The 45,238-nt window shown below is 54.0% G+C and carries 45 protein-coding genes (1 of these 45 only partly in view); 9 read left to right on the top strand and 36 right to left on the bottom strand.

Annotated elements, in window-relative coordinates; all coding sequences use genetic code 11:
- The 4 genes from JJU47_RS01060 to JJU47_RS01045 form a co-directional block, all read right to left on the bottom strand.
- Positions 1-257 (bottom strand): HAD family hydrolase (locus tag JJU47_RS01060; RefSeq protein WP_228615715.1); only part of this gene is annotated, 257 nt, incomplete at its 3' end.
- Positions 258-268: 11 nt separating this feature from the next.
- On the bottom strand, positions 269-1,093 hold the full coding sequence (locus tag JJU47_RS01055) for a carbohydrate ABC transporter permease (protein WP_211780483.1): 825 nt from the start codon (positions 1,091-1,093) through the stop codon (positions 269-271).
- 13 nt (positions 1,094-1,106) lie between these two features.
- The gene (locus tag JJU47_RS01050) at positions 1,107-2,072 is read right to left on the bottom strand and encodes a carbohydrate ABC transporter permease (protein WP_228615714.1); all 966 of its coding nucleotides are present in this window, start codon (positions 2,070-2,072) and stop codon (positions 1,107-1,109) included.
- 56 nt (positions 2,073-2,128) lie between these two features.
- Positions 2,129-3,403, bottom strand: coding sequence for an ABC transporter substrate-binding protein (locus tag JJU47_RS01045; protein WP_228615713.1), 1,275 nt, complete (start codon positions 3,401-3,403; stop codon positions 2,129-2,131).
- Between the two features lie 227 nt (positions 3,404-3,630).
- Here JJU47_RS01045 and JJU47_RS01040 point away from each other — a divergent pair, with 227 nt between their 5' ends.
- Complete coding sequence (locus tag JJU47_RS01040; RefSeq protein WP_228615712.1) at positions 3,631-4,647, top strand: LacI family DNA-binding transcriptional regulator; 1,017 nt, start codon at positions 3,631-3,633, stop codon at positions 4,645-4,647.
- On the opposite strand, the gene JJU47_RS01035 is transcribed toward JJU47_RS01040, so the two are convergent.
- Positions 4,648-5,358: a DUF1189 domain-containing protein gene (locus JJU47_RS01035; protein WP_228615711.1), complete on the bottom strand. Its 711-nt coding sequence runs from the start codon at positions 5,356-5,358 to the stop codon at positions 4,648-4,650. It lies immediately after the preceding gene.
- Between the two features lie 172 nt (positions 5,359-5,530).
- Between JJU47_RS01035 and JJU47_RS01030 the strand changes: the two genes are divergently transcribed.
- Positions 5,531-7,861 (top strand): glycoside hydrolase family 65 protein, encoded by a 2,331-nt coding sequence (locus tag JJU47_RS01030; protein WP_228615718.1) that lies wholly within the window; start codon positions 5,531-5,533, stop codon positions 7,859-7,861.
- On the top strand, positions 7,858-9,150 hold the full coding sequence (locus JJU47_RS01025) for a glycoside hydrolase family 32 protein (RefSeq protein ID WP_228615710.1): 1,293 nt from the start codon (positions 7,858-7,860) through the stop codon (positions 9,148-9,150). Before JJU47_RS01030 ends, JJU47_RS01025 begins: the two co-directional genes overlap by 4 nt.
- A 157-nt stretch (positions 9,151-9,307) precedes the next feature.
- Here the strand turns inward: JJU47_RS01025 and JJU47_RS01020 are convergent, their stop codons facing one another.
- The 7 genes from JJU47_RS01020 to JJU47_RS00990 form a co-directional block, all read right to left on the bottom strand.
- A complete protein-coding gene (locus tag JJU47_RS01020) occupies positions 9,308-10,036 on the bottom strand; it encodes a glycerophosphodiester phosphodiesterase (protein WP_228615709.1) in 729 nt (242 codons plus the stop codon).
- On the bottom strand, positions 9,999-11,309 hold the full coding sequence (locus JJU47_RS01015) for an ABC transporter substrate-binding protein (protein WP_228615708.1): 1,311 nt from the start codon (positions 11,307-11,309) through the stop codon (positions 9,999-10,001). Before JJU47_RS01015 ends, JJU47_RS01020 begins: the two co-directional genes overlap by 38 nt.
- 16 nt (positions 11,310-11,325) lie before the next feature.
- Positions 11,326-12,135 (bottom strand): carbohydrate ABC transporter permease, encoded by an 810-nt coding sequence (locus tag JJU47_RS01010; RefSeq protein ID WP_228615707.1) that lies wholly within the window; start codon positions 12,133-12,135, stop codon positions 11,326-11,328.
- The gene (locus tag JJU47_RS01005) at positions 12,132-13,037 is read right to left on the bottom strand and encodes a carbohydrate ABC transporter permease (RefSeq protein ID WP_228615706.1); all 906 of its coding nucleotides are present in this window, start codon (positions 13,035-13,037) and stop codon (positions 12,132-12,134) included. Before JJU47_RS01005 ends, JJU47_RS01010 begins: the two co-directional genes overlap by 4 nt.
- A complete protein-coding gene (locus tag JJU47_RS01000) occupies positions 13,034-14,125 on the bottom strand; it encodes an ABC transporter ATP-binding protein (RefSeq protein WP_228615705.1) in 1,092 nt (363 codons plus the stop codon). The genes JJU47_RS01005 and JJU47_RS01000 overlap by 4 nt, the downstream gene beginning before the upstream one ends.
- Entirely contained in the window at positions 14,122-14,709 is a 588-nt protein-coding gene (locus JJU47_RS00995; RefSeq protein WP_228615704.1) for a glycerol-3-phosphate responsive antiterminator, read from the bottom strand. Before JJU47_RS00995 ends, JJU47_RS01000 begins: the two co-directional genes overlap by 4 nt.
- A 201-nt stretch (positions 14,710-14,910) precedes the next feature.
- A complete protein-coding gene (locus JJU47_RS00990; protein WP_228615703.1) occupies positions 14,911-16,398 on the bottom strand; it encodes a cryptochrome/photolyase family protein in 1,488 nt (495 codons plus the stop codon).
- A 74-nt stretch (positions 16,399-16,472) separates the two neighbouring features.
- Between JJU47_RS00990 and JJU47_RS00985 the strand changes: the two genes are divergently transcribed.
- Positions 16,473-17,099, top strand: coding sequence for a class I SAM-dependent methyltransferase (locus JJU47_RS00985; protein WP_228615702.1), 627 nt, complete (start codon positions 16,473-16,475; stop codon positions 17,097-17,099).
- A 2-nt stretch (positions 17,100-17,101) separates the two neighbouring features.
- Here JJU47_RS00985 and JJU47_RS00980 read toward each other — a convergent pair whose 3' ends face one another.
- From JJU47_RS00980 to JJU47_RS00955, 6 genes are all read right to left on the bottom strand, one after another.
- Positions 17,102-17,380, bottom strand: a complete 279-nt coding sequence (locus JJU47_RS00980) for a hypothetical protein (protein ID WP_228615701.1) — start codon at positions 17,378-17,380, stop codon at positions 17,102-17,104.
- Between the two features lie 58 nt (positions 17,381-17,438).
- The gene (locus tag JJU47_RS00975; RefSeq protein ID WP_228615700.1) at positions 17,439-18,488 is read right to left on the bottom strand and encodes a C45 family autoproteolytic acyltransferase/hydrolase; all 1,050 of its coding nucleotides are present in this window, start codon (positions 18,486-18,488) and stop codon (positions 17,439-17,441) included.
- Positions 18,489-18,551: 63 nt separating this feature from the next.
- Positions 18,552-20,291, bottom strand: a complete 1,740-nt coding sequence (locus JJU47_RS00970; RefSeq protein ID WP_228615699.1) for a methyl-accepting chemotaxis protein — start codon at positions 20,289-20,291, stop codon at positions 18,552-18,554.
- Between the two features lie 98 nt (positions 20,292-20,389).
- Positions 20,390-20,842 carry a hypothetical protein gene (locus tag JJU47_RS00965; RefSeq protein ID WP_228615698.1) on the bottom strand — a complete coding sequence of 151 codons (453 nt, stop codon included), beginning with the start codon at positions 20,840-20,842 and terminating at the stop codon, positions 20,390-20,392.
- Between the two features lie 11 nt (positions 20,843-20,853).
- The gene (gene fabZ / locus JJU47_RS00960) at positions 20,854-21,276 is read right to left on the bottom strand and encodes a 3-hydroxyacyl-ACP dehydratase FabZ (RefSeq protein WP_021066156.1); all 423 of its coding nucleotides are present in this window, start codon (positions 21,274-21,276) and stop codon (positions 20,854-20,856) included.
- A gap of 13 nt (positions 21,277-21,289) precedes the next feature.
- Entirely contained in the window at positions 21,290-21,541 is a 252-nt protein-coding gene (locus JJU47_RS00955; RefSeq protein ID WP_024370816.1) for a DNA-directed RNA polymerase subunit beta, read from the bottom strand.
- A 196-nt stretch (positions 21,542-21,737) separates the two neighbouring features.
- Between JJU47_RS00955 and mscL the strand changes: the two genes are divergently transcribed.
- Positions 21,738-22,118, top strand: a complete 381-nt coding sequence (mscL, locus tag JJU47_RS00950) for a large conductance mechanosensitive channel protein MscL (RefSeq protein WP_228615697.1) — start codon at positions 21,738-21,740, stop codon at positions 22,116-22,118.
- Positions 22,119-22,142: 24 nt separating this feature from the next.
- On the opposite strand, the gene JJU47_RS00945 is transcribed toward mscL, so the two are convergent.
- From JJU47_RS00945 to JJU47_RS00930, 4 genes are all read right to left on the bottom strand, one after another.
- Positions 22,143-23,240 (bottom strand): glycerate kinase family protein, encoded by a 1,098-nt coding sequence (locus JJU47_RS00945; protein WP_228615696.1) that lies wholly within the window; start codon positions 23,238-23,240, stop codon positions 22,143-22,145.
- Between the two features lie 64 nt (positions 23,241-23,304).
- The gene (locus JJU47_RS00940) at positions 23,305-24,087 is read right to left on the bottom strand and encodes a flagellar hook-basal body protein (RefSeq protein WP_228615695.1); all 783 of its coding nucleotides are present in this window, start codon (positions 24,085-24,087) and stop codon (positions 23,305-23,307) included.
- An 11-nt stretch (positions 24,088-24,098) separates the two neighbouring features.
- Complete coding sequence (locus JJU47_RS00935; protein ID WP_228615694.1) at positions 24,099-24,872, bottom strand: flagellar hook-basal body protein; 774 nt, start codon at positions 24,870-24,872, stop codon at positions 24,099-24,101.
- A gap of 252 nt (positions 24,873-25,124) precedes the next feature.
- Positions 25,125-27,056: a sensor histidine kinase gene (locus tag JJU47_RS00930; RefSeq protein ID WP_228615693.1), complete on the bottom strand. Its 1,932-nt coding sequence runs from the start codon at positions 27,054-27,056 to the stop codon at positions 25,125-25,127.
- Positions 27,057-27,248: 192 nt separating this feature from the next.
- On the opposite strand from JJU47_RS00930, the gene JJU47_RS00925 reads away from it, so the two are divergent.
- Positions 27,249-29,060, top strand: coding sequence for a sensor histidine kinase (locus JJU47_RS00925; protein ID WP_228615692.1), 1,812 nt, complete (start codon positions 27,249-27,251; stop codon positions 29,058-29,060).
- Positions 29,041-29,820, top strand: coding sequence for a response regulator (locus JJU47_RS00920; RefSeq protein ID WP_228615691.1), 780 nt, complete (start codon positions 29,041-29,043; stop codon positions 29,818-29,820). Before JJU47_RS00925 ends, JJU47_RS00920 begins: the two co-directional genes overlap by 20 nt.
- A gap of 691 nt (positions 29,821-30,511) precedes the next feature.
- On the opposite strand, the gene mreB is transcribed toward JJU47_RS00920, so the two are convergent.
- The 14 genes from mreB to JJU47_RS00850 form a co-directional block, all read right to left on the bottom strand.
- Complete coding sequence (mreB, locus tag JJU47_RS00915; protein WP_034807334.1) at positions 30,512-31,498, bottom strand: rod shape-determining protein; 987 nt, start codon at positions 31,496-31,498, stop codon at positions 30,512-30,514.
- A gap of 75 nt (positions 31,499-31,573) precedes the next feature.
- Positions 31,574-32,875, bottom strand: a complete 1,302-nt coding sequence (gene murA / locus JJU47_RS00910) for a UDP-N-acetylglucosamine 1-carboxyvinyltransferase (RefSeq protein WP_214787985.1) — start codon at positions 32,873-32,875, stop codon at positions 31,574-31,576.
- Between the two features lie 241 nt (positions 32,876-33,116).
- Positions 33,117-33,335 carry a DUF1146 family protein gene (locus JJU47_RS00905; RefSeq protein WP_228615690.1) on the bottom strand — a complete coding sequence of 73 codons (219 nt, stop codon included), beginning with the start codon at positions 33,333-33,335 and terminating at the stop codon, positions 33,117-33,119.
- A 203-nt stretch (positions 33,336-33,538) separates the two neighbouring features.
- Positions 33,539-34,729: an EAL and HDOD domain-containing protein gene (locus JJU47_RS00900; RefSeq protein ID WP_228615689.1), complete on the bottom strand. Its 1,191-nt coding sequence runs from the start codon at positions 34,727-34,729 to the stop codon at positions 33,539-33,541.
- Between the two features lie 176 nt (positions 34,730-34,905).
- Positions 34,906-35,316 (bottom strand): F0F1 ATP synthase subunit epsilon, encoded by a 411-nt coding sequence (locus JJU47_RS00895; RefSeq protein WP_047376138.1) that lies wholly within the window; start codon positions 35,314-35,316, stop codon positions 34,906-34,908.
- Positions 35,317-35,344: 28 nt separating this feature from the next.
- Positions 35,345-36,763 carry a F0F1 ATP synthase subunit beta gene (gene atpD / locus JJU47_RS00890; protein ID WP_228615688.1) on the bottom strand — a complete coding sequence of 473 codons (1,419 nt, stop codon included), beginning with the start codon at positions 36,761-36,763 and terminating at the stop codon, positions 35,345-35,347.
- A gap of 34 nt (positions 36,764-36,797) precedes the next feature.
- On the bottom strand, positions 36,798-37,655 hold the full coding sequence (gene atpG, locus JJU47_RS00885) for an ATP synthase F1 subunit gamma (protein ID WP_228615687.1): 858 nt from the start codon (positions 37,653-37,655) through the stop codon (positions 36,798-36,800).
- Between the two features lie 36 nt (positions 37,656-37,691).
- Positions 37,692-39,200 (bottom strand): F0F1 ATP synthase subunit alpha, encoded by a 1,509-nt coding sequence (atpA, locus tag JJU47_RS00880; protein ID WP_228615686.1) that lies wholly within the window; start codon positions 39,198-39,200, stop codon positions 37,692-37,694.
- An 18-nt stretch (positions 39,201-39,218) separates the two neighbouring features.
- Entirely contained in the window at positions 39,219-39,752 is a 534-nt protein-coding gene (locus tag JJU47_RS00875; RefSeq protein WP_228615685.1) for a F0F1 ATP synthase subunit delta, read from the bottom strand.
- Positions 39,752-40,279: a F0F1 ATP synthase subunit B gene (atpF, locus tag JJU47_RS00870; RefSeq protein ID WP_021066136.1), complete on the bottom strand. Its 528-nt coding sequence runs from the start codon at positions 40,277-40,279 to the stop codon at positions 39,752-39,754. The genes JJU47_RS00875 and atpF overlap by 1 nt, the downstream gene beginning before the upstream one ends.
- A gap of 71 nt (positions 40,280-40,350) precedes the next feature.
- On the bottom strand, positions 40,351-40,563 hold the full coding sequence (atpE, locus tag JJU47_RS00865) for a F0F1 ATP synthase subunit C (protein ID WP_024370837.1): 213 nt from the start codon (positions 40,561-40,563) through the stop codon (positions 40,351-40,353).
- Between the two features lie 67 nt (positions 40,564-40,630).
- Positions 40,631-41,368 carry a F0F1 ATP synthase subunit A gene (gene atpB / locus JJU47_RS00860; RefSeq protein ID WP_024370838.1) on the bottom strand — a complete coding sequence of 246 codons (738 nt, stop codon included), beginning with the start codon at positions 41,366-41,368 and terminating at the stop codon, positions 40,631-40,633.
- 2 nt (positions 41,369-41,370) lie between these two features.
- Positions 41,371-41,781, bottom strand: a complete 411-nt coding sequence (locus JJU47_RS00855) for an ATP synthase subunit I (protein ID WP_228615684.1) — start codon at positions 41,779-41,781, stop codon at positions 41,371-41,373.
- Positions 41,778-42,005, bottom strand: a complete 228-nt coding sequence (locus tag JJU47_RS00850; RefSeq protein ID WP_024370840.1) for a hypothetical protein — start codon at positions 42,003-42,005, stop codon at positions 41,778-41,780. The genes JJU47_RS00855 and JJU47_RS00850 overlap by 4 nt, the downstream gene beginning before the upstream one ends.
- Before the next feature lie 635 nt (positions 42,006-42,640).
- Here JJU47_RS00850 and JJU47_RS00845 point away from each other — a divergent pair.
- Positions 42,641-44,050 (top strand): FAD-binding oxidoreductase, encoded by a 1,410-nt coding sequence (locus JJU47_RS00845; protein ID WP_228615683.1) that lies wholly within the window; start codon positions 42,641-42,643, stop codon positions 44,048-44,050.
- Positions 44,047-45,238, top strand: the 5' portion of a protein-coding gene (locus JJU47_RS00840; protein WP_228615682.1) for a (Fe-S)-binding protein. Its footprint extends 131 nt past the window's final position; only the first 1,192 of its 1,323 coding nucleotides appear in the window; its start codon is at positions 44,047-44,049; its stop codon lies off the right edge, out of view. Before JJU47_RS00845 ends, JJU47_RS00840 begins: the two co-directional genes overlap by 4 nt.

The following is a 45,238-nucleotide window of genomic DNA, read 5'->3' as shown; positions in this document are numbered from 1 at the left end:
TTAGAAATTAGCGATACGTAATGTTCATTCTTTTTTGTGGCGAGCTGTTCCTTCTCTTCTAGTGAGAAATCCTGTTCCCGCCCTCCGAGACTCAAAATCCGCTCCAGTGATTCGGTCCGACTGACACCTTTAAGCGTTTCGTTGAATTCACGGTCGAACGGAATACCAAGGTCTTCTCCGAGCGCTTTCCACGCCAAGTAATGGTATTCGGCACTATCCGTGATCACACCATCTAAATCAAAAATGAAAGCTTTCATTTAAATTCTCCTTATTTGTCCCCACCAATTCGTAGCCCTTGCATAAAGTATTTATTCAGCAAGATATACAAAATGATGATTGGAATGATGCTGACGACTGAGGCTGCCATGATATAGTTCCACTGTGTCGCATTTTGGCTTTGGAATGACTGGAGTCCGAGCGTGAGCGTGTACTTCTCTGGTGACGTAATGTAGAGAAGGGGCTTCAAAAACTCATTCCAGAAACCAAGGAAGACAAAAACGGCCTGTGTCGCCACGGATGCTTTGGCCATCGGGAATACGATACGCCAAAACGTTTGGAATCGATTGAGCCCATCTACTTGCGCGGCCTCTTCCACTTCTCTCGGGAAGTTGATGAAGAACTGACGCATCAAGAAAATGTAAGCGAAGTTAATCGCTCCTGGAACGATGAGCGCCGCATACGTATCTAGGATGCCGAGCGAGCGCATGATCAAGTAGTTCGGGATGAGCAAGATTTGGCCCGGAACCATCATGACAGCAAGAATGAGGAGGAACAAGTAGTTCCGTCCTGGAAAACGTAAACGGGCAAGCGAGTATCCTGCCATCGTGTTGAAGATGACGTTCACAATCGTCCCGACTGTCGCGATAAAGAACGAGTTCATGATCCAACGCGGGAACAGCGGATCGTTTGTGAAAATATGTTGATAATTGGCAAGCGTCGGATTTTCAGGCCATAACGTGAGCCCACCGGCAACAATCTCGCTATACGGTTTGAACGAGGCGAGCACGGCCCACAGGAATGGGTACATCGTGATGAGCGCGTACGAGACGAGAATGACGTACAAGAGGACGCGCGGCCATTTTCTCTTTTTCATGTTCCATTCCTCCTTAGTAGTTCGACTCTTCTTTGTTCAGTCTGCGCGCGAGCATCGACACGGTGAAGATGATGAGGGTCAAGATGATGGCGAGCGCCGAAGCATAACCCATCGTCCCGATCGTTTGGAACGCGTACTGATAAATGATCAGCGAGAACGTCAGTGTCGCATTGTTCGGTCCGCCCGTTCCCCCAGAGATGATATACGCTTGGTCGAACAATTGGAAACACCCGATAATCCCCATCAAAATGACGTAGTTTGTGACCGGCGTCAAATTCGGTACCGTAATTTTCATGAGTTTCTGCCATGCGTTTGCCCCATCGAGAGATGCCGCCTCATAAAGCGAACGCGGGATATCTTGTAGGCCAGCAAGGTAGATCGTCATAAAGAACGGAACAGTCGACCAGATGTTCATGACCATGATTGTTGCGAGCGCGAAATCCGTCTCGTTGATAAAATTGACTGGTGCTTCAAGCAGACCAAAGTTGACGAGCAAATTATTGATTGGTCCGTTCAAACTGAAAAGGAACATGAAGATCATCGTGAGTGCCGAGCTCGAGGTGAGTGTCGGCAAAAAGTAAATCGTCCGGAACGTATTTTGGAACCGGATGCCTGAGTTCAAGACGGCTGCCATAAGGAGCGCGACCGCTGTCTGAATCGGGACGACGAATAACGCGTAACGGAACGTGTTGTTGAGTGCCGTCCAGACGCGATCATCGTTCCAAGCGTTCACATAGTTCGTAAAACCGACCCATTGAAAGTCAATTCCCCCGAACAAGTTGACGCGCGTGAACGATAGAAAGAGAGAATAAAAGATTGGAAGCAACGTGAACGTGAATAGTAGGAGTAGTGTCGGCAACATGAACGTGACGCCTTGCAGGGCTTCCCGACGATTTCGTTCGCTCCCTTTTCCGTTCTTCGGACTCGGTGCCTGCGCAGCCGCATCCGTGCGACGGTTAATCTCGAGTTGTGTGCCCATAGGACCATTCCTTTCCGAACAAAAGTAGGCTCGCGGTGTCACGCGAGCCCTCTGTCTTACTGCAACTGCGTCTCGATATCTTTGTTCGCCGCTTCTTCAGCACGTTTCATCGCTTCTTCAAGCGTCATATCGCCTGTAAGAGCTGCAGGTAATAAGTTGTTGTATTCCCGTGCAACGATTGAGAGCGCATCCCCTTTTTGCCAAGGTGTCGCATAAGCTCCAGCCGCTACAAACGGTGCTTTCAACTCATCGTCTTGTAAGTTCAACTCTTCGGCAATCGACTTGAGGGATGGAAGAACACCAGCCCCTTCAGACCAGATTTTCATTCCGTCTTGTGACGTCGCGTAGTTGATGAACTCCCAACCCGCCGCCTTTTCATCCGAATCGCTGTTGAGCGAATAAGAAACCGTGAACATCATCGAACCGCTGTTCCCGCCGATTGTTGGTACTTCTTTTGTCCCCATCTCGACATCCGGGAAGTTTTGCTCGATGTGCGAAATCGCCCAGTTCCCTTCAATCATGATAGCCGCGCGCTCAGCACCGAACGAATCGCCAGCCCAACCTTGGCCAAGATCAGCCGGCCGTTGCACGAGCTTGTCTTGATACGCGTCCACTAACGGTTGAAGCGCCGCGAGTTGGTCAGGCTGTGACAACACCGCTTTCCGGTCGTCACTGACCACATCTGTACCTCCTGATTGAAGGACAAACATATGACGGGCAAGTTCTGACGTCGTGATTGCTGGAACGACACCTGATGGAAGTTGCTCTTTCAAGTCGGCAAGGAAGGCAGGAAGTTGTTCCATTTCGGTCGGAATGTCGTCCGGCGTGAAGCCTGCCTCTTCAATCAATCGCTTGTTATAATAAAGACCGAGTGTCGAGTAGTCTTTCGGTAACCCAAACAATTGATCATCCGACTTGAATGCGTTGATTGCCGGTTCATAGAAATCACTCAGATCTTTATCCGCTTGTTCTGCATATTGGTCGAGCGGTTCGAGTACACCTTGCTTCGAAAGTTCCGGTGCTAGGAACGCATCGACATAAAAGACGTCCGGTGCTGTACCGCCAACAAGGTCAGTTTGAAGTTGTGTTTGATAGTCATTATATACTTTCTTTTTCACATTGATTCCGGTTTCTTCCGTGAAGGCAGCGAGCAACTCGTCAAACGCCTTGACTTCAGCATCCGTCCCTTTCCACGTCCCGACCGTGATTTCTTTTCCTTCAAGCTCCGACGGATCTGAAGCGACTTGCGCTTCATCGTTCCCGCCACAAGCAGCTGCAAAGATGAGACTCGACAGCATTAAGACCGATAATGATAGGCGTTTTTTATTCATGTGTGATTTCCTCCTTATGGATAATGACAAAACATAAAGTAACCGCTTTCAACTCACAACTCGATTTTATACCCGAAACGTTTCGGAAAGCAAGTGTTTTTTTGCGAAGTCAATTAAACGCTTTCATTTCAAGGTTTACAAGTGAAACCCTCTGGGTCTAAAATATACATACCAACAAATTTAAACGATCTATTCATAACGTTTTCATAGAAAAGGAGTCATGCGTCATGGCCACATTGAAAGACGTCTCGAAAGCATCCGGTTTTTCCGTCACGACCGTTTCCCGCGCCTTGAACGGGTACGATGACGTCAATAAAGAGACACGGGACAAAATCATGCGTATCGCGAAGGAACTCGGATACAGCCCGAATATTCTAGCGCGTAGCCTCGTCAAGAAACAGTCAAAGACGATCGGTTTCCTCGTCACCGACTTGAAGCGCGAAAGCGTCAAAGACAACTTCATGTTCGAGACGCTTTGCGGCGTGTCAGACGAATTGTCGGAACTCGATTATGAGTTCGTCCTCTTATCGACGACAACCTCAAAACAAAAAAATAAAACGTACGGACAAATGTGTGCCGAACGCCAACTCGACGGCGTCGTCATTCAAGGCCTCAAGCGAGACGACCCCTATTTACTCGAGGCGATCGAGAGCACGGTCCCATGTGTGCTCGTCGATATTCCAGTCGAAGGAATCAACACCGGATACGTCACTTCCAACCAGTTAGAGAGTGCGAAGCAAGCGGTCCGCTACTTAATCCGTCTCGGTCATCGGCATATCGCCTTCATGAACGGTGCCCCCCACGCCTACGTATCGACCGTGCGCTACGACGCCTATCGCCAAGTGTTGCATGAGAACGGGATTGACCTTAACGACGAGTATGTCTTGAACGGTGATTTCGAGGAGGCTGCCGCGAAAAATGTGTCGCTCCCATTCTTGTTGAATCATCCGGAAGTGACCGCCGCCTTTTGCGCATCTGATGTCATGGCACTCGGTGTCTTACAAGCGACACGTGAGCTCGGCTTGAACGTCCCGGAAGACTTGTCGATCATCGGTTTCGATAACATCCTGCTTTCGCAATACGTGTCCCCACCTTTAACAACAGTCGGTCAACAACCGTATGAGATGGGGAAAAAGGCTGCCAAAATGGTCGTCTCCATCGTCGAAGGAAAAGACGTTCCACACGAAGCATTCGTCAATAACCAGTTGATCCTTCGGGAGTCCGTCACGAAAAATCGGCGATGATTAGTCATCGCCGATTTTTCGTATTGTCATGAAAGCGAATATCCCGACTGTTGCCCAGTAAAGGACCGGGAGCATCTGTACCGTGATCGGCAAGAGCGAAATAACCGTTCGTACGAGAAGTGGTGCTGTAATTCCGTAAGCCGTGATCGTCCAGGCTTCTTTAAAGCGAATCGGAACGAAGCGCCGAAAACTCAGACCCGCCAACGCCAACAATGTGATAAGCACAATGTGAACGAGTAAATCCATCAAAACCGCCCCATAAATATAGAGCGGGTAAAACCAATTCAAGTCTGACACGACTTCCCGGACGTCCGTTTCCGTCAGTTTTTCTTTATTCACGAAATCGAGTAACGTCGCGTAACCGTTCAATTCTGTCGCGATCCCGCTTCGTTTGAAAACCCAACCCTCTTCTTCAAGCAACAGTGTCTGCTTCGCGTTCGTCGAGCGCTCCTCCCCGACCATGACGACAAGATCAAGCACCGGCATCTCGAACAGAAAAGGCTCTTCGTATGTCAGGCCTTGTGTGGTCACTTGAAACGACGGCAACGTCTCATCAAAAGTGGGTTGATTCAACCACTTCACGCCATAAACAACCGCATTCGCCAGTAAGATGGCCATCACCACGTAAAAGATGGACTTCCAAATTGACTGTCCCCGGAACTCTTGTATTTTTTTGAATCGAAACCCCAAACTCGCAATCATCTGATCCATGTCAAACCTCTTTTCTAAAACGTTTCTACCCCCATTTAATCACGATTTATCATCAAACGGAAGATAAGTTCATGAAAATAGTGGTTGATTACCCGAAACGTTTCGGATAGAATGGGGTCGAATAAAGAAAGCGCTTTATTATACAGGAGGGTACAACGTGGCAAATACACTGATGAACTATACGACTGGTACTGGAGAGCTGCAACATTGGCTCGTGGCTGAGGATGGATTCTGTCAAGACTGGCTCGGGAAAGGCGAGTCCGTCTTCTCGCTCGGGAACGGCTATATGGGACTACGGTCGGTGACAGAAGAGCATTACGCTAATGAGACACGCAACTTATTTGTCGCAGGGACGTTTAACAAGTTTGCGGAAAACGAAGTCACTGAACTTCCGAACGCAGCAGATGTCTTATGGATGGAGTTCAAACTAAATGGCACTCGATTCGATTTAACTCAAGGGAAAATTCATTCGTATCGTCGGACGCTCAATCTAAAGCAGGCCGAGTTGACGCGTGACGTGACGTGGGAGAGCCCGACCGGAGAGATGTATCGCCTCGTCTTCTCGCGGTTCGTCTCGATGGCGAACTTGCATGTCATCGCCCAACGCGTAACAATTACACCAGAACAAGCGACGACGATTGCTCTCACGTCAGGCATCAACGGACAGACGACGAACAGCGGTGTCCAACATTTCCTTGAAGGCGATAAACGCCTCTATGACGGTCGCTTCATGCAACAGTTGCAGAAAACGACTGAGTCAGCAATCGATTTCGCCTTCCATAGCGTCCATCGCTTTGCGACTGAAAATGTGTTTGAACCGAAGTCGATTATTAAGATGGATCGTCGGAAAATCTTCTTCGACTACTCCGACATCTCACTTTCTGCTGGCGAGACGTTGACAATCGAGAAATACTCGACGGTGTTCACTTCACGTGACCGTGACGTCGAGACGACGAATCTTGCGGCGCACGCTCTTGAAGTGACGAAAAATATCGAGAAGCTCGGTTACAACCGGCTCCTCGCCGACCACGTTAAAGCATGGGATGATCTCGTGTGGTCACATGTGCCGATTAAAATCGAGTCGGAAGAAATGTTCGACCAACTCGCGATTCGTTTTGCTCAGTATCATATGGCCGTCATGACTCCAAAACATGATAACCGGATGAACATCGGCGCCAAAGGCTTGTCGGGCGAAGGTTATAAAGGTCATACGTTCTGGGACACGGAAATCTTTATCCTCCCGTATTACACGTACACGAATCCTAAAATCGCGCGGAGCCTTCTCGAATATCGCTATCAGTCCCTCGCTGGGGCACACCGTAAAGCGCAAGAGAACGGTTATGAAGGGGCGATGTTCCCATGGGAGTCAGCTTGGCTCGATGATGGAGAAGTGACTCCGGTATGGGGCGCGGCCGATATTGTGACCGGTGAGGCGACGAAGATTTGGTCCGGCTTTATCGAGCAACACATTACATCCGATATCGCGTTCGCAACGTGGCAGTACTACCAAGTGACGGGTGATCAAGACTTCATGGACCAGTATGGCTATGAGCTGTTGATTGACACGGCCAAATTCTGGGCGAGCCGGTTAGAATGGAATGAAGCAGCCGGTCGTTACGAAATCAATGAAGTCGTCGGTCCGGACGAATACAAAGAACACGTTGACAACAATGCATTCACGAACTATACGGCGCATTGGAACATTCAAAAAGCAATCGAGTATATCGTGTTGCTTCGTGACGAGAAATCAGAACTGTTCGATCGGTTGAATGAGAAACTTGATCTTGAGACGGCCGAGGAACGGTTCCGTCATGTCCTTGATTTGATTTACTTGCCGCAAATTCGCGAAGACGGCGTCTTGCCGCAAGACGACACGTATCTCGACAAAGAAATCATCGATTTGACGAAGTATAAAAATCAAGAAAACGTCGGATCCATGTTCCTCGACTACAACCTTGAACAAGTGAATGAGATCCAAGTGTCGAAACAAGCGGACGTCATGATCTTGATGTACTTGCTCGAAGACTTGTTCTCTGCCGATGTAAAACGGGCGAACTGGGAATACTATGAGCCAAAGACACTCCACGACTCTTCCCTTTCGCTGTCAACGCATAGTGTTCTTGCTTCTGATCTCGGTGACCAAGAGCTCGCGTACGATTTGTTCCGCCGCGCTTCTGAGATCGACCTCGGTCCGAACATGAAGACATCTGACGCCGGCATCCATGCCGCTTCGCTCGGCGGAATTTGGCAAGCCGTCGTCAACGGTTTTGGCGGTGTACGAATGACAGGCGGGAAGCTCCGCGTCTCACCGATGCTTCCGAAAGCCTGGACATCACTCACGTTCTCGATTGAATGGCAAGGCGAGACGCTCGACGTCTATGCCACCCAACAAGACGTGACAATCTCGCGTCGGGCTACTTTCGAACAACCAATCACCGTGGAAGTGTACGGCGAGGAACGTTCGATCACGGATACGTTCACGAGTGAAGTGTTGTCGGTATGACGTACCGTCCCCGTTACCATTTCGCTCCCCCGTTCGGTTGGATGAACGACCCGAACGGTCTATGCCAATTCAACGGGGTGTACCATATGTTCTATCAATATCATCCGTTCGGCGTCGAATGGGACGACATGCATTGGGGTCACGCCACCTCTTATGACCTCATTCATTGGGAACACAAGCCGATCGCGCTCCGTCCGGGTCAAGATTATGACCGGGACGGGGTGTTCTCAGGGAGCGCGCTCAACGTGGACGGTGTCCTTCATCTTTACTACACCGGGAACGTATGGCTCGACGAGCAGCGGGAAGAACTGAAGCAAGTCCAATGCCTGGCGACGTCAACGGATGGCGTGACGTTCACGAAACACCCTAACAATCCACTCATCACGGGTGAACCGGAACGTGGGAACGCACATGTCCGTGACCCGAAAGTATGGACAGAGAACGGGCGTTACTACATGATCCTCGGTACGCGTGACGTGAAGGACGGGAAAGTCGTCTTGTATGAATCAAACGACGCGATTCACTGGACCGAGCGCGGCGTCATTGCCGGAGAGACCGGTGAACACGGCTGGATGTGGGAATGCCCAGACCTGTTCAGCTTGGACGGACGGGACGTCTTGCTCCTATCTCCCCAAGGCATGGAGCCGGACGATGACCGCTATCACAACTTGCATCAATGTGGATACTTCATCGGTAGCCTCGATGTCGACACGCCGGTGTATAAGCACGGCACCTTCACCGAGCTCGATTACGGCCATGACTTTTATGCCGCCCAGACGTTTCAAGATGACCGTGGCCGTCGCATCTTGATCGCATGGAATGCGATGTGGGAACGAAACTGGCCCGAACAAGCCGAAGGATGGACGAACCAGATGACCCTCCCGCGCGAGTTGTCGCTTCGGAACGGACGCTTGTATATGACGCCGATTGAAGAGGTGACAATCCTTCGACGAACGAGCGAACAGATTGACGGGACACCTTTTGAAGGCGATGCGCTCGAGTTGACGTTCAGTGCTATTGGCGACTTCACACTCCACTGTTTCGGAGACACCGCTACGTTCTCGAAACAAGGTGACGTGCTCGAACTAAAACGGGACGGCGACATTCGCCGCATTAAGGCGGACGGACGAACGTTCCGCATCTTTATCGATGCCTCGTCCATCGAAGTGTTCGTCAACGATGGGGAGTATGTGTTTTCTAGCCGAATCTATTCCCAACATCGTATAAAACATAAGTTGTCAGGTCATATAACGGAGGCCACCTTATTCCGTTTCACGGATAACCGTTGATTAAGCAGGCGCATCATCCACATGGATGATGCGTCATTTTTTTTATACACCGTGGCTCGCGTTATACTTACTGCCCGCCCAAAATCTTGCCGCTCTTTCGCTATGTTATTGCATACCAAAAAAACGGTGCCCGCTCGTTCACGGACACCGCTTCTATTCATCGAATCGATTCGCGTACTGGCGCCAACAATTCCACTTCATCGGTCATGATGGCCTCGACGCCATCGACGAGCGAGAGCTGACTCACCTCGTTGATCGTATACAGGCGAATCGACACTTGTTGCTCCAGCTTCTCCCACATGTCCGTCCCGACGAACTCGGGCTGGGCATGGACAGCTTCCGCCTTGAGCCGGGTGACGACGTCCAGCAAGTCCGGATGACCGTCGCCGGTCAAGACAGCGATCCTCGCTTCAGGTGCGACCTCCCGCAACCGGACGAGCGTGTCCGGATTGAACGAGGAGAAGACGACACGTTTCTCGAGTTCGAACTCTTCGGTTGCCAGCCACGCGAGATACTCGATACCCGCATACTCAAATCGGTCCGTCTTCAGCTCGACGTTGAGCGTGATGTCGTGCGGTGCGACGAGCGCGAGCACTTCTTCAAGCGTCGGGATGCGTTCTCCCCCGCTCCGAAGTAAGCGAAGTTGACGGAGCGTCATGTCTTTCACGTAGCCGCTCCCGTCTGTCGTCCGGTCGACCGTCTCGTCATGGATGACGACGAGGCGGCCGTCTTTTGACAGCTGGACATCGAGTTCGATGCCATCGGCGTGAGGGAACGCCGCCTCGAACGCTTTCAGCGTGTTCTCGGGATACTTGGCGCTATAGCCGCGATGGGCGTAAATCAACATGTTACTGCCCCAAGGTGGAAGTCGTCTCGTCAGCTGCACGCTTCAAGGCGTCCTCGACCGACACACCTTGATACAAGCTCTCCATCGCGTTGACGACGCTTTGACGTGACTGCGGGAACGACGAGATGAGCGCGCCTTGCGTCGCCGGCGACGTCTTCGTCTCGCTCAATTGGTCGACCGTCACTTTCAGTTGCGGATACTCGGCCCACACTTCTTCGACGATAGGCTCGTTGTATGCGTCCGGGTTGATCGCGAAGTACCCCGTCTCGACGTGCCATTTCGCTTGTGCTTCTTTCGAGGCGACGTGCTTCATGAACTCCCATGCCCCTTGTTTCGTCTCGTCGGCGATGCCGTCACCCATCCAGAGTGAAGCGCCCCCGATGACGACACCTTCCCGGTCCGCCTCGTTCGGCACCGGCAAGTACGACACACCGACGTCAAACGGCGCGTTGTCGACGACCGTGCGGACTCCGGCCGACGAGTCGAGGTACATGGCGACGTTGCCTGACTGGAACGCGGCGCGCATGTCGTCCCAGTTTTGTCCGACGTTCATGAACGTCTTCTCATCGTACATGTCTTTGATCAAGTTGAAGGCGTTCTGGCCTTCTTCCCCGTCAAACACCGCTTTCGTCGGGGCACCGCTGCGGCCGTTGTCGTTGTCGACGTAAAGACCGCCTTGGGCGGCGACGAGTTGCTCGAAGAACCAGCCGTAGTTAAGGATCGTGAACCCGGTCTGGTCGTCGGTCGTAAGTGCTTTCGCGGCTTGTTTCAATTCGTCATACGTCCGCGGCGCCTGCTCCGGGTCGAGTCCCGCTTCTTTGAACGCGTCCTTATTGTAAATGAGCACCGGTGTCGACGAGTTGAACGGCATCGAGTACTGCTTGCCGTCGACTTGATAGTAGCTCAAGATGTTCTCTTCCCATGCGCCCGTGTCGAAGTTTTCCTTGTCAATGAACTCTTGGACCGGGGTGATCTTGTTCGTGTCGATCATATATTTCGTCCCTACCTCGAACGTCTGCATGATGGCCGGTGCGTCCGGTGAACCGGCGACGGCGTTGAACTTCGTGAGCGCCTCTTCATACGTCCCTTGGAAGATCGGCTTCACTTCATAGTCGTCTTGCGATTCGTTGAAGGCGTCGACTTGGTTGTTGAGCGCCGTCTCTAAGTCACCGCTCATCGCGTGCCAAAACACGACCTCGGTCTTCCCGTCTTCCGTCGCCGACGCTTCAGGTGCCGCCTCTTCACTGCCGCACGCCCCGAGCAATAACAATGAACTGGCCAACCCTGCGAATAATCCCCATGTTTTCTTCATTTTAAAATTCCTCCTTTTATTTGATGGCGCCTTGCGTCAATCCTTCTTGCAGTTGTTTTTGTCCCGCGAACAAGAGCAGGAGCGTCGGGATGATGATTAGGATGACGGCCGCCATGACGACGCCCCAGTCCGAGGCGATCTCGTTCGACTGCATCTGTTTAATCCCGATTTGGACCGTTCGTGCCTGCTCCGTGTTCGTCACGAGCAGCGGCCATAAGTACATGTTCCACGTCGTCAAAAAGCTGTACACGGACAGCGTGACGAGCGGCGTCTTCGATACCGGCAAGACGACGTTCCAGAAGAAACGAAAGCGGCTGATCCCGGCGATCTGGGACGCCTCGTACATTTCGTACGGAATCGTCTTGAACTGTTGCCGCAGTAAAAATGTCCCGAAGGCGAGAGCGAAGAACGGCACCGACAGCCCCCATACCGTGTTCAACCAGCCGAGCGACTGCACCGTCAAGAAATTCGGCACCATCGTCGCTTCCCACGGCACCATCATCGTCGCGAGGAACAGCATGAAAATGATCCCTTTGCCTTTAAAGTCGATGAAGACGAAAGCGAACGCGGCGAGACTCGACAAGACGACTTGTCCGACCATGACGAGGAGCGCGACGACGAGACTGTTGACGAGATACGTCATGAGCGGGATGCGCTCGAACGCCGCGACATAGTTCGCGAGCGACGGCTCGTGCGGGATGAGGTTGCCTTTTAACACCTCGCTCCCGTCCATGAGGCTGATCGAGAACGCATAGGCGATCGGGAACAACATGACGCAGGCGCTCAAGACGAGAAGCGTGTAGACGAGCGTGTTGCGTACCGTCATTGGTAATGCACCTTCCTTTCGACGAGCTTGAACTGGAGCCACGTCAACAAGAGCACCGTGACGAACAACAGCACCGCCTGCGCGCTCGCGCCGCCGACGTTGTAATTGATGAACGCGTCCTTATAGATGGCGTAGACGATGACGTTCGTCGAGTTCGTCGGCCCGCCTTTCGTGAGCAAATCGATTTGCCCGAACGTCTGGAACGCGTTGATGAGCGAGATGATGCCGACGAAGAAAAGCGTCGGCGACAGCATCGGGATCGTGATGGCCCGAAGTTGCGTCCAATAACTCGTCCCGGCGATATCCGCACTCTCATAGAGCGTCCGATCGATGTTTTGCAGACCGCCGAGGAGAATCAAGAACGTGAAGCCGATGTTCATCCAGACGGTCGCGAGCGAGACGGAAAGAAGCGCATATTGCGGGTCTAAGAGCCACTGCACCCCGCTCGCCCCGACCGCTTCTAAAAAGCGATTGAAGATGCCGATCGACGGGTTGTACATGAACATCCAAATGACAGACGAGGCGGCGACGCTCATCCCCATCGTCGCCGAGAACGCCGTCCGGAAGAATCCGATGCCGCGCAGCTTCTCGTTAGCAAGTAACGCGAGCCCGAGCGCGATGAGGATTGTGAGCGGCACGGTCAATAAGACGAAGCCGACCGTCGCCTGGATGCTTTGCCAAAACGACGCACTCGCAAATAACCGCGTGTAGTGCTCCGCCCCGACAAAACTGAGCGGCGTCCCTTGCGTGTCCGTCCGGAAGAAGCTCAAGTAAATCGTCCGGAGGAGCGGATAGACGAGGAAAATCCCGAATAGTGCGATCGACGGCGACAAGTAGAGCAGACCGCTCGCCGCATCAGAAAGACGTGCCTTCACGCGTTGTCTCGGTAATGCGACCGTCATTGGAACACCTCCAACGCCTCAAACAGTTTCGGTTGGCGCGGCTCGATCCGTTGACCTGCTTCATTAAAGAGCGACATCTGTTTCGGGTCGATATGACAGGCGACCTTCTCCCCGATCGAGAGCGGCCATTGCCCCGGCCATTTGGCGAGCCATTCCGCGCCGCCCATGTCGAAAGCGAGAATCGTCTCCGTCCCGAGCACCTCGATATTTTTCAGTTCGGCATAGAACGTGACGTCGTCGTTTGCCGGCGTGATTTGTTCCGGGCGGACACCGAGCGTCGCCGTCTCTTCCGTCGTGACCGTGTTCGGGCGGAACAATCGCCCGTCCGAGGCGGCCCAACCGCCTTCGACGCGTGACACGTCGGTCAAGTTCATCGGCGGCGAGCCGATGAACGAGGCGACGAACGTGTTCGCCGGCTTGTTGTACAAATCGAGCGGCTTTCCGACTTGTTGAACTTCCCCGTCGTTCAACAACATCATCCGATCCGCCATCGTCATCGCCTCGACTTGGTCGTGCGTGACGTAAATCATCGTCAAGTTCAACTTCCGCTGCAGCTGGCGGATCTCGGAACGCATCTTGGCCCGGAGCTTGGCGTCAAGGTTCGAGAGTGGCTCGTCCATGAGGCAGATCGGCGACTCGGTGACGATGGCCCGGGCCAGCGCGACCCGTTGGCGCTGGCCGCCTGACAGTTCCCGCGGCTTCCGTTTCAAGTAGTCCGTCAATCCGAGCGTCTCGGCCGCCTTGACGCACCGCTCGCGCTGTTCGAGGCGTGTGAGGCCTTTCGTATGTAAGCCGAACGTGATGTTTTTCTCGACGGTCATGTGCGGATAGAGCGCGTAGTTTTGGAACACCATCGACAGTTGGCGCTCGCTCGGCTTTAACCCGTTCGCGGCGACCCCATCGATACGAAGTGTCCCGGCCGTGATCGACTCGAGCCCGGCGATCATCCGCAGCATCGTGCTCTTGCCGCAGCCGGAAGGTCCGACGAGCGCGAAAAACTCGCCGGCCTCGATCGTGACGTCAACTCCGCGGATGACTTCGGTGTCCCCGTATGACTTCTTGATGTGTTGCAGTTGAATCGATTTCATATGATTTCCTCCTTCACTCCTTGTGACGCCCAGAGCCGCTCATCACCCGTCGAGACGGCGAACGCACCGTGCGACAGCGCTTGATGCACTTCGATCGGTTTGCGGATCATCCCGCCCGTCACAATCGGGAACGGGACGCTGCCGGCGACGTGTTCGATGACGCTCGGGATCAAGCCCGGCATGAGTTCGAGCGCGTCCGGCTGCTGGTCGTTCGCCATCTTGATGCCTGACGTCACGGCGTCCGAGTCGACGAGAAACAGACGTTGTACCGTCATGAGCCCGGCCCGTTTCGCGTGCTGGATGACAGACGCTTTCGTCGTGACGATCCCGTCGGCACCGACCCGTTTCGCCAAATAGTCGATGCCGTCGCGGTCGAGGCTGATGCCGTTAATGCGCTCGGCGTGCAAGAACACGGTCTTGTTCTCTCGCTTCAAGTGGGACACGTAGCGGTCGAGCGTGCTGAGCGTGCCCATCATGAAGAACGTCGTCGTGACATCGGATTGAAGGAACGTTTCGAATTGTTTTGGCGATTTGATGGAAGCAATCATCTGTTCTTGCCCGATCGTGCGAAGTGTTTCATTCACTTGATTCACCCTTTCCTAGAAAAAAGGACCAACAGAAACATGGCGTCCTCGACGCATAGGCTTCTGTTGGTCTCTCGAATGTTCTACCGAATGCTATTCACTTGGGGGTTGTGGGTCTCACAAGTCCTATCGTAACGGATGATTGTAAATTGTCTGTGAAGCGTGTGCAAAAGTTTGTGAAGCGTACGTTAAAAAACCGACTCACAAGGAGTCGGTTTCATCGAGCGTCTGTCTCGCCTTCGCCAAAATGTCGGCTTTGACGTCATCATCACGCCCTTGCCAGTTACGGAGCATCATCTTCATCCGCTGATTGTCCGCGAAGCGTTCCTCGTGCTTGTCAATGAAGTTCCAATACAAGGCATTGAACGGGCACGCGTCTTCTTCGGTCGTATGTTTCGGATTGTACGTGCACCCTTTGCAGTAATCGCTCATCCGGTCGATATACTTGCCGGAGGCGATATACGGTTTCGTCGCGAGCTTTCCGCCGTCCGCATGGAGCGCCATCCCGAGCACGTTCGGCAACACGACCCAGTCGTAGGCGTCGATATACATTTCATTGAACCAGTCACTCGTCTGTTGCGGTGAGACCTCGAACAGCGTCGCAAAGTTGCCGAGCACCATGAGTCGTTGAATGTGATGATTGTGTGCCCGCTCGATGACGGGCTTCACGCTTTGATGCACACAATGCATGTCTGTCTTCGCGTCCCAAAAATAGTCGGGCAAGTCACGCTCGTGCTTGAACGTGTTCACCGACTCGTAACCGGGCATCGATGCCACGTAGACGGCGCGCATATATTCGCGCCAGCCAAAGATTTGACGGACGAACCCTTCGATTGAAGCGAGCGGCGCGTCGGCCGCGCACGCGGCCTCGACGACTTCACGAGGTGTGAGGAGCCCGGTATTGATCGCCGCCGATAACAGGCTGTGCGACATGTCTTGATTGTCCGACAGCATCGCGTCCTGGTATGGACCGAACGTCTCGAGCCTCGCCTCGATGAAACGGTCTAACGCTCGATGCGCCTCCGCATGTGTCACCTGCCAAACGAAAGGCGTGATATCTCCCGGATTGTCCGCAAAGTCGCGTTCGACTTTTTCGATGACATCTTTCGTGATGTCGTCCGGCCGAAAATAAATCGGTGGCGCGAACGTCAACCCCGCTTTCGGCGGCTCGCGGTTATCGGCGTCGAACGACCACTTGCCGCCGCGCGGTTTTCCGTCTTCGAGCAACACGTCGAACCGTTTCCGCATGTGGCGGTAAAATCGATCCATCCGCCACGGTGCGTTGCCGAGCGTGTCGACAGATTCTTCTTTCGTTAAATAGAAGAGCGGCACGTCCGAGTGTTCGACGAGCTTATGTGTCTTCCCGAACTGTTGCAGCTTCTTTTCCATCGCGGCGTCGGTGACGGCCGTATAATGGATTTCCTTCGGTTCATATCGTGTGAAGTGGTCGTCCCACGCGTCTTGGAACGAATCGGCCTCGTGGTAATCGACCGTGTAGCCTTTGTCGCGTAACTCCCCAGCGAAATGGCGCATCGCCGAGAAGATGAGGACGAGCTTTTGTTTATGGTACGTCCGCCACATCGCCCGTGACGTCGCCTCGATCATGACGATGACGTCGTCGTCTTTGACGTATTCGAGCATCTCAAGCTCGTGCGACAACTGATTGCCGAAAATCCAAAAGGAACGCATCGATTCAACTCCTCTACTTTGATGGGTATGCTACACTCAATCTACATCTGTCTCTTAGAGAAAGGAATGGTTCGATGCGCCCGAAACGTCTGCAAACATGGATTGACAGCCAGTACGAGAACCCGCGCGGACTCGTTGGGACATACATCGGTCAGAAGATGGTGCGCCAACACCGGGTCGAAGTCGACTGGACGATTCAACAGCTTTCACTCCAAGCGAAAGACCGCGTCCTCGACCTCGGTTGCGGGGCCGGAGACGCGATGGCACGTATTCATCTTACATCCGCCGAAACGCATGTAACCGGGCTCGACCGCTCCCCGACCATCGTCCGCTCGGCTTTGAGACGAAACCGGGTGGCCATCGGTGAACAACGGGCCGCTGTCATCCAAGGTGACCTCGGGACGCTCCCGTTTCCGGACAAGAGTTTTGACCATGTCTTCAGCATCCATACGCTCTACTTTTGGGAAGACGTGTCCGTAGTACTCGTCGAAATTGAACGAGTCCTCAAGCCAGGCGGCTCGTTTGCCATCACATATTGTGACGGGAGAGGTAATGTGACATGGGACGGCATCGCGACGCTCGTCCAGGAACAGTTCATCCCTGCCGCCGTCCGACTCGGCCTGACCGACATCGTCGAGGCACGTGGACCTGACTCACGTGACTATCATACGGTGGCCGTAACGGGGCGGAAGCCGGTCTAACGTCAGCCCCGGCTCTTCCGCGTCACCGCCACCCCACCGAACCCGCTGATGATGGCGATATAGAAGCCCAAATCATAAAACCAGCCCGTGTTGTTCACTTCGTAGACGCGATACGTGTCATTGAACAGTCCTAAAATGAGTGACACCGGTGCGATCCAGCCGTGCCAAATCCCCCAGAAGAAGCCGGCCGGGTCGGTCGTATACGTCCCGTCCCCCGGCACGCAACCGCAGAGTACGACACTCATACTCAAAATGATGGCCAATAATCCGATTCGCTTCATATGAATCCCTCCTGTTATCAGTATTCCCCGTTTTTCGGCAAAAAAGCACTGACCGAAGTCAGCGCCACAATTGGACCGTGTTGGCGAACTCGATGTCGGTCGCGATCTCGCCGTCGAGGGCGTGCATGTCAAAATCCTCACCGTCGAGCCACTTTTGAAAATCGAAGATGACCGGGTCACGGTCGCCGCCAAGGGCGAACCACGTCTCGAGCGTCTCCGGGAAGTAGGCGGCCGTATGGATCGTACCGGCCCAACTCTTGTACAGTTCCGAAAAGACGCCTTTATCGGAGTCGTTCATGAGCCGGAACGCGCTCTCGGCGTCTTGGACGATATGTTGATACATCTTGATTTCCATCATCCGCCGCGTCGAGTCGTCGAGGTGGTAACGGTTCTCGTGCTGCAAGAGCTCGAAATGGTTCGTGCAAATGTTCGACTCACGGACTTGGATGTCACGCGGCGTCGCTTCGATGACGCGCGTCTTCGACGACTTGTCATGGACGACGTACGTGAACGAGCCGCGGTGCGGGATCTCTTTCAACAAATCGACCGCCTCCTCGACCGTCGCGCACGTCTCGAGGATCATCCGTCCGATCATCTGACAGACGAAGCCGTCCCCCGGCCGGCGCCGGTTGATGAAGTTATAGCCCATGGCAAGGCCGTGCTCGTTCATCCCGTCCATCCGTCCGGTGACGCGCGAGACAGGACCGATGACGGCGTATCCGTCGTCCGGTTGGAACACGTTGAACCGTCCGTCGTACGTCATCGGATGATAGTCGTAATTGCGGACGAGGAAATTGTCGCCCGTCAAAATCGAACAGCCGCTGATCGGGTTGTTGACCCGGAAGTGGCCGAAATGAAGGAGCGTATCGGCGAGCGTCAGTTCGAGCTCGTCTTGCAGGCCGAGCAGTTCTTCCCAAATCTTCGGGGCGAACCGGTCGAACGCCTGCTTCGCTTCGCGCTCATCGATTTCAAAGCGCGGGACGCGGAGCTTCCACTGGTCGGTCCGATTTTCGAGCAGTTGGCTGCGCTTGATGTATCTACCTTGAAAGCGGCCGAAGTCGTAATGACTGCCGCGAAATTGTGTCAGTTCACTTGAGACGCGTTGCATGAAAAAACCTCCCTTGCGCCCATTATAGCGGACGCGAGGAAGGTCTGTCTGACTTGAAACTGTTCACAGCTTGAACTGACGGCTCATGCGCTGCATGTCTTCCGCGGTATGTGCCAGCTCTTTGACGAGCCGGTTCATCGTCTCGCTCGTGGCCGACATTTGTTCGGTCGAGGCCGCGACTTCTTCGTTGCCGGCCGTACTCTCTTCCGAGATTGACGCGATGTCTGAGAGCCCTTGTTTGATGTCAGCCTGGTTCGCCTTCACCCGGTCGAGCTGAGACTGCATCGAATCGGTCAGGCGCTGCATGTCACGGACACTTTGTTCGATCGCGTTGAACGCTTGCTTCGTCTCCTCGAGCGTCCGTTTACCGTCTTCAGCGGCACGCATGCTGTCGGTGAACGTCTCTCCGAGCGCGATCGAGTTATGTTTGACGCTCCCGACGATCTCAGAGATCTCACTGACGGACTTAGCGACGCTGTTCGACAAGTTGCGAATTTCAGCCGCGACGACGGCGAACCCTTTCCCGTGCTCACCGGCACGAGCCGCTTCGATCGCCGCGTTCAAAGCGAGCAAGTTCGTCTGTTCGGAGATTTGACGGATCATCGTGACGAGCGTCGTCACTTCGTCCGCCTGGCGCTCAAAATCTTTCACTTGGCGCTGTGACGCTTGCACTTGACCGTGGATGTTCGTCATCTTGCCGACGGCGTCCTCCATGAGATGGAGTCCTTCTATCGTCACGCGGCTGACGTCTTCCGCTTGTTCGCTCACTTCGGCCCCGTCTCTCGTCGTCTGATCGACGAGCTCCGAGAACTCGTTCATATGGCCGTACAGCCGCATCGTCAACACGCTCTGGTTCTCGACGCCGCCCGCGATTTCTTCCATCGTGAAAGCGATTTGCCGCGACGCGTCGTTCACTTCTTCCGAGATGCTCGCCACGTTGCCGCTCTCGTCGCGTACCGTCTGCGCCGACGTCTGTAGGTTTGAAATCAATTCTTTCAACATCTTCGTCATCTGATCCATCGACGCGGTGAGGCGTTTGATCTCATCGTTCGAGCGGAGTTGGATCTTTTCCATCTCCTGTGAGGCCGTCAACAAGTCGCCTTTGGCGATATGTGTCGCGACCCGTTCTAAGTCCCGGAGCGGACGCAGTTTCCAGCCGAGATAGCGCCAAATGACGAGCGAGGCAAAGATGAGCAACCCGATGAGGCCGAGCAAGACGGGCGGCAAACTTGCTCGCAACACGTCGTTTGTCACCGCTTCGACGTCCCGCGCCCCTTTGTCGATGCCGAGGATGCCGATAACTTCATTTCCGCGCTTGATCGGCACGAGCACGGTCATGTAGTCACCGTACTCCGGGTCTTCGACAATCGGTGTCGTGACCGGTTCTCCTTCGAGCGCAGGCCGCGCGTCATCGAGCGACGTCGCTGTTGTCGGCGTACCGATGTCGACCGCATCCGCGGCGCTCATCCCGTCGACGATAATTTGCAGTTCTTCCCCGTCCGCAGCTAGCGTATAGACGTACATCGCCCCGATTTGCGTCCGGTACGTGTCGAGCTGTTCCCGAAACTGCTCGAACGCCGCGTCTTTCGTCGGATTTTGCAGGAACGTCGCATAGGCGTCGACGTCGATCGCCGCACTGATGCGATTCGCGTCTTCTACCAACACGGCCTGCATCGAACTGAGCACCGTCTGTTTCGTACTGACGACCTGCACTACCCCGAAGCTGATGACGAGCAACGTGACAAAGGCGAGCATCGCCAGTAAGATGCGGGTCTGTAGTGATTGTGACTTGTTTCGATTCATCCAATTCCCCTCCCATTCATCCTTACTGGATGTATCGGATAAATGGCAAAAAAGTTCATACAAAAACGGACGATTTTCGACAAAATCGTCCGTTCTGTTCATTCATTTGTCGAATTCACGACTTCAAGCGGAATCGAGACTTCGGCTTTCCCTTCTTCCGCGAAGTGGAAGAGCGGCAACGTCTCCGGCACGAACAAGTCCGGGTTCATGTCGACTTGATAGACGTACGTCCGCACGTCCCCTTCCCGCTCGGCCGTCAGTTCACCGAACGGGATCGGAACCCGATTACCGTCGACTTCATAACTGATGACGGTCGTTGGATCGAGGCGCCGGTCTTCGAGCATCCGAATCGTGAACAGCATCGTCGAGCTGTTCGCCCGCTCGAGCGACACGGCGATCGCTTCCGATTGTCCGGCCCGCTTATCAATCATCGCTTCATCGACTTTTTGTTCGTACACGACGTTCTCTTCGGTCACTTCCTCGGTCTGTAACTGCTGACAGCCGACCACCGTCATGAGTCCGAGTATTAAAGCAATCGCCAACACGCGCATGTCGTTCCCCCTCACTTCAGGGCGAAAGTTAGTTCTGCTTCACAAGCGACTTCTCCATCGACTGTCGCCACGGCGCGTCCTTTGCCGATCGGGCCGCGTACTTTCAAGATCTCGACCTCGAGACGCAACTGATCGCCCGGGACGACTTGACGCTTGAAACGACATCCATCGATGCCTGCGAAAAACGCGAGTTTGCCGCGATTTGACTCTTGTTTGAGCATCGCGAACGCACCGACTTGCGCGAGCGCCTCGACGATCAATACGCCTGGCATGACGTTATAGTCTGGAAAGTGTCCGTTGAAGAACTCTTCGTTCGCCGTCACATTTTTTAATCCGACGGCCCGTTTGCCTTCTTCGACCTCGAGAATGCGGTCGATGAGCAAGAACGGGTACCGATGCGGGATTACTTCTTTAATCTGTTCAATCGTGTACATGGTTCCACCACCCTTATGAGGTTAGCCAAAAATCGGTGATATGGCGCCACGTGTCGATGTTGAACACGTCCCTCCACTCGCCGCCGCCAATGACGCTGTACCCGATAATGGCCCCAATCGCGAGCATCGCGACAGCCAGTATGAGGACAACGATGACGCGCAGCAAGATCGGGAAACGGCGGTAGTTCGACAAACGTTTCCGCTCCGTCCGCTGTTTCGACTCTTTTTCTTCCGAGCCATTCTGTTCTTCGTTCGCCACGTCCATTCATCCTTTCAGCTCATCTGATTATAACATATTAGTACCTGGTAATAAAACTGTTGCATGAGTTCTATCTCAGTTTAACGTATCTCGAAATGGCGAACAAGCGCCCCGTCCTAGCGTCACTGAAATGAAAAAGTTTCAGCTTCGCAGCCGGTTGTGCTACCGTGAAAGTATTCGTTTTTTAAGGAGGCATGATCTTATGTGGAAAGAGTTCAAAGAGTTCGCCATGCGCGGCAACATCATCGACCTCGCCGTCGCCTTTATTCTCGGCGCCGCGTTCACGGCGATCGTCAACTCGCTCGTCAACGACATCTTCATGCCGCTCCTCGGCATTTTGATCGGCGGCATCGACTTCTCGAGCTTGACAGCGAACGTGATTGGCGTCGAAGTCACGTACGGCAACTTCATTCAGGAGATCGTCACGTTCCTGCTGATCGCGTTCGCATTGTTCATGATGGTGAAAGTCATCAATCGCTTGAAGCGAGAGAAAGCGGTCGAAGAGACGGAAGAACCTGAATTGTCGCGTGAAGAACAACTCCTCGCGGAGATCCGTGATTTGTTGAAAGACAAACAGCTATGACGCATGCGCCTGGACCTTGACGGTTCAGGCATTTTTTTCGAGCAGATGGAACACCCGTCGCACCGCGTTCGAAAGGAGCGGGGCCGCTTGTGCCATCGCTTCCTCGAGCGTCATGACCCGGGAAATGATCGGGAAGACGGCGACGATGCCGGCGTTCCGGAGCTCGGTCATGTCTGACTGTCCCGTGAAGACGAGCGTCGGGACACCGTTCGCATGGGCGAGTTGCGCCAAGCCGTACGGTGCTTTCCCGTGCAGCGTCTGCTCGTCGAACTTGCCTTCCCCGGTGATGAGCCAATCGGCACGGGCGAGCGTCTCGTCAAGCTTCGTCCAGCGAACGACTTCTTCGATTCCGCTCCGGTACGTCGCCCCGAGTTGATAGAGCGCAAAGCCGATCCCACCGGCTGCCCCGGCCCCGGGCCGATTCGAGACGTCCCGCTCGAAACGATGGGCGTACGAGGACATCATCTCGTCATAACGAGGGACGTCGCTTGCCGCCAACCCTTTTTGCGGACCGAACACGGCCGCGGCACCGGTCACGCCACATAACGGATTCGTCACGTCGGAAGCGATGAACCAGTCGACCGCGTGCGCTTCCGGCATGAGTCCGGACCAATCGATCGAAGCGACCCGGTCGAGCCGAGGCGGGAACGGACCAACGACTTGCCCGTCCTCGTCGAGGAAGCGTACCCCGAGCGCCTCGAGCAGCCCTTTCCCGCCATCGACGGTCGCGCTGCCGCCGAGTCCGACCGTGATGCCCCTTGCCCCGCGTTCGATCGCCTGTTTGAGCTGCATCCCCGTCCCGTACGAGCTGTAGCGCCACGGGTCAAGCGTGTTGACGAGCGTCAGACCGGACGCGGCGGCGACTTCGACGACCGCGTCCCGCGTCGCCTCGCGAAAGCCGTAGCCTGCCTGCCGGGAGCGTCCGTCCAAATGATACACTTCTTGTTCGATCAAGCTCGCGTCCGGATGGGCCGCGAGCCACGCCTCAAGAAATCCTTCACCCCCGTCCGACACCGGCACGGTCACGACATCGTGCCCTGCGAGCGCACTTATGACGGCCGCGTTCGCCTCCGCACTCGAGAGCGATCCTTTAAATGCATCCATCGCCACGACAATCTTCATCTCAGCCCCTCCTTTCTTATTAGTATAAAACAAAAAACCGCCCTCCGAAGAGAGGCGGTTCACATTATGGACGAAGCGAGGTGACGAGTCCCATCATCTGATCGCTCATCGACAGCGCCCGTGAGTTCATCTGGTAGGCACGCTGCGTGATCGTCATATCGGTCATTTCTTTCGTCAAGTCGACGTTCGACGATTCGAGCGTCCCTTCGATCAATAAGTTGCCGAGCGGGCGGTCGACCGCGGTCTCAAACTCCGCCGCGTAGACGTTATTGCCCATCGGACGCAGTTCAGACGTGTTGCGCACTTCGACGATGTCGAGGCGGCCAAACTCCTGATCGACCCCGTTCACGCTCGCGACGACGACGCCGTCTTGGCGAATACGGTGATCCGTCGCCTCATTCGGCATCGTGATGCGGTTGCCGTCCGCGCCGAGTAGCGCATTCCCGTTCACATCGACGAGCGTCGTCTCAGCACCGACCGACAGCTGCATGTTGCCGTTGCGCGTCACGCCGGGACCGTCCGGCGTCTCGACGACGAAGAATTGCCGGCTCGCTTTCAAGAAGACGTCGAGCCCGCGCTCGGTCGCGCGGATTTGGCCGATATTGAACTGTTGCGAGATGTCGGCGACATGACCGCCGACCCCGATCCGAATCCCGTTCGGCGTATCGCGTCCGACCTCGAACTCGGGCCGCGGCTGGTTGTCGTACGCCTGCGACAAGAGCGAGGCGAAATGGCCTTGTTGCCGTTTGAACCCTACCGTGTCGACGTTGGCGACGTTGTGGCCGGTGACGTCGAGTTGACGTTGCAACTGCGTGAGCGAGTTGACCGAATTATAAATCGATTGCATCGTAATCCCCCTTATCGGACGCGAGCGATTTCAATGGCCCGCTCGGCACTCTTATCATACGCTTGGACGACTTTTTGGTTCGCCTCGAACTGACGGTACGTCATCATGAGGTCGGCCATCGTTTGGTCGAGGTTGACGTTCGCCTCTTCGATGAACCCTTGTTGGAACGCGACAGGTGCAAGTGCCGGCGCATCACCGAGAACACGGTAATCGTTGCCGACTTGTTCGAGCGTCGCCAAATCATCGATCTGGTAGGCGCCAAGTGTGGCCACATTCTCACCGAGTGATGTGATTTGACCGTCGACCGAGAGCGTGAACTCGCTTGACGGCAATTGGATGCGGGCGCCCGTGTCAGACAAGACGTAACCGCCGTCAGCTGAACGGAGGAACCGTTCCTCGTCGACCGAGAAGCGGCCGTTCGTCGTATAGAGCGTCTCTCCGTTTTGTTCGACCGCGAACATCGGGGCGCCAGTGAAGTCGGTCGGCGCTTTCAAATAGACGTCAGTCGGGCTGCCCGTCTCGGAGATGCTGCCGGCCGAGAAGCGTGGCATCGTCTCTTGGAGGTACACCCCGGTCGAGAGGGTGCCGACCTCGCCTTGGACGCGCGAGCGGCCGTTGCCCGGATGGCTCACTTGCGCGAGCAGCATTTCCGGAAATGAACGAACGACGCCGTTTGACGCCTTGAAGCCGGGCGTCCGGACGTTGCCGAGGTTGTTGCTCAAAATTTCTTGTTGCCGCTGCAACGCGTTCATCGCGCCAGCCGCCGTATATAGTCCGCGTAACATGATCGTCTTCCTTTCGTCCTTCAACATTGTCTACTCTGTATATCGTACCAAAGGAAGGAATCATTCACCGTTTTTTAAAAAAAGATGAAGAAATTCAAAATCAACTTGCTAGACACATCGGTTTAGCCGAAGTGCCGGAACACGTTCAAGAAATCGTAGCCGTTGCCATTTTGGGTGAATGTTCAATCGTTCGAGCTTAGGCGCGGACAAAAAATGAGTGCATCTCCCGCAATGGAGACGCACTCATTCTTATCATTCGACAACCGGCAATTCGACGACCATCGTCGTCCCTTTTCCAGATTCCGAGCGAACGTAAATCGTTCCGCCGTGAGATTCGACAATCTCTTTACAGATGGCGAGCCCGAGGCCGGTGCCTCCAATGTTGCGGCTCTGTTCATTCTGTACGCGGTAGAACTTTTCAAACAAACGCGCCGCATCTTCCTCTGACACACCAATGCCCTCGTCTTCGATGGCGACCCGGATGACGTCGTCATCGCATTCGACGTTGACGGTGATGTTTCCGCCGTCGGGCGAATATTTGATGGCGTTGTTCAAGATGTTCGAGAACACTTGACGAAGACGAGCCGGATTCCCTGAAACTTGGAGCGAATCGTCGCAGTCGAAGTGTAGCATGTGCAGCTCCGTCGAACCGGCATGGATCTCAATCACATCTGACAACAGCTCATACAAGCTTTCGACTTTGAAGTCTTGTTGCTCGGCCCCTGCCTCCATCTTCTGCACATCGAGAAGATCGCTGACGAGGCGCTCGAGTCGCTTCGTCTCACTATTGATCATGCTCAAGTAGCGTTTGCGTTTCGCTTCATCGACGTGGCGATGGGCCAATAGCTCGGTGAAACCGAGAATCGACGTGAGCGGGGTCCGTAACTCGTGCGAGACGGTCGCGACGAGCTCGGTCTTCAATCGATCGATTTCAATCTCTTTTGTCACATCCCGTGACACAAACATGAGACCGAACCGTTCTTGTTGCAATTCAATCGGTTCGGCATACATCCGTATGATACGTGTACCCTGTTGCATCGAGTATGTAAACGTCTCATCGAATATTCCTTTGTGCCGCGCCCGACCCGTGAACGCAAGCAGCGCTTCCCGATCGTCAATGTGATCCATGAAAGGTTCATAATACGTCTCGATGGGGTATAGACTCTGACGGTTATCAAACGGGACCGGTTGCTCATATAGTTCGAACAACGCCTCGTTGGCGTACATGTGGCCCGTCCCCAGCTCTTCAAACACGATTGAGTCCCGCATCGTGTGGAGCAGGCGTGCCGTCTTCTCGCGCTCCCGCTCTAGCGCATCATGCTGTGCGATGAGCGAACTCGACATCTCATTGAACGATTTGGACAGCTGGCCGACCTCATTTTGAAGCGGTTCGATCGGAATGAGTAACGCATGTGGATCGACGGCGAGACGTTCGCTGTTCGTAATGAGCGCTTGGAGTTGTTTCGTCAAGCGGACGATGTACGGCTGCAAGCTGACGAATAAAATGAAGATAGCGCCGAGTAAGACCATGAGCCATAGCCACTGCGCTTTTGCGAGCTGTGACGCCAACGACTCTCGAAGCGACGTCTCTTGAAAATCAAGGTCGGCCCGGTAATCGGTGAACACCGACTCCATGTCGACGATGCTCGCGCTCATGTCCGCCGCGCTGCTTGAGTTTAGTTTGAAGCGGGTCTGGTTCGACGTCGCATTTTTAGGCATGAGCTGGCCGACCGTCGCCATCTGAAGGAACGGTTCATCGACTTCGCCGTTCGTTTTGGCGATGACATAACGCTCAAGACCTGGCATGACACGCGTCGTATAAATCGTGAACAATAGGCGCGCGTCCGTCGCGAACGTCACTTCTTCCTTCGATTCGGCGTTTCGTTCGAACCAAGCCGTCTGCTCGTCGATTCGTGTCTGGGCGCCACGAACTTCGTTCAAGAGCGCCTCGTCCCCGAGCAGGACGTGTCCGCGCATCTCATACTGCATCGATTGCCACGTCTCAAACAAGTCTGTCGCCCGCGAACGCTGTTCACTGATTCGTTCGAGCTCGACCGTCGTCGCTTTGACGGCTTGTTGCGTGTAAAAGTACGTCCCGAGCGATGTGAACGTGATTAAGGCAACGAGCACATAGAAAATCGTGAGTACTTGCCGGCTGATCCTCTGTTCTATCCAACGTTTCATGCGCAGCCTTCTTCCCTTGTGTGTATTCAACTTATATCGAGTCTGTCGGACTATTCAAATAAGGCAATTTCATGTACGATTAGATAGCATTTATCACATCCGTTCCATTTAAGCCTTGACTTATGAACGGAGTGTGACCAGTATATCGTTGTCTTCTCACAAGAATCTCACAAGTACGAAGGGAATGTGCTCATGACCCGAAAACATATCGCGCTGATGCTTGTCATCATCGTCGTCGCCATCACGAGCGGCCTCGTGCTCACGCGCGGGCAAACGATCGACAGCACAGCCGTCGTCACCCGGGGTTCGGCCGATTTGACCGACTCCGGTGTGACGCAAAACATTTTGCGGCTCGATGGAACGTGGCGCTTCCAGTCGAGTCTGCTTGACCGCGTTGAACGCGAGTCGTATCGCAGCGTCCCCCATATCACACCACATGCCACCGCGACATACGAGGCCGACGTTGTACTTCCACCCGGACAATATGCACTTCGAGTACCGCGAAACCATCCGCACGTCCGCCTCTTCATCGATGGAGAACCTGTTCGCCCCATTTATTCGTCTCAGACGCAAGACGCGAGACACGCGTATCTCGTATGGCTCGACCCGAACGCACCCGATTTCCGTCTGACGATGCAAGTCACGGAAGCAAGCGACCGACCGACCGGCCTCGAGGACAGTATTTTAATCGGCCCGGCCGGCAGCGTCATGGCAATGCAAAATAAAATTTTCAGTTATGATTTTGTCATCATCTTGATCGCATTCCTCATTTTCCTCTTCTACGCGATCGTCTCCGTATTCCACCGTAACGAATCACTTTATTTATACGGCGCGGCTTTCTTCTTCTTGGTCGGCGTGTCGTTGTTGACGCGAGACCAAATGATCGTCTTCGAGTTGCTCCCGGCGATGACGTACGCCATCGCCCATAAAGTCAGCCTCATCACCGTCTTATTGAGTATCTGTATGCTCATCGAGTTCGCGCTTCGGCTCGAACGTGTGCCGTTCGAACGGTTTTTAAGATTCGCCACGTATCCGCTATACGCGCTGAGCGCCATCGCCGCCATCCTTCCTTACGAAGCGCACAGTTGGTTCGACTATGCCTTATGGATGTACATTTTGTTCATCAGTTTCTTTTGGACCGGTTTGAACGTCAACTGGCTATTCGAACGAAAAGCGACCGGATATCCGTTGGAGTTCTTGATTTTCACGTTGGCGTTGATGATCGGATACGTCGGACAAGTCATCAACATCTTGATCCCACATCCGAATCAAGATGTGTACACAAGCGTGTTGTCGCTCATCTACTTCATTTTGATGTTCATGCTGTTACCTGTCCATTTATCGACCGACAAACGCCAAAAACAAGAGATCGAGACGTTTGCGAACCAGAGCGAGATTTCCTTCTTCAACGCGCAAATCAAGCCGCACTTCTTGTATAACACGTTCGGCAACGTCATCGCCCTCTGTTACACGTCACCGCATGAGGCGGCCCGCCTGCTCAGCCATTTGAGCACGTACGTCCGGTTCATCTTCGAGAACGGCCGGACCGAGGCGAACATCACGCTCGCCAAAGAGCTCGAGATGATCGACTCGTACTTGTCGATCGAACAGACACGATTCAACGACGCGTTCACGATCATTAAAGACATCGATGAGTCCTTGCTCGACGTGAGCGTCCCGCCGTTGCTCATCCAGCCGCTTGTCGAGAACGCGATCCGTCACGGTCTCACGAAAAAAGACGGGACGAAACGACTCATGTTGTCCGTCCAAGACATCGGCTCCTCCATCGAAGTGCGTGTTGCTGACAACGGGATCGGGTTCGATCCGAAACGAAAATCGATACCGACGAGCGGGATCGGCATCCCGAACGTCCGTAACCGGATCGCCTATTTGAAAGATGCCACTTTTAACCTACAATCCGAAGCCGGAGTCGGTACGCACGTGCGTATTCGTCTTCCGAAACAAGAAAGGATGAACGACCCGCATGCGTACGATCTTGATTGAAGATGAGCCCCATATTTTAAGGATGATGGAGCGCATCATTCAAACCGAACCGACCTTCAAATGGATGGGGTCTTTCAACGACCCAATCAAAGCACTCGCCTTTTTAGAGACGCAAGACGTCGACCTCGTCTTCCTCGACATTGAGATGCCCCACATGAGCGGACTCGATTTGGCGAAGAAGTTGCCCCCGACGACACAAGTCGTCTTCACGACGGCTCATAGCCGCTATGCGGTCGAAGCGTTCGATGTTCAGGCGACCCATTACTTGCTCAAACCGATCACCGAAGAGATGATCCAAGACTTGATCCCGCGCGTCATGAAGCGGCACGAATCGATTCTCCAATCGGAACAACATCGGACATGTACGATTCAATGCCTCGACAACTTCTCAGTCAAAACGCAAGACGGTGACCTCGTCAAGTGGCCGACGCAAAAGACAGAAGAGTTGTTCGCGTACTTGATCTATCACCGGGATAAAGTCGTCAACAAATGGATCATCGCTGAGACGCTCTATCCAGAAATCGATGAGCCGCAACGTGCGCTCCATAACGTCTACAACCTCGTCTATCGGTTAAAGAAGACGCTCGCCGATTACGACTTGAGCATCTCTGTCCAGACGATCAACAACGGCTATTCGCTCCATTTGGACGAAGTGTGCGGCTGCGACTACCACGACTGGCTCGACGCGAATCCGAAACCGAGCTCGCAAGCCGAGATGAACCGTCGTCTGTTCGTCGACAAAGATTACACGTGGCATTAAAAAACACTTCTCCGTTTTCGGAGTGCACTGAAAAATCTCTGCTCTATCCGAGCGTGAGCAGAAAGAAGGGAGATTGGACCGACTCGTGTCGGAACAACCTCCCTTTTTCCTTGGCCTTATCCTGCTCTTTCTTTATAGAGGGTGGTAATTCGCTTCAGGTTGACCGCAGCGATGACCATCGCGCTCTGCCATATCATGCCTTTCAGGTCTGACGTCTTGTTGTGTGCCGGACCGTGCGTATTCTTCAGTTGGCCGTTCTTCGTCCTCGATGGCAGGTCGTTTACGGCGATATTCCTTGAACTAATCGGTCTGCTCGTACTCTCTCTGTTCGCTATGCTCCCTTGATTTCAATGACACACTGTACGTTTTCGATTTCGCCGATTCCTTATAACACCCTTCGCGTTGCAAGGCGGCGTTGATCAGATTGTAACGGCCAGAATAGGCCGCGTCGCCTACGATGTGGTCGAACTCAACGCCCGCCCGAGGGCACGCCGACTCCCGGGGAATCAGCGGGCAAGGCGAGACCCAGCAGCGACGTCGTCGCGATGCGGCTCGCTGCCCGCCCCCCAGGAAAGCGGCGTGCCGGACAGGGCGGCTCGAAAGACGATGAAAGCAGAGGAGCGCTTTACGTTTTTGTTCAAATTTCCAAGGAAATAAAAAAGACTAGCAGGGCTAGTCTTCATACACTTGCTTACTTCAAGCGATCTAAATGCTCGAGCATGATGCCCGTGCCGTGTGCGACGCTGAGCGTCGGCTCTTCGGCGATCATGACTGGCAGTCCGACGCGCTCGGCGACGAGCTGGTCGATGCCGTGGAGGAGCGAGCCGCCCCCGGTCATGATGATGCCGCGGTCGATGATGTCGGCCGCGAGTTCCGGCGGCGTCTGTTCGAGGACACGTTTCGTCGCTTCGACGATTTCATTCGCCGATTCGGCCATCGCCTCACGGAGCTCTTCAGACGTGATCGTCACCGTACGCGGCAATCCGCGTACCATGTCACGTCCGCGAATGTCCATCGTCTCGTTGCGCCCGCCTGGGAAGACGGTCGCGATCTCTTTTTTGATCTGTTCAGCCGTACGTTCCCCGATGATGAGTTTATGCTTGTCTTTAATGGCGCGGAGGATATCCGTATCAAAGCGATCACCGGCGATTTTGATTGTCTCACCGCAAACGATGTCACCCATTGAAAGGATGGCGACGTCTGTCGTCCCGCCGCCGATATCGACGATCATGTGACCGACCGGCTTCCAGATGTCCATGCCCGAACCGACGGCTGCCGCTTTCGGTTCTACGGCGAGAAAGACTTCTTTGGCGCCAGCTTTTTCAGCTGCCTCACGAATCGCTTTCGCCTCGACCGGTGTCACGTTCGCCGGAGTACAGATAAGCATGCGGATGCCACCGAAGAAACCGCGCACTTGAATCTTTTCGACGAAGTGGCGAAGCATCTCTTCTGTCGTGGCGAAGTCGGCGATGACCCCGTCACGGAGCGGGCGGATGGCGACGATGTCACCTGGTGTACGACCGACCATCTCGTACGCTTCCGTACCGACGGCGAGCACTTTCCCCGTCGAACGCTTGATGGCGACGACAGACGGCTCGTCGAGGACGATGCCTCGACCTTTCACGTGGATGACGACGTTTGCTGTTCCTAAATCAATCCCGATATCTTTTGAAAACATGATGTATAGGTTCCTCCGTTCATTACTTCATTGAAAAGAGCGAGAAGAATCTCCTCGCTCCTATGCGTCTATTAATTAGTTGTTGACCATTTCTTCCGCGACTTCGACCGTTCCTTCGATGCGCTCGATGTCTGCACCGAGTGCTTGAAGTTTTTTGTGGAAGTCGACGTAGCCACGATCGATATGATATAAGTCGCCGACACGAGTCTCTTCGTCGGCAATGAGTCCTGCAAGCACGAGTGCTGCACCGGCACGAAGGTCAGTCGAGACGACCTCGGCACCTTGGAGACGAACGCCGCCTTTGATGATGGCTGAACGTCCTTCGATTTTAATGTCTGCGTTCATGCGGCGGAATTCTTCCACGTGCATGAAGCGGTTTTCAAACACCGTCTCTGTGATGACCGATGTGCCGCCTGCTTTCAAGACGAGCGCCATCATCTGTGCTTGAATGTCTGTCGGGAAACCTGGGTGCGGCATCGTCTTCACGTCGACCGGTTTCAATACGTCCGGTGCGATGACACGCATGCCTTCCGATGTGTCTTCGAATTTGACGCCCATTTCTTCCATCTTCGAGATGAGCGGACGCAAGTGCTCGCGCTCAGCTCCGATGACTTCGATGTCGCCGCCTGTGATGGCCCCTGCGACGAGGAACGTACCCGCTTCGATGCGGTCAGGGATGATCGAGTGCTCGGCACCGTGGAGTTTCTCCACGCCTTCGATGCGAATCGTCTCTGTCCCGGCACCGCGTACGTGTGCGCCCATTCCGTTCAAGAAGTTCGCGAGGTCGACGATTTCCGGCTCTTTCGCGACGTTCTCGATGACCGTCGTGCCTTCTGCGAGCACGGCTGCCATCATGATGTTTTCAGTCGCGCCGACCGATGGGAAGTCTAGATAGATCTTCGCACCTTTCAAGCGACCGTCGACAGATGCTTCGACGAAACCGTTGCCGATGACCGTCTTCGCGCCCATCGCCTCAAAGCCTTTCAAGTGGAGGTCAATCGGACGTGAGCCGATTGAGCATCCGCCCGGCATCGCGACACGCGCGTGGCCGAGACGAGCAAGGAGAGGACCCATGACGAGGATCGAGGCACGCATCTTACGGACGTACTCAAGCGGCGCCTCGTCTTTGATTGTGCCCGAGGCGTCGACTGTCACTTCGTTGTTCGCTTCATCAAATGCGACCTCTGCACCGAGGTGGCGAAGTACTTTGTTAATCGTGTATACGTCAGCGAGGCGCGGCACGTTTTGAAGTACCGACTTTCCTTCACTTGCTAATAGAGTGGCAACCAATGTTTTGAGTACGGCGTTTTTAGCGCCTTCAACACGCACAGTACCTGACAATTTACGTCCTCCACGGACTACAATCAAATCCTTCATATCTCTCTTTGTCCTCCAACTTCGTTAATTTTGTGTTTTATACGTCGATATCCGATTCCGGATGTGGTTATGTCGATAGCTACGATGGTTTGTGAAACGTGACAACTTCATCAGAGAGAAAACAAAAAATAATAGCATAATAGTTTCTGATGAAAAGCGTCATGTCAGACGAGTTTATCCTACACGATAAACATATAGGAAACGTTACAGCAGGATTACAATTTGGTAATCGTTTTACAACCTACTGCAATGGTGCGAGCGCCTGTGCCAATCGGATATATTCCAAGAAGAACTGGGCGATCAGGGAACCGAAGACGACGGCCACGAGAACGCGCAAGACAGCAGCCTGCGGGCTCTTCACTTGATTGAGCAACTTGTCCCATTTGACCGGCATGAGTGCCCACCAAGCGACGTAAATCGCTGTGAGATAAATGACGAGCGATAAAACGGTGTTCAACATCGACGTTTCCCCTCTTTTCAAAAATTCGTACCATTTTTAATCATAGCATGTCGCGACAGAGAAAAAAAGACTTAGCGTAACGGTGCGTTGTCAAATGCGTCCATTCGATCAGCTCGCTTTCATCATAAACCGCATACAAAAAAGGAACGTCATCGGCGCGTGGCCTTATTACAGTAATTGACGTCCCTTCGAAATTTCAAACATTATTCACTTTTTTCTTCGAACGTTTGCGCCCATTGAATCGCTCGAATATAGTACGGTGACCAATCCGGCGCCGACTCATCGACCGGCACGGTCAGACGTTCATAAGCCGTCACGGCGTCGAGCAGTTCCCGCAGCTTGTTCGGTTTCCCGAGGAGCGCTTCTTTGACGACCGGTTCGACCGGGAGCTCGGCGACGAGCGAGGTCATCGTCTCGTCCAAGATGACATCGAGTGACGAGAAGATGCCGGTGATGAACGCATCGAACGGCATGACGGCCGGCACCGTGTCATCAGCAATCAGTTCCATCATCTTCCCGCGGATGACGCTCTGTTTGATCAGCTCTTTCGACTCGGACGTCTGCATTTCCCGGAGCAACATCAAATAAGACCAGCGCCGCATCTCATCGAGTCCGATGCGGGCGACCGCCTGTTCGATCGACTGGATCGTGTGCCGTCCTTTTTGATACACCGTATTGACGGAGCGCAACATCTTGTAAGACAAATCGACACTGCGCTCGATTTGGCCGGCGATGCGGCGGAAGTTCGGCTCCGGGCGGTCGAGTTCTTTTAATACTTCGACGAGCGTGTGACGGAGCGGATGCACCTCGGCCCCATGGACGACGGTCGGACGACTGAAAAAATAACCTTGAAACATCTTGTAGCCGAGCTTTTTCGCCGTCTCATACTCGAGCGGTGTCTCGATCTTCTCGGCTAAAAATTCGACGCGGTGGCCGAGGGCGTCGATGAGCCGTTTTTGCTGGTCGACCGGTGTCGCCTGATAGTCGATCTTGATGATGTCGGCGAGACCGATGAGCGGCCGGTACTTCTCTTCAAAGACGAAATCGTCGAGGGCGATCGTGTAGCCTTTACGCCGGAGCGAACGGAGTGCGGCGAGTACTTTCTCGGTCGGCTCGACGTGTTCGAGCACTTCGACGACGAGCGACTGCCGCGGCAATAGCGCCGGCACTTCCCCTTCGATCAAGTTTTGGGGGAAGTTGATGAACGCCCGCGTCCCCTCGGTCAATTCCCGAAAATTGAAGACGAGGTAGGCGTTATGAATCACGTCGGCGGTCGCAAGTGCGTCGTCGACGTGTTCAAATATATTTTTCTCGCTGCGGCGATATAACAGTTCATAGCCACAGACGCGTAACTTTTGATCAAAAATTGGTTGGCGCGCAACGTAAACTTTCATCCCTGCATCTCCTTTTTCGTAGTTCCCACCTTTATTATCGGCTATTCGTCACCTGTCTTTTACTGCTTTTCCCAAACACCGGCAAGACTTTAGACCTATATAATGAAGGAACCCGACTTTAAAAATATGGGAATACAACAAAAGACTTCCCCACCGAAGTGAGAAAGCCTTGTTGTTTAGTCTTTCATTTCGCGAATGCTCAAGCGGTTGATCGCTTTTTTGAGCGCGAGCTCCGCGCGGCGGAATTCGATGTCCGAGAGCTTTGTGTCTTGTAGACGGCGCTCGGCCCGAACTTTTGCCGCTGAAGCGCGGTCGTAGTCGATCTTGTCCGCCATTTCGGCCGTTTCAGCTAAGATCGTCACCGTGTCGGGACGAACTTCCATGAAACCGCCGCTGAGTGCGATCAGCGTGCGTCCACCATCTTCGTGGCGCAGTTTAAGGATCGAGATGTCGAGCGGTGTCACCATCGGGATGTGTTTCGGCAAAATACCGATTTCACCAGTCACCGATTTGGCAATCACCATTCGCGCCTCGCCCTCATAGGCTGCACCATCCGGGGTGACGACGTTGACGTGAAGAGTATTCATCGTCTAGTTTCCCCCTTCCGCGTAGGTCTTAGACCAACGTCTTCGCTTTTTCGATGACGTCTTCGATTGGACCGACGAGACGGAATGCATCTTCCGGAAGATCATCGTGTTTTCCATCGAGGATCTCTTTGAAGCCGCGGACAGTCTCTTTAACCGGTACGTACGAACCTTTTTGGCCTGTGAACTGCTCGGCCACGTGGAAGTTTTGTGACAAGAAGAACTGAATGCGACGGGCACGGTGAACCGTGAGCTTGTCGTCTTCAGACAACTCGTCCATACCGAGGATGGCGATGATATCTTGAAGCTCTTTATAACGCTGAAGCGTCTGCTGCACGTTACGGGCTACTTCGTAGTGCTCTGGGCCGACGATGTCAGGCGAGAGTGCACGTGAAGTCGATGCGAGCGGGTCAACGGCTGGGTAAATCCCCATCTCCGAAAGACGACGCTCCAAGTTAGTCGTTGCATCAAGGTGAGCGAACGTTGTCGCTGGAGCCGGGTCAGTATAGTCATCGGCAGGTACGTATACAGCTTGGATCGATGTGACCGATCCTTTCGCTGTCGACGTGATCCGCTCTTGAAGCATACCCATTTCCGTTGCGAGTGTCGGCTGGTAACCTACGGCAGATGGCATCCGACCGAGAAGGGCCGATACTTCAGAACCTGCCTGTGTGAAACGGAAGATGTTATCGACGAAGAGAAGAACGTCTTGTCCTTGCTCATCGCGGAAGTATTCAGCCATTGTGAGACCCGTCAAGGCTACGCGGAGACGCGCGCCCGGCGGCTCGTTCATCTGACCGAAGACCATCGCCGTTTGCTTGATAACGCCTGAGTCCGTCATCTCGTGGAACAAGTCATTTCCTTCACGCGTACGCTCACCGACTCCTGCGAATACAGAAATCCCGCTGTGCTCTTGCGCGATGTTGTTGATCAGTTCCTGAATGAGGACGGTTTTCCCTACACCGGCACCACCGAAGAGGCCGATTTTACCACCTTTGATGTATGGTGCGAGAAGGTCGACGACTTTGATCCCTGTTTCCAAGATTTCAACTTTTGTCGACAACTCATCGAACGTCGGTGCGAGACGGTGAATCGGTGACCGACGGACCGTCGGTGACACTTCTTTATCATCGATCGGGTTACCGAGAACGTTGAAGACACGACCGAGCGTCTCTTCTCCGACTGGTACCGAAATCGGTGTGCCTAAGTCAAGTACTTCCATGCCGCGGCGAACGCCGTCTGTTGAGTCCATCGCAATCGTCCGGACCGTGTCATCGCCGAGGTGGATCGCCACTTCGAGCGTCAAGTCGACACTGACATCTTGCGCCGATTCAGCCACGTGTGTGACTTTAAGGGCGTTATAGATGTTCGGTAAGTGGTTGTCGAACTTTACGTCGATAACTGGGCCCATGACTGCGACTACGCGGCCTTTCATGCCGTATTCGTTCATCGTGTTAGCCTCCTACAATCTAGAGGGCGGGCGCTTATTCAAGCGCTGCCGCACCTCCGACAATCTCTGTGATTTCTTGTGTGATCGCCGCTTGACGCGCGCGGTTGAACTTGAGCTTGAGTCCACGGATGAGTTCATCCGCGTTGTCCGTCGCGTTCGACATTGCCGTCATCCGAGCCGCATGCTCCGATACTTTCGCATCGAGGAGCGCGCCGTAGATGAGTCCTTCCGCGTAACGCGGGAGGAGCGCTGCTAAGATCGTTTCTTCTTCTGGTTCGTATTCATACATCACATTGGATGCGGTCTGTTCGATATTCCCAAGCGGAAGCAATCGATCGATCTTCACTTCTTGGCTGATGACAGAGATGAATGAGTTGTAGCAGAGCTTCAATTCATCAATCTCGCCTTCACTGAACGCGCCGACCGTCTGCTTGACGATCTCTGCGACTTCAACGAATGATGGCTGGTCGTTCAATCCTGTCATGGCACTATACACCGGAATGTTGCGGGCCTTGAAGAACTGAACGCCGACCTTCCCGATCACGTACAGACGGTACTCGTCTGTAGAACCGTGTTTGGCTTTCAACTCGCGATACACGTCACGAAGGACGCTGGCGTTGTATCCACCAGCAAGTCCGCGGTCTGACGTGATGACGATATAGCCGGTCCGTTCAACGGGACGGACTTGAAGCATCGGGTGTGTTGCGCCTGAAGTACCGCCGGCAATCGACGAGATGACTTCCTGCAACTTGGTCATGTACGGCTTGAAGTTGGCGTTGCTCCCTTGAGCACGGTTCAATTTCGAGGCCGACACCATGTTCATCGCTTTCGTGATTTGCTTCGTGCTTTGGGTCGAGGTGATCCGCATCTGGATCTCACGTAATGATGCCATTTCGATTCACCACCTTAATAGACGCTCGTCACCGGATTAAACCGATGGCGAGAACGTCTTTTTGAATTCCGTAAGTGCATCGACCATCGCCTCGTCAGCAGGAAGGTTTCCTGTTTGACGGATTTCACGGCAGAGGTCCGAACGGTTTTGGTCGAGCCATGCGTTCATTTCTTTTTCGAAACGGCGGATGTCTTCGACTGGGACGTCATCGAGATGACCTTTCGTGAGCGCGTAGATGATGATGACTTGCTTGTCGACCGAAAGCGGTGCGTTCAAGTCTTGCTTCAACACTTCAACGGTACGTTGTCCACGGTTGAGCTTCGCTTGTGTCGCTTTGTCGAGGTCCGACCCGAACTGGGCGAACGCTTCGAGCTCACGGTATGACGCAAGGTCAAGACGGAGCGTACCGGCAACTTTCTTCATCGCTTTCACTTGAGCCGATCCACCAACACGCGATACCGAGAGACCGGCGTTGATCGCTGGGCGTACCCCTGAGAAGAAGAGGTCCGACTGAAGGAAGATTTGACCGTCTGTGATCGAGATAACGTTCGTCGGGATGTACGCCGAGATATCCGACGCTTGTGTCTCGATGAACGGAAGGGCTGTCAACGAGCCGCCGCCGAGTTCGTCGTTCAACTTCGCCGCACGCTCAAGAAGGCGTGAGTGAAGGTAGAAGACATCCCCTGGGTAGGCTTCGCGGCCTGGAGGACGACGGAGAAGAAGCGAGAGCTCACGGTAAGCTGCCGCTTGTTTCGAGAGATCATCATACACGACGAGGACGTGTTGTCCGCGGTCCATGAAGTACTCACCCATCGATACCCCTGCGAATGGTGCGAGGTAAAGAAGTGGGGCTGGCTGTGAAGCCGATGCCGAAACAACGATCGTATAATCGAGGGCACCGTTTTGACGGAGCGTCTCAACTACGCCACGGACAGTCGATTCTTTCTGACCGATCGCGACGTAAATACAAATCATGTTTTCTTCTTTTTGGTTGATGATCGCATCGATTGCGATCGAAGTCTTACCTGTTTGACGGTCACCGATGATGAGCTCACGCTGTCCGCGACCGATTGGTACGAGGGCGTCAATCGCCTTAATCCCAGTTTGGAGCGGTTCGTGAACCGACTTACGGGCCATAACGCCGTAAGCTTTACGCTCGATCGGGTTGTATGTGTCCGTCACGATCGGTCCGAGACCGTCAATCGGTTGTCCGAGCGGGTTGACGACGCGTCCGAGGAGCGCTTCACCGACTGGTACTTCCATGATGCGGCCCGTACGTTTTACCGAGTCGCCTTCTTTGATGCCTTTGTAGTCGCCAAGGATGATAATCCCGACGTTACCTTCTTCTAAGTTTTGCGCCAAGCCCATTACGCCGTTAGAGAACTCTACGAGTTCCCCCGCCATAACGTTATCGAGTCCGTATGCACGAGCGATACCGTCACCTACTTGAATGACTGTACCTGTCTCACTGACTTCGATTTCAGAACCGTACGAAGCGATCCGCTCTTTTAGCAGGGCGCTGATTTCTTCAGCTTTGATCGTCATTGAATTCACCCCTATTTCTTACGCATTCAACAATTCACGCTCGAGGCGTGTTAGTTTGTTTTCGATTGTGTCATCATACGTCGTGTAGCCGATCTGGACACGGAGTCCACCGATGACGTCTTCATCGACGACGTTCTTCAATTGAAGCGTCTTGTTCATCTTCTGACCGAAGACGAGCTCGACTTCTTTCAACTCTGTTGCCGACAACGGGTAAGCACTCGTGACGAACCCTTCGGCAATCCCGCGATAGTCATTGATGTAATCAAGGACGTAACGCGACAAGCCGCGAACTTCGCTCGCACGGTCGTTCTCGACCATGACGAGAAGTGTGTTGAGCACGATATCTGTCATATCACCGAAGCTATGTTTCAAAAGCTGTGCAAGCTCGCTGTCACTGATCGCAGGATTCTCTAAGAGGTCCGTGAGTTCAGGAGTCGCGTGGAGCACTTCATCGAGCAGACGCACTTCCGCTTCGACTTGGTCGAGCGTGCCTTGTTCCCGCGCTAAGTCGAAGAGCGCTTTGGCATAGCGTTTTGCTAGTGATGTGTTCATCAGTTAGCACCTTTCGCTTTAGACAGGAAGTCTGTGACGAGGGCACGTTGTTTCACTTCGTCGCCTTTAAGGTCTGACTGAAGGACGTGGCGTGCGGCCGAGAGCGCCTGTGTGACGACTTCGGTCTGGAGCGATTGTTTCGCGAGCTCGCGCTCACGCTCGATCGCTTTACCCGCCTCGATCTTGATTTGTTCGGCTTCCAAACGCGCCTGCTCCACCAAGCGTGCTTGTTCCGCTTCTGCTTGACGACGGCTTGAATCAAGCATTTCTTTCGATTCGGTACGTGCTGCGCTGAGCGCGTCACGTTGTTCGACTACATATGTTTCCGCATCTTTGCGGCTCTTTTCAGCGAGCTCGATTTCGTTCGCTACATACTCTTCACGCTGTCTCATCATTCCAAGGAGTGGTCCCCAAGCAAATTTCTTCAACAGGGCCAAGAGTACGAGGAATGTGAAAAGTGTAAAGATCATATCCAGGATGCGGAGGCCTTCGCCACCAGCACCAGCTGCAATCATCATCGTATCCATGCATACCCTCCTCTTGACTAAATAAGTGAGGGAGACGTGCTCCCTCTTACGTTGTTCTCGTTAACTCGCAATCAAGAGTTGAGGAGAAGGAAACCGACAGCCACACCGATGATCGGGAGGGCTTCAACCAAACCGATACCGATGAACATTGTTTGACGAAGTTCGTTTTTGAGTTCTGGCTGACGTGCTTGACCTTGTACTGTTCCGTATACGATAAGACCGTTACCGATACCTGCCGCGAGTGCTCCGAGACCGATAACGAGTGCTGTTGCGAGAAGATTCATTTGTTCCATTGTGTATATTCCTCCTAATAGTTAAGTAAATAGTTTTTGTGTTCAACGCTTTGGCGAATTAATGCTCGGCTGAAGCTTTGTGCCCGATGTACACCATTGCAAGCGTCAGGAAAATGTAGGATTGGATAACCCCGATAAAGATTGAGAAACCTTGCCATAAAATCATTGGGAAGATTGCGAACACAGCACCGAGCGGGTTTAACGCCCCTTGTGCGGTAATTGCGAGTCCCAAGATGATGGTAATCATGATTTCACCGGCAAAGATGTTCCCGTAAAGACGCAGACCGAGCGTCAAGGTGTTCGCGAACTCCTCGATGAGCTTGATCGGCAACAAGAACCAGACCGGTTTGACGAACTCTGCCGAATAGTGTTTCAACCCGTGCAGCTTCACCCCGTAGTAGTGCGACATTGCAACGACGAGTGTCGACAACGCCAATGTGACGTACGGGTCGGCCGTTGGCGAGTTGAACCATAAGTAGTGACCGGAAATGACGTTAAACGGTAGACCCATCAAGTTTGAGAATAGAATGAACAAAATCAACGTCATTCCAAACCCGATGAAGCGTCCGCCGGTCTTCCAGTCCATCGCACTCGAGATGACCCCTCGTACGAATTCTGCAAAGAACTCCATGAAGTTCTGTTTGCCTGTCGGCTTCATTGCCAAGCGTCGTGTCCCCCAGACGGCGAACGTGAAGACGAGCAGTGAAGCGATCAGCACCGTGATGACGTTCGTCCAGCTCCCATATAACGTGTAATCTCCAAGTTGTAGAGAATAGGTGGGAAACTCATGACCCATTATTATTCACCTCTTTTCCTGCTGAGCTGGGCAAGTGTGAACTCGCCAAATTGTATGATGTGGCCGGCGATTAGACCAGTTACCACCGCAATGAGCGATACTCGGTCCTCGTAGAAGAGGCCGACTATCACGGCTAACGCACCGACTGCCATCCTTGAAACAGTCCCGTGCGATTTCGGGCGTCGCCCATGTTCGATGACGTCAAACATGCGAATGACGCTTCGATTCTGCATATGTAGAATGATCAGACTGGCGACCCCGCCTAGGAACAACCCGAGAAAGACCGGTTTGTACATAGGGACGATGAGCGCTCCGATGAGGAGAATGGCGAACCATCCGATAAACCACTTCGTATAGCGTTTCATCAACTCTTTTTGTGCTTTTCTGTCTGCTTGCACTTGTTGTAGATTCATTCGTCCTCTCCCGTCAATAAACTTCGCAGGGTGAGCACGAGCGCCGTGATCCCGAACGCCATGCCGAGAAGCACCGACACATTCCAACCAAACGTACCCCACATTTCACGTCTCGCTCCGTATTGGCCGACGAGATACCCAATGACGATCGGTCCAGCAAGCGCGGTCGAGATTTGGGAGGCAAGCGAGGCATAGGATAGGTAACGATTGTCTTTTTTCGCCATCCTACTCCCCCTTTCTCTCTAGGAAGCCTGTCCTTCATCTTTGTCGATTCGCACTCGCGTGACCATCAAAAGTCACACAAGTTCAGAGTAATGGAAATGGCAGAAGAAGTCAATGAATTTCACAATTATAAAAGCGCTTTAAATCAAGTCGTATCAAGGCTTTTACGCGCTTCACAAACTAAATTAAAATCGCTAAATTTTAAAAAAGTATGAAGAAACGGTGAAATAAAAATGTTGAATTGATAACATTTCACAAAGCGAACAAGATGAAGAATAGTTCAGTTATACCTCCACGTTTTGGAAAACACAACGGCAAACGGTGCACGTTCACAAAAGGTTTTGAATCGGACGTTGACTTCAATTTGAAATCGTTTACATCGCCCTGTTTTAGTATACCGATACCCGTTTTATCGTGTCGAGGGGTTATACGGAATTCATCGTGATGTATGTCACAGTTGGTTTTCCGGAGGCTCAAAGCCTGGAAATCGGCTCCCATCAACGGGGAATGGGTGGACAATCCCAATTCAAATCGCTACGATTACCGTGTAAGCGCTCTCTAAAATTGTGTCGATTTTGTGACTTTCGGAACCGACGCCCGCATCCGCTCTTTCGGATGTGTGTCAGGAGGAATACATATGGAATGGATCAATCACTTACAGACCGAGCTCGGAGACGAGATCGTCTTCTCTGACGCGACGACACGGCTCGCCTATTCATTCGATGCGACCCCGAACTATCAAGCGATGCCAGACGCCGTCGTCGCCCCGCGCTCGACGGAAGACGTGCAGGCTATCATGAGGCTCTGTCAGACGTATCGTGTCCCGGTCATCGCCCGCGGTTCGGCGACGAACCTGGCCGGCGGGACGACGCCGCTCGCCGGTGGACTCGTCATGGACTTCCGCCATATGGGCAAGATTCTCGAAATTGACGAGAAGAACTTGACCGTCACCGTCGAGCCCGGCTGCATCACCGCCCGGTTGGCTGAAGCCGTCGAGGCAAGAGGGTTGTTTTACCCGCCCGACCCGAGCTCGATGAAAATCTCAACGATTGGCGGCAACATTAGCGAGAACTCCGGGGGACTGCGGGGATTGAAGTACGGCGTGACGGCCGATTACGTGCTCGCGCTCGAGGCGGTGCTCCCGAGCGGCGACGTGCTCAAGACAGGCGGTAAACTCGCCAAAGACGTCGCCGGTTACGACTTGACGCGGCTCCTCGTCGGTTCGGAAGGAACGCTCGCCGTCATTACCGAAGCGACGCTTAAGCTCATCCCCCTTCCCGAGACGAAACAGACGATGATCGCCCACTTCAGCGACTTGGACGGGGCGGCGCGGACGGTGAGCCGGATCATTGAAAGCCGCATCATCCCGGCGACGCTCGAGTTCATGGATAAGAAAACGATTGAAGTCGTCGAGGCGTACGCGAATATCGGATTGCCGACCGACGTCGGTGCGCTCTTGTTACTCGAACAAGACGGACCATCCGAAGTCGTCCGGCGCGACATCGAGGCGATGCATGCCATCTGCCTCACCGAAGGCGCAACGCACGTCGAAGTCGCGCGGGACGAGGTGCATGCAGAGACGTTGCGGTACGCCCGACGGACCGCCTTGTCCGCGCTCGCCCGCTTGCGTCCGACAACGATTTTAGAAGATGCGACCGTGCCCCGGAGTGAGATTGCGGAGATGGTCCGGCGCATCGAGGCGATCGGCCGGACGTACGACATCGAAATCGCCACGTTCGGTCATGCCGGTGACGGCAACTTGCATCCGACCGTCGCGACAGATGCCCGGGACCATGAAGAGATGGAGCGCGTCGAAGCGGCGTTCGCAGATATTTTCGCTGCGGCACTCGAACTCGGCGGGACGATTACGGGCGAGCACGGCGTCGGGGCAATGAAAGCCCCGTATCTCGAATGGAAGCTCGGAGCGGCCGGTATCGACGTCATGAAAGGCATCAAGCTCGCCTTTGATCCGCACGGCATCATGAATCCGCAAAAGATGTTCGCCAAGGCAGCCAAGAAACGGCTCGTGCAAGGAGGCGGCGTATGAAACAGACCGAACAACTGACGTCTCGGATGACTGACAAGCTCGATTATGAGGAAATGCTCGGCTGCATGCGCTGCGGCTTTTGTCTCCCGACGTGTCCGACGTATATCCATTCAAAAGACGAGACAGCCTCACCGCGCGGCCGCATCGCCATCATGAAAGGTGTCGTCGACGGCTTGATCGAACCGGACGCGGGCGTCGAGAAGACGCTCAACGAATGTCTCGGTTGTCTCGCCTGCGAACCGGCTTGCCCGGCTGGTGTCCGTTACAGCGTCTTGTTAGAAGACGCCCGAGCCGCCATCACCGTCCATAAACGAGCGACGGGCCAGATGGACGTGCGGGAGCGCCTCATCCGAAAAGTCGTCTTCGACGGCCTGTTCTTGAGCAAGTCGAAGATGGAGACGGCAACAGGCTTCCTTCGTTTCTATCAACAGTCCGGTGCACAGACGCTCACCCGCAAGCTCCGCATCCTCGACTGGTTCCCGGACCAGCTGCAGAAGATGGAGGCGGTCTTGCCGGTCGTTCCCGCGCGTTCAGAACGTGTGCTTCGTCCTGAGCGGATCCGCGCGGCCGGGGCGACGACGGCCCGCGTCGCGTTCTTCAGCGGGTGTCTGATGGACACGATGTTTTACGAGACGAACGCGAACACGATCAAACTGCTCCAAGCAGCGGGCTGTGACATCGTCATCCCGGAAACCCAGCAATGTTGCGGCGCCCTACACGGACACGCCGGCGAACAGACCGGCGCCATCGCGCTCGCCAAGCGGAACATCGAGTCGTTTGAGTCACTCGACGTCGATTACATCGTCACGAATGCGGGCGGATGCGGGGCGTTCCTCCTCGGCTATGACCATCTGTTGAAGCAAGACCCCGAATGGAGTGAGCGCGCCGAACGTTTCAAGGCGAAAGTAAAAGACTTCGCCTCGATTTTGATTGAAGTCGGCTTTCTCGACCGGGTCCCGCTCACGTTGCCTGAGCAACTCATCACATATCAAGACTCCTGCCATCTCCGGAACGTGCAAAAAGGAGCACTCGCCCCACGTATGTTATTGCAAGCGATCCAAGGGACGACGTTCGTCGAACAACGGAACGCCGATCACTGCTGCGGGTCGGCCGGCGTATACAACTTGCTCCAACCTCATATCGCCAACGACATTTTAGAGATGAAGATGGGTCACGTCCGCGACACGT

Origin of the sequence: Exiguobacterium sp., assembly GCF_020832205.1 — a bacterium.
In the GTDB taxonomy this organism is placed as follows: domain Bacteria; phylum Bacillota; class Bacilli; order Exiguobacteriales; family Exiguobacteriaceae; genus Exiguobacterium.
Note: the sequence above shows the minus strand (reverse complement) of the source record. Positions and strands in the feature narration are given on the sequence as shown.

Coding starts and splice junctions, on each gene's coding strand:
- mscL (WP_228615697.1), top strand. CDS start 21,738: ATGTGGAAAGAGTTCAAAGAGTTCGCCATGCGCGGCAACATCATCGAC.
- atpF (WP_021066136.1), bottom strand. CDS start 40,279: ATGGATACGATGATGATTGCAGCTGGTGCTGGTGGCGAAGGCCTCCGC.
- JJU47_RS00935 (WP_228615694.1), bottom strand. CDS start 24,872: ATGTTACGCGGACTATATACGGCGGCTGGCGCGATGAACGCGTTGCAG.
- JJU47_RS00965 (WP_228615698.1), bottom strand. CDS start 20,842: ATGCGCGTGTTGGCGATTGCTTTAATACTCGGACTCATGACGGTGGTC.
- JJU47_RS00940 (WP_228615695.1), bottom strand. CDS start 24,087: ATGCAATCGATTTATAATTCGGTCAACTCGCTCACGCAGTTGCAACGT.
- JJU47_RS00970 (WP_228615699.1), bottom strand. CDS start 20,291: ATGAATCGAAACAAGTCACAATCACTACAGACCCGCATCTTACTGGCG.
- JJU47_RS00905 (WP_228615690.1), bottom strand. CDS start 33,335: ATGTTGAACACCGTTTTATCGCTCGTCATTTATCTCACAGCGATTTAC.
- JJU47_RS00895 (WP_047376138.1), bottom strand. CDS start 35,316: ATGAATACTCTTCACGTCAACGTCGTCACCCCGGATGGTGCAGCCTAT.
- JJU47_RS00875 (WP_228615685.1), bottom strand. CDS start 39,752: ATGAACACATCACTAGCAAAACGCTATGCCAAAGCGCTCTTCGACTTA.
- JJU47_RS00990 (WP_228615703.1), bottom strand. CDS start 16,398: ATGCGTTCCTTTTGGATTTTCGGCAATCAGTTGTCGCACGAGCTTGAG.
- JJU47_RS01050 (WP_228615714.1), bottom strand. CDS start 2,072: ATGGGCACACAACTCGAGATTAACCGTCGCACGGATGCGGCTGCGCAG.
- JJU47_RS00925 (WP_228615692.1), top strand. CDS start 27,249: ATGACCCGAAAACATATCGCGCTGATGCTTGTCATCATCGTCGTCGCC.
- JJU47_RS00980 (WP_228615701.1), bottom strand. CDS start 17,380: ATGAAGCGAATCGGATTATTGGCCATCATTTTGAGTATGAGTGTCGTA.
- JJU47_RS00955 (WP_024370816.1), bottom strand. CDS start 21,541: ATGGACGTGGCGAACGAAGAACAGAATGGCTCGGAAGAAAAAGAGTCG.
- JJU47_RS00930 (WP_228615693.1), bottom strand. CDS start 27,056: ATGAAACGTTGGATAGAACAGAGGATCAGCCGGCAAGTACTCACGATT.
- JJU47_RS00845 (WP_228615683.1), top strand. CDS start 42,641: ATGGAATGGATCAATCACTTACAGACCGAGCTCGGAGACGAGATCGTC.
- JJU47_RS00985 (WP_228615702.1), top strand. CDS start 16,473: ATGCGCCCGAAACGTCTGCAAACATGGATTGACAGCCAGTACGAGAAC.
- JJU47_RS01010 (WP_228615707.1), bottom strand. CDS start 12,135: ATGACGGTACGCAACACGCTCGTCTACACGCTTCTCGTCTTGAGCGCC.
- JJU47_RS01015 (WP_228615708.1), bottom strand. CDS start 11,309: ATGAAGAAAACATGGGGATTATTCGCAGGGTTGGCCAGTTCATTGTTA.
- JJU47_RS01030 (WP_228615718.1), top strand. CDS start 5,531: ATGAACTATACGACTGGTACTGGAGAGCTGCAACATTGGCTCGTGGCT.
- fabZ (WP_021066156.1), bottom strand. CDS start 21,276: ATGTACACGATTGAACAGATTAAAGAAGTAATCCCGCATCGGTACCCG.
- JJU47_RS01025 (WP_228615710.1), top strand. CDS start 7,858: ATGACGTACCGTCCCCGTTACCATTTCGCTCCCCCGTTCGGTTGGATG.
- JJU47_RS00855 (WP_228615684.1), bottom strand. CDS start 41,781: ATGAATCTACAACAAGTGCAAGCAGACAGAAAAGCACAAAAAGAGTTG.
- atpA (WP_228615686.1), bottom strand. CDS start 39,200: ATGACGATCAAAGCTGAAGAAATCAGCGCCCTGCTAAAAGAGCGGATC.
- JJU47_RS00850 (WP_024370840.1), bottom strand. CDS start 42,005: ATGGCGAAAAAAGACAATCGTTACCTATCCTATGCCTCGCTTGCCTCC.
- JJU47_RS01045 (WP_228615713.1), bottom strand. CDS start 3,403: ATGAATAAAAAACGCCTATCATTATCGGTCTTAATGCTGTCGAGTCTC.
- mreB (WP_034807334.1), bottom strand. CDS start 31,498: ATGTTTTCAAAAGATATCGGGATTGATTTAGGAACAGCAAACGTCGTC.
- JJU47_RS01035 (WP_228615711.1), bottom strand. CDS start 5,358: ATGGATCAGATGATTGCGAGTTTGGGGTTTCGATTCAAAAAAATACAA.
- JJU47_RS01005 (WP_228615706.1), bottom strand. CDS start 13,037: ATGACGGTCGCATTACCGAGACAACGCGTGAAGGCACGTCTTTCTGAT.
- JJU47_RS01000 (WP_228615705.1), bottom strand. CDS start 14,125: ATGAAATCGATTCAACTGCAACACATCAAGAAGTCATACGGGGACACC.
- atpE (WP_024370837.1), bottom strand. CDS start 40,563: ATGAATCTTCTCGCAACAGCACTCGTTATCGGTCTCGGAGCACTCGCG.
- atpG (WP_228615687.1), bottom strand. CDS start 37,655: ATGGCATCATTACGTGAGATCCAGATGCGGATCACCTCGACCCAAAGC.
- atpD (WP_228615688.1), bottom strand. CDS start 36,763: ATGAACGAATACGGCATGAAAGGCCGCGTAGTCGCAGTCATGGGCCCA.
- murA (WP_214787985.1), bottom strand. CDS start 32,875: ATGAAGGATTTGATTGTAGTCCGTGGAGGACGTAAATTGTCAGGTACT.
- JJU47_RS00975 (WP_228615700.1), bottom strand. CDS start 18,488: ATGCAACGCGTCTCAAGTGAACTGACACAATTTCGCGGCAGTCATTAC.
- JJU47_RS01040 (WP_228615712.1), top strand. CDS start 3,631: ATGGCCACATTGAAAGACGTCTCGAAAGCATCCGGTTTTTCCGTCACG.
- JJU47_RS01055 (WP_211780483.1), bottom strand. CDS start 1,093: ATGAAAAAGAGAAAATGGCCGCGCGTCCTCTTGTACGTCATTCTCGTC.
- JJU47_RS00920 (WP_228615691.1), top strand. CDS start 29,041: ATGCGTACGATCTTGATTGAAGATGAGCCCCATATTTTAAGGATGATG.
- JJU47_RS00945 (WP_228615696.1), bottom strand. CDS start 23,240: ATGAAGATTGTCGTGGCGATGGATGCATTTAAAGGATCGCTCTCGAGT.
- JJU47_RS00900 (WP_228615689.1), bottom strand. CDS start 34,729: ATGAAAGTTTACGTTGCGCGCCAACCAATTTTTGATCAAAAGTTACGC.
- atpB (WP_024370838.1), bottom strand. CDS start 41,368: ATGGGTCATGAGTTTCCCACCTATTCTCTACAACTTGGAGATTACACG.